Origin of the sequence: Streptomyces sp. NPDC004126, from assembly GCF_050275515.1 — a bacterium.
Classification (GTDB): Bacteria; Actinomycetota; Actinomycetes; order Streptomycetales; family Streptomycetaceae; genus Streptomyces.
In genome coordinates this window covers 112,578-160,244 of record NZ_JBNNPF010000016.1, presented here as the reverse complement: position 1 = coordinate 160,244, position 47,667 = coordinate 112,578, and the positions used below count along the sequence as shown (strand labels likewise).

Annotated in this window: 46 protein-coding genes (1 of these 46 cut by a window edge); 31 read left to right on the top strand and 15 right to left on the bottom strand. The window is 74.0% G+C overall.

Going from position 1 to position 47,667, the window contains the following annotated elements:
- From ACQKM2_RS17790 to ACQKM2_RS17760, 7 genes are all read left to right on the top strand, one after another.
- Positions 1–532 (top strand): amidohydrolase family protein (locus tag ACQKM2_RS17790; RefSeq protein ID WP_427710715.1); only part of this gene is annotated, 532 nt, incomplete at its 5' end.
- A gap of 78 nt (positions 533–610) precedes the next feature.
- On the top strand, positions 611–1,627 hold the full coding sequence (locus ACQKM2_RS17785; RefSeq protein WP_427710713.1) for an agmatine deiminase family protein: 1,017 nt from the start codon (positions 611–613) through the stop codon (positions 1,625–1,627).
- An 82-nt stretch (positions 1,628–1,709) separates the two neighbouring features.
- A complete protein-coding gene (locus tag ACQKM2_RS17780; protein ID WP_427710711.1) occupies positions 1,710–3,380 on the top strand; it encodes an ABC transporter substrate-binding protein in 1,671 nt (556 codons plus the stop codon).
- Complete coding sequence (locus ACQKM2_RS17775; RefSeq protein WP_427710710.1) at positions 3,377–4,336, top strand: ABC transporter permease; 960 nt, start codon at positions 3,377–3,379, stop codon at positions 4,334–4,336. Before ACQKM2_RS17780 ends, ACQKM2_RS17775 begins: the two co-directional genes overlap by 4 nt.
- Entirely contained in the window at positions 4,333–5,187 is an 855-nt protein-coding gene (locus tag ACQKM2_RS17770; RefSeq protein WP_427710708.1) for an ABC transporter permease, read from the top strand. The genes ACQKM2_RS17775 and ACQKM2_RS17770 overlap by 4 nt, the downstream gene beginning before the upstream one ends.
- Positions 5,184–6,200: an ABC transporter ATP-binding protein gene (locus ACQKM2_RS17765; protein ID WP_427710706.1), complete on the top strand. Its 1,017-nt coding sequence runs from the start codon at positions 5,184–5,186 to the stop codon at positions 6,198–6,200. The genes ACQKM2_RS17770 and ACQKM2_RS17765 overlap by 4 nt, the downstream gene beginning before the upstream one ends.
- Positions 6,190–7,005 (top strand): ABC transporter ATP-binding protein, encoded by an 816-nt coding sequence (locus tag ACQKM2_RS17760; RefSeq protein ID WP_427710704.1) that lies wholly within the window; start codon positions 6,190–6,192, stop codon positions 7,003–7,005. Before ACQKM2_RS17765 ends, ACQKM2_RS17760 begins: the two co-directional genes overlap by 11 nt.
- Positions 7,006–7,028: 23 nt before the next feature.
- On the opposite strand, the gene ACQKM2_RS17755 is transcribed toward ACQKM2_RS17760, so the two are convergent.
- A complete protein-coding gene (locus ACQKM2_RS17755; protein ID WP_427710702.1) occupies positions 7,029–7,676 on the bottom strand; it encodes a TetR/AcrR family transcriptional regulator in 648 nt (215 codons plus the stop codon).
- A gap of 161 nt (positions 7,677–7,837) precedes the next feature.
- Between ACQKM2_RS17755 and ACQKM2_RS17750 the strand changes: the two genes are divergently transcribed.
- Together ACQKM2_RS17750 and ACQKM2_RS17745 are read left to right on the top strand one after the other, a co-directional pair.
- Positions 7,838–8,992, top strand: coding sequence for an agmatine deiminase family protein (locus ACQKM2_RS17750; protein WP_427710701.1), 1,155 nt, complete (start codon positions 7,838–7,840; stop codon positions 8,990–8,992).
- Between the two features lie 118 nt (positions 8,993–9,110).
- The gene (locus ACQKM2_RS17745; RefSeq protein ID WP_427710699.1) at positions 9,111–9,635 is read left to right on the top strand and encodes a DM13 domain-containing protein; all 525 of its coding nucleotides are present in this window, start codon (positions 9,111–9,113) and stop codon (positions 9,633–9,635) included.
- A gap of 19 nt (positions 9,636–9,654) precedes the next feature.
- Here the strand turns inward: ACQKM2_RS17745 and ACQKM2_RS17740 are convergent, their stop codons facing one another.
- Entirely contained in the window at positions 9,655–10,413 is a 759-nt protein-coding gene (locus tag ACQKM2_RS17740) for a hypothetical protein (RefSeq protein ID WP_427710697.1), read from the bottom strand.
- A gap of 232 nt (positions 10,414–10,645) precedes the next feature.
- On the opposite strand from ACQKM2_RS17740, the gene ACQKM2_RS17735 reads away from it, so the two are divergent.
- On the top strand, positions 10,646–11,971 hold the full coding sequence (locus tag ACQKM2_RS17735) for a hypothetical protein (RefSeq protein WP_427710696.1): 1,326 nt from the start codon (positions 10,646–10,648) through the stop codon (positions 11,969–11,971).
- A 111-nt stretch (positions 11,972–12,082) separates the two neighbouring features.
- Here the strand turns inward: ACQKM2_RS17735 and ACQKM2_RS17730 are convergent, their stop codons facing one another.
- Positions 12,083–14,206: a transglycosylase domain-containing protein gene (locus tag ACQKM2_RS17730; protein WP_427710695.1), complete on the bottom strand. Its 2,124-nt coding sequence runs from the start codon at positions 14,204–14,206 to the stop codon at positions 12,083–12,085.
- A 269-nt stretch (positions 14,207–14,475) separates the two neighbouring features.
- Between ACQKM2_RS17730 and ACQKM2_RS17725 the strand changes: the two genes are divergently transcribed.
- From ACQKM2_RS17725 to ACQKM2_RS17705, 5 genes are all read left to right on the top strand, one after another.
- The gene (locus ACQKM2_RS17725; RefSeq protein WP_427710694.1) at positions 14,476–15,627 is read left to right on the top strand and encodes an amidase domain-containing protein; all 1,152 of its coding nucleotides are present in this window, start codon (positions 14,476–14,478) and stop codon (positions 15,625–15,627) included.
- Between the two features lie 286 nt (positions 15,628–15,913).
- Positions 15,914–17,326: a family 2B encapsulin nanocompartment shell protein gene (locus ACQKM2_RS17720; RefSeq protein ID WP_427710692.1), complete on the top strand. Its 1,413-nt coding sequence runs from the start codon at positions 15,914–15,916 to the stop codon at positions 17,324–17,326.
- A 98-nt stretch (positions 17,327–17,424) separates the two neighbouring features.
- Positions 17,425–18,804 carry a family 2 encapsulin nanocompartment cargo protein terpene cyclase gene (locus tag ACQKM2_RS17715; protein WP_427710690.1) on the top strand — a complete coding sequence of 460 codons (1,380 nt, stop codon included), beginning with the start codon at positions 17,425–17,427 and terminating at the stop codon, positions 18,802–18,804.
- Between the two features lie 14 nt (positions 18,805–18,818).
- Complete coding sequence (locus ACQKM2_RS17710) at positions 18,819–19,706, top strand: geranyl diphosphate 2-C-methyltransferase (RefSeq protein ID WP_427710688.1); 888 nt, start codon at positions 18,819–18,821, stop codon at positions 19,704–19,706.
- Between the two features lie 134 nt (positions 19,707–19,840).
- Positions 19,841–20,557 carry a hypothetical protein gene (locus tag ACQKM2_RS17705; protein ID WP_427710686.1) on the top strand — a complete coding sequence of 239 codons (717 nt, stop codon included), beginning with the start codon at positions 19,841–19,843 and terminating at the stop codon, positions 20,555–20,557.
- Between the two features lie 18 nt (positions 20,558–20,575).
- Here ACQKM2_RS17705 and ACQKM2_RS17700 read toward each other — a convergent pair whose 3' ends face one another.
- Entirely contained in the window at positions 20,576–21,178 is a 603-nt protein-coding gene (locus ACQKM2_RS17700) for a peptidase inhibitor family I36 protein (RefSeq protein WP_427710684.1), read from the bottom strand.
- Between the two features lie 413 nt (positions 21,179–21,591).
- On the opposite strand from ACQKM2_RS17700, the gene ACQKM2_RS17695 reads away from it, so the two are divergent.
- Positions 21,592–22,290: a helix-turn-helix transcriptional regulator gene (locus ACQKM2_RS17695; protein WP_427710683.1), complete on the top strand. Its 699-nt coding sequence runs from the start codon at positions 21,592–21,594 to the stop codon at positions 22,288–22,290.
- Positions 22,291–22,327: 37 nt separating this feature from the next.
- On the opposite strand, the gene ACQKM2_RS17690 is transcribed toward ACQKM2_RS17695, so the two are convergent.
- The 7 genes from ACQKM2_RS17690 to ACQKM2_RS17660 all read right to left on the bottom strand — a co-directional run bounded on the left by ACQKM2_RS17690 (position 22,328) and on the right by ACQKM2_RS17660 (position 28,640).
- Complete coding sequence (locus tag ACQKM2_RS17690) at positions 22,328–23,632, bottom strand: MDR family MFS transporter (RefSeq protein WP_427710681.1); 1,305 nt, start codon at positions 23,630–23,632, stop codon at positions 22,328–22,330.
- On the bottom strand, positions 23,632–24,726 hold the full coding sequence (locus ACQKM2_RS17685; RefSeq protein ID WP_125813576.1) for a PLP-dependent cysteine synthase family protein: 1,095 nt from the start codon (positions 24,724–24,726) through the stop codon (positions 23,632–23,634). The genes ACQKM2_RS17690 and ACQKM2_RS17685 overlap by 1 nt, the downstream gene beginning before the upstream one ends.
- 123 nt (positions 24,727–24,849) lie before the next feature.
- A complete protein-coding gene (locus ACQKM2_RS17680) occupies positions 24,850–25,215 on the bottom strand; it encodes a hypothetical protein (RefSeq protein WP_427710678.1) in 366 nt (121 codons plus the stop codon).
- 139 nt (positions 25,216–25,354) lie between these two features.
- Positions 25,355–25,786: a hypothetical protein gene (locus tag ACQKM2_RS17675; RefSeq protein WP_427710677.1), complete on the bottom strand. Its 432-nt coding sequence runs from the start codon at positions 25,784–25,786 to the stop codon at positions 25,355–25,357.
- Positions 25,787–25,876: 90 nt separating this feature from the next.
- Complete coding sequence (locus ACQKM2_RS17670) at positions 25,877–26,380, bottom strand: universal stress protein (RefSeq protein WP_427710729.1); 504 nt, start codon at positions 26,378–26,380, stop codon at positions 25,877–25,879.
- A gap of 129 nt (positions 26,381–26,509) precedes the next feature.
- Positions 26,510–27,877 (bottom strand): sensor histidine kinase, encoded by a 1,368-nt coding sequence (locus ACQKM2_RS17665; protein ID WP_427710727.1) that lies wholly within the window; start codon positions 27,875–27,877, stop codon positions 26,510–26,512.
- Positions 27,878–27,962: 85 nt separating this feature from the next.
- Positions 27,963–28,640 (bottom strand): response regulator transcription factor, encoded by a 678-nt coding sequence (locus ACQKM2_RS17660; protein WP_427710675.1) that lies wholly within the window; start codon positions 28,638–28,640, stop codon positions 27,963–27,965.
- A gap of 136 nt (positions 28,641–28,776) precedes the next feature.
- On the opposite strand from ACQKM2_RS17660, the gene ACQKM2_RS17655 reads away from it, so the two are divergent.
- The 4 genes from ACQKM2_RS17655 (at position 28,777) to ACQKM2_RS17640 (ending at position 32,888) form a co-directional block, all read left to right on the top strand.
- Positions 28,777–29,376, top strand: a complete 600-nt coding sequence (locus ACQKM2_RS17655; protein ID WP_427710673.1) for a hypothetical protein — start codon at positions 28,777–28,779, stop codon at positions 29,374–29,376.
- A 381-nt stretch (positions 29,377–29,757) separates the two neighbouring features.
- Positions 29,758–30,306: a hypothetical protein gene (locus tag ACQKM2_RS17650; RefSeq protein WP_427710672.1), complete on the top strand. Its 549-nt coding sequence runs from the start codon at positions 29,758–29,760 to the stop codon at positions 30,304–30,306.
- Positions 30,303–30,737 (top strand): hypothetical protein, encoded by a 435-nt coding sequence (locus ACQKM2_RS17645; RefSeq protein WP_427710671.1) that lies wholly within the window; start codon positions 30,303–30,305, stop codon positions 30,735–30,737. Before ACQKM2_RS17650 ends, ACQKM2_RS17645 begins: the two co-directional genes overlap by 4 nt.
- Positions 30,738–30,815: 78 nt before the next feature.
- The gene (locus ACQKM2_RS17640) at positions 30,816–32,888 is read left to right on the top strand and encodes a SpoIIE family protein phosphatase (protein WP_427710669.1); all 2,073 of its coding nucleotides are present in this window, start codon (positions 30,816–30,818) and stop codon (positions 32,886–32,888) included.
- 60 nt (positions 32,889–32,948) lie between these two features.
- On the opposite strand, the gene ACQKM2_RS17635 is transcribed toward ACQKM2_RS17640, so the two are convergent.
- Both ACQKM2_RS17635 and ACQKM2_RS17630 read right to left on the bottom strand, forming a co-directional pair.
- Positions 32,949–34,589, bottom strand: coding sequence for a PucR family transcriptional regulator (locus ACQKM2_RS17635; RefSeq protein ID WP_427710668.1), 1,641 nt, complete (start codon positions 34,587–34,589; stop codon positions 32,949–32,951).
- Positions 34,590–34,656: 67 nt separating this feature from the next.
- On the bottom strand, positions 34,657–36,288 hold the full coding sequence (locus ACQKM2_RS17630) for an AMP-binding protein (protein WP_427710666.1): 1,632 nt from the start codon (positions 36,286–36,288) through the stop codon (positions 34,657–34,659).
- Between the two features lie 121 nt (positions 36,289–36,409).
- Here ACQKM2_RS17630 and ACQKM2_RS17625 point away from each other — a divergent pair, with 121 nt between their 5' ends.
- The 5 genes from ACQKM2_RS17625 (at position 36,410) to ACQKM2_RS17605 (ending at position 40,987) form a co-directional block, all read left to right on the top strand.
- The gene (locus ACQKM2_RS17625; RefSeq protein WP_427710665.1) at positions 36,410–37,036 is read left to right on the top strand and encodes an alpha-ketoglutarate-dependent dioxygenase AlkB; all 627 of its coding nucleotides are present in this window, start codon (positions 36,410–36,412) and stop codon (positions 37,034–37,036) included.
- Between the two features lie 4 nt (positions 37,037–37,040).
- A complete protein-coding gene (locus tag ACQKM2_RS17620; RefSeq protein WP_427710663.1) occupies positions 37,041–37,994 on the top strand; it encodes a tellurite resistance/C4-dicarboxylate transporter family protein in 954 nt (317 codons plus the stop codon).
- A gap of 107 nt (positions 37,995–38,101) precedes the next feature.
- The gene (locus tag ACQKM2_RS17615; RefSeq protein ID WP_427710661.1) at positions 38,102–38,776 is read left to right on the top strand and encodes an epimerase; all 675 of its coding nucleotides are present in this window, start codon (positions 38,102–38,104) and stop codon (positions 38,774–38,776) included.
- 67 nt (positions 38,777–38,843) lie between these two features.
- Positions 38,844–40,052 (top strand): RNA ligase, encoded by a 1,209-nt coding sequence (locus ACQKM2_RS17610; protein WP_427710659.1) that lies wholly within the window; start codon positions 38,844–38,846, stop codon positions 40,050–40,052.
- Between the two features lie 2 nt (positions 40,053–40,054).
- The gene (locus ACQKM2_RS17605) at positions 40,055–40,987 is read left to right on the top strand and encodes an AAA family ATPase (protein ID WP_427710658.1); all 933 of its coding nucleotides are present in this window, start codon (positions 40,055–40,057) and stop codon (positions 40,985–40,987) included.
- Between the two features lie 73 nt (positions 40,988–41,060).
- Here ACQKM2_RS17605 and ACQKM2_RS17600 read toward each other — a convergent pair whose 3' ends face one another.
- Positions 41,061–41,624 carry an SH3 domain-containing protein gene (locus tag ACQKM2_RS17600; RefSeq protein WP_427710657.1) on the bottom strand — a complete coding sequence of 188 codons (564 nt, stop codon included), beginning with the start codon at positions 41,622–41,624 and terminating at the stop codon, positions 41,061–41,063.
- Between the two features lie 216 nt (positions 41,625–41,840).
- On the opposite strand from ACQKM2_RS17600, the gene ACQKM2_RS17595 reads away from it, so the two are divergent.
- Positions 41,841–42,215 carry a YbjQ family protein gene (locus ACQKM2_RS17595; protein WP_125813562.1) on the top strand — a complete coding sequence of 125 codons (375 nt, stop codon included), beginning with the start codon at positions 41,841–41,843 and terminating at the stop codon, positions 42,213–42,215.
- A 166-nt stretch (positions 42,216–42,381) separates the two neighbouring features.
- Here ACQKM2_RS17595 and ACQKM2_RS17590 read toward each other — a convergent pair whose 3' ends face one another.
- Positions 42,382–43,320, bottom strand: coding sequence for a DMT family transporter (locus ACQKM2_RS17590; protein ID WP_427710655.1), 939 nt, complete (start codon positions 43,318–43,320; stop codon positions 42,382–42,384).
- Positions 43,321–43,349: 29 nt separating this feature from the next.
- Here ACQKM2_RS17590 and ACQKM2_RS17585 point away from each other — a divergent pair, with 29 nt between their 5' ends.
- The 5 genes from ACQKM2_RS17585 to ACQKM2_RS17565 all read left to right on the top strand — a co-directional run.
- A complete protein-coding gene (locus ACQKM2_RS17585; RefSeq protein ID WP_427710654.1) occupies positions 43,350–44,813 on the top strand; it encodes a PLP-dependent aminotransferase family protein in 1,464 nt (487 codons plus the stop codon).
- A 376-nt stretch (positions 44,814–45,189) separates the two neighbouring features.
- Positions 45,190–46,119, top strand: coding sequence for a nitroreductase/quinone reductase family protein (locus ACQKM2_RS17580; RefSeq protein ID WP_427710653.1), 930 nt, complete (start codon positions 45,190–45,192; stop codon positions 46,117–46,119).
- Between the two features lie 124 nt (positions 46,120–46,243).
- Entirely contained in the window at positions 46,244–46,729 is a 486-nt protein-coding gene (locus tag ACQKM2_RS17575) for an LAETG motif-containing sortase-dependent surface protein (protein WP_427710651.1), read from the top strand.
- A gap of 41 nt (positions 46,730–46,770) precedes the next feature.
- Positions 46,771–47,460, top strand: a complete 690-nt coding sequence (locus ACQKM2_RS17570; RefSeq protein WP_427710725.1) for an RNA polymerase sigma factor — start codon at positions 46,771–46,773, stop codon at positions 47,458–47,460.
- Positions 47,457–47,667: the 5' end (the start) of a hypothetical protein gene (locus ACQKM2_RS17565; protein WP_427710650.1), read on the top strand. It continues 356 nt past the right edge of the window; 211 of the gene's 567 nt are visible here — the first part of the coding sequence; the start codon lies at positions 47,457–47,459; the stop codon falls past the right edge of the window. Before ACQKM2_RS17570 ends, ACQKM2_RS17565 begins: the two co-directional genes overlap by 4 nt.

The window sequence follows — 47,667 nt, the reverse complement described above, 5'->3', positions numbered from 1 at the left end:
CGACGACAACGCCCGCGTCCTGCGGTACATGGCCAAGCTGACCATCAACCCGGCCATCGCCCACGGCCTGGCGCACGAGATCGGCTCCATCGAGACCGGCAAGCTCGCCGACATCGTCCTGTGGCGCCCCCAGTTCTTCGGCGCCAAGCCCCAGCTGGTGCTGAAGTCCGGCTTCCCCGCGTACGGGGTCACCGGCGACCCCAACGCCGCCACCGACACCTGCGAACCCCTCGTCCTCGGCCCGCTCTTCGGGGCCCACGGCGCAGCCCCCGCCGACCTCTCGGTGGCCTTCGTCAGCCGGGCCGCCGCCGAATCGGGCTCCTTCGGCGCCCCGTACGACTCGCTCGGCACCCGGCGCCGCCGGGTCGCCGTACGCGGCACCCGCGGCATCGGGCCGAAGGACATGGTCGGCAACGACCGCATCGGCGCGGTGGACGTGGACCCCCGTACCGGCCTGGTCACGCTCGACGGCGCCCCCCTGCGCTCCGGGGCCGCCGACGCGGTCTCCCTCAACCGCCTCTACTTCCTCTGACCCGTACGCACGTCTTTTCTCTTGACTGAAATTTCAGTCGGGTGACAGACTCCGCCAACGCAAGAAATGAGACACCTGATGGCTGAATACCGTATGCCCGCCGAGTGGTCCGCGCACGAGGGCTGTCTGATGGCCTGGCCCACCCGCCCGGACCTGTGGGGCAGCGTCCTCCCCGCCGTGAAGGAGGAGTACGCCGACGTGGCCCGCGCCATCGCCGCCTTCGAGCCCGTCACGATGGTCGCCCCTCCCGGCCACGCCGAGGACGCCCGGGCCCACTGCGGGGACACGGTCACCGTCATCGAGCTGCCGCTCGACGACTCCTGGTTCCGCGACTCCGCCCCGCTGTTCGTCCTCGACGCCGAGGGCAACCGGGCCGGCGTCGACTTCCGCTTCAACGCCTGGGGCGGCAAGCACCACCCGTGGGACTCCGACGACCGCGTCAGCGCCCTGCTGCTGGAGCACGTGGGCACCCCGCGCATCCCCTCCGAGATGATCCTCGAAGGCGGCGCGATCACCGTCGACGGCGAGGGCACGCTCATCACCACCGAGCAGTGCCTGCTGCACCCCAACCGCAACCCCGGCATGAGCCGCGCGGAGATCGAGGCCGAGCTGAAGGCCCGGCTCGGCGTCACGAAGGTCATCTGGCTGCCGTACGGCGGACTGCTCGACACCGAGACCGACGGACACGTCGACGGCGTCGCGGCCTTCGCCGCGCCCGGCACCGTCGTCATCTCCCTCCCCGAGGACCCGGCCCACCCGGACCACGCCCGGATGCGCGCCAACCGCGCCGTGCTGGAGGTCGCCACCGACGCCCGGGGCCGCCGCCTGGAGCTCGTCGAGGTCCCGCAGACCGCCTTCGCCGACCTCGCCGGCGGCGAGATCGAGGTGTCGTACCTCAACTACTACGTCGCCAACGGCGGCGTCGTCGTCCCGGTGGCCGGCCTGCCCCAGGACGAGGAGGCCCTCGCCGTGATCGCCTCCGCCCACCCCGGCCGCAAGGTCGTCGGCGTCCGGGCGCTCGCCATCGCCTTCGGCGGCGGCGGCGTCCACTGCATCACCCAGCAGGTGCCGGCCGCCCGCACCACCACCGGCTGACCGGACCAGGCCCTTCCCGGCGGACCGCCCACGCGGTCCGCCCGCTCCTCCCCGCATCCCTCACGGAAAAGAGAGCGCGACGATGACCACCCCACCACCCCGCACCGGCAGACGCCCCCGCCGCTGGCCCGCGGGCCCCCGCACCGCGGCCGCCGCCACCGCGGTCCTCGCCACCCTCGCCCTCCTCGCGGCCTGTGCGGGCCCGCCGAAGGACAAGTCCGGCGGCGTCACCGACGTCAAACTGTCCGCCTCCACCCCGGAGGCCAAGGGCGAGATCGACTCCTTCACCTGGGCCGTCTACGCCGAACCGCCCACCCTCGACTACACGGTGGCGTTCGACTACCCCCAGAACACCGTCCTGTCCAACGTGTGCGAGAGCCTCATGCGCTGGAACCCGGACCTCACCACCGAGCCCGGACTCGCCCGCAAGGCCTCCAACCCCGACCCCACCACCTGGGTGTACGACCTGAGGCCCGGCGTGCGCTTCCACGACGGCGGGGAGATGACCGCCGACGACGTGGTCTTCAGCCTCGGCCGGCAGACCGACCCCGCGAACGCCGCCGCCTGGGCCCAGAACTTCCAGAACGTCGAGTCCGTCACCAAGAGCGGCCCGCTCCAGGTCACCGTCAAGCTCAAGAAGCCCGACTCCCAGTTCCCCCAGTACATGGCCACCGCCGCCGGGGCCGTCGCCTCCAAGGCCGTCGTCGAGGCCGCGGGCAAGGACTACGGCACCACCGGCAGCCTCGGCTGCACCGGCCCCTTCAAGCTCGGCACCTGGAACAAGGGCCAGTCCATCGAACTGGACCGCTTCGACGGCTACTGGGGCACCAGGGCCAAGTCCAAGAAGGCCGTCTTCCGCTTCCTGACCGACCCTTCCGCCCGCACCAACGCCATGCTCAGCGGCGAGATCGACGGCGGCTACCTCATCCCCACCGAGAGCTACGGCCGGCTGCGCGGCAGCGGCGTCGGCACCCTCTACTTCGGCGAGGGCCTGAGCACCGTCAACGTCAACGTCACCAACACCCAGGGCCCCCTCGGCGACGTCCGCGTCCGCCGCGCCCTGTCCCTGGCCCTGGACCGCACCGGCTTCGTCAAGGCCGGACTCGGCGGCGCCGGCACCGTCACCAGCTCCCTCACCACCCGCGCCGCCTGGGCCGCCGCCCCCGAGCAGACCCTCAAGACCGCCTTCGACGGACTGCCGCCCGCCGGCCAGGACATCGAGCGGGCCAAGGCCCTCGTCAAGGAGGCCGGCGCCACCGGCAAGACCCTGACCGTCGCCACCAGCTCCATCGGCCAGGACGTCTCCCTCCTCGCCACCGCCGTCCAGGCCGCCGGTACGCGCATCGGCCTCGACATCCGGCTGAAGACCATCGCCCCCAACGCCTTCACCGCGCTCTTCACCGACCCGCAGGCACGCGAGGGCATCGACATGTTCCCGCTCACCTACTACGACTCGATCACCGACCCGCTCGACCTGCTGACGAACTTCAAGACCGGCGCCTACATGAACTTCGCCGGCCACAGCGACCCCGAGTACGACAAGCTCGTCGACGAGGCCACCGCCGCCTACGACCCGGCCAAGCGCCTGGAGACCGTCGCCGAACTCCAGCGGCGGGCCGCCGAACAGCTGCTGTGGATCCCCGTCGCCGAATGGCCCACCGCCGTGTTCCTGAACAAGCGGATCACCGGCGCCCCGACCACCATCTCGTACATGTACCACCCGTGGGCCGCCGCCGTGGGGGCCGCACAGTGACCTTCGCCCGATTCGCGGCACGCCGGCTGGGGGAGATGGCCGCCACCCTGCTCGCCGCCTCCTTCGTGGTGTTCGGGGCCATGTACCTGGCCCCGGGCGACCCGGCCAGCTTCCTCCTCTCCGGCCGCTCGGCCTCGCCGGAGGCGCTCGCCTCCGTCAAGGCCCAGTACCACCTGGACGAGCCCTTCCTCGTACGCTACGGCCGCTGGCTCGGCGACGTCCTCCAGGGCGACTTCGGCCGCTCCATCACCTACCGCACCGACGTCTCCCGCCTGCTGGCCGACCGGCTGCCCACCACCCTGCTCCTCGTCGCCATGGCCCTCGTCGTGGTGGTGGCCGTCGGACTGTTCCTCGGCCGCCTCGCCGCGGTCCGCGGCGGCGCCACCGACACCGCCGTGCTCGTCACCACCACCTTCGCCGTGGGGACCCCGTCCTTCGTCGCGGCCGTCCTGCTCCAGGGCCTGTTCGCCGTCAAGCTCGGCTGGTTCCCCAGCAGCGGGGCCGGCGAGGGCTTCACCGACAAGCTCTGGCACCTCGCCCTCCCCGCGACCGCCCTCGCCCTCTACCTCATCGGCATGCTCGCCCGCGTCACCCGCTCCGCCATGGCCGAAGCCCTCGACAGCGACCACGTCACCGTCGCCCGCAGCCGCGGCGTACCGGAACGCCAGGTCATCCGCCGGCACGTGTTCCGCAACTCCCTCGGCACCGTCCTGACCACCGGCGGCCTGATCGTCTCCACCCTCCTCGTCTGCACCGTCCTGGTGGAGACCGCCTTCAGCGTCGGCGGCATCGGCCAGCTCCTCGAACTGTCCACCAGCACCAAGGACTTCCCGACCGTCCAGGCCATCTCGCTGATCATCGTGGCCCTCTTCATGGCCGTGAACCTGGTCGTGGACCTGCTGCTCCCGCTCGTCGACCCCCGGGTCACCCTCGGCACCAGAGGGGCCGCCACATGACCGCCGTACTGACCCGCCGCCCCGGCATGTCCCGCATCCGCGCCGCCGGATCCCCGCTCCACCTCGCCTGCCTCGGCCTCGTCGGCCTGGTCGTGCTCGCCGCGCTGCTCGCGCCCTGGCTGGTACCCCACGACCCCAACGCCGTCGACCTGGCGGGCGCCCTCGCCGGCCCCGACGCCGAGCACCCCCTCGGAGCCGACGCCGCCGGCCGCGACACCCTCTCCCGGCTGCTGCTCGGCGCCCGGACCTCCCTGCTCGGCCCGCTCGGCGTCGTGGCCTTCTCCACCCTCGCCGGAGTCGCCGTCGGCACCGCCGCCGCCTGGCGCGGCGGCTGGCTCGACTCGGTGCTCTCCCGCAGCACCGAGCTGGTCTTCGCCTTCCCCGGCATGCTGCTGGCCATCCTGATCATCTCCGTGTACGGCGAAGGACTGCTCGCCCCGGTCATCGCCCTCGCCGTCGCCTACCTGCCCTACGTCAGCCGCCTCACCCGCTCCCTCGTCCTCGCCGAGGCGGCCCGCCCCTACGTCAGCGCCTACCGGGTCCAGGGCCACTCCGCCCTCCAGATCTGCCTGCGCCACGTCCTGCCCAACATCGCCCCCGTCGTCCTCGCCCAGTCCACCATCAACTTCGGCTACGCCCTGATGGACCTCGCCGGACTGTCCTTCCTCGGCCTCGGCGTCCCCGCCCTCACCCCCGACTGGGGCCGCATGGTCTTCGACGGGCAGACCGCGATCCAGCACGGCTACCCGCTGTCCGCGGTCCTGCCCTGCGCCGTCATCGTGCTGACCGTCGTCGCCTTCAACGTGGTGGGCGAACGCTGGGCCGACCGCGTCGCCAGGAGAGACCGATGAACACTCCCGGAAGCACCCCCGCGACCACCCCCGAGCACGCGCTCGACGTCAGCGGGCTGCGGGTCACCCTCCCCGGCACCGCCCGGCCCGTCCTGGACGGGATCGACCTCACCGTCGCCCGCGGCGAGACCGTCGCCCTCGTCGGCGAGTCCGGCTCGGGCAAGAGCATCACCTCCCGCAGCGCGCTCGGGCTGCTGCCGCCCGGCGCCCGCGCCGAGGGGGCCGTACGGGTCTGCGGGCGCGACGTGCTCGCCATGACCCCGGTCGAGCTGGGCGCCGTACGGGCCGGCACGGTCGCCATGGTCTTCCAGGACCCGCGCGCCGCCGTCAACCCCCTGCGCCGCATCGGCGACTTCCTCACCGAGAGCGTCCTCCTCAACGGGACGCTCGACCGGGCCGCCGCCACCGCCCGCGCGACGGAACTGCTGCGGGCCGTCGGCCTGGACGAGTCCGTCCTGCGCAAGTACCCCGGCCAGGTCTCCGGCGGCATGCTCCAGCGCGTCGTGATCGCCGCCGCCCTCATGGGCGACCCCGCCCTCCTGCTGGCCGACGAGCCGACCACCGCCCTGGACGTCACCAGCCAGGCCGAGGTGATCTCGCTGCTCGCGGGGCTGCGCGCATGCTTCGGCACCGGGCTGCTGTTCGTCACCCACGACCTCGACCTCGCCGCCGCCATCAGCGACCGGGTCTACGTCATGTACGCCGGGCGGATCGCCGAAACCGGGCCCGCCGAGGCCCTCTTCGCCCGGCCGCGGCACCCGTACACCGCCGCCCTGCTCGCCTCCACCCCGCGGATGGACGGCCCCCGGGGCAGGCTCGCGGCCATCGACGGCCGCCCGCCCGACCTGCGCGAGGAGCTGCCCGGCTGCGCCTTCGCCGCCCGCTGCCCGCTCGCCACGGAGATCTGCGACCACCGGGCGCCGCACCCCGCACCCGCTCCCGGCCGGCCGGACCACCTGACCGCCTGCCACCACAGCGACCGGCTCGAAGGGAGCACCGCCGATGTCCGATGACACCACCGGCACCCCGCCCCTGCTGGAGGTCAGGGGCCTGCGCCGCACCTTCGGCACCGTCCGCGCCGCGGACGACGTGTCCTTCACCCTGCCCGAGGGCGGATCGCTGGGCGTCGTGGGCGAGTCCGGCTCGGGCAAGACCACCACCGCCCGCATCGTCGTGGGCCTGGAGCGGGCCGACGCGGGCGAGGTCCTCGTGCGCGGCCTGCCCCGGCCCGCCCGCACCCGCGGCCGGACCGCCCGGCTGGCCCGGGCCCGGCAGGTGCAGATGGTCTTCCAGGACCCGTACCTCTCGCTCGACCCGCGGACCCCGGTCGGGGCCGCCCTGCGCGAAACCCTCGCCCTGCACTTCCCCGGCGGCGACCACACCGCGCGGGTACGGGAACTGCTCGACCAGGTGGGCCTGGGCGCCCGCGCCGCCGAGGCCCGGCCCCGGGAGCTCTCCGGCGGCCAGCGCCAGCGGGTGGCCATCGCCCGCGCACTCGCCGTCGAGCCGGCCGTACTCGTCCTCGACGAGGCCGTCGCCGCCCTCGACGTGTCCGTCCAGGCGCAGATCCTCAACCTGCTCGCCGGCATCAGGGAGGAGACCGGGATCGGATACCTGTTCATCACCCACGACCTCGGCGTCGTCCGGTCCGTCACCGACGAGATCGTGGTGATGCGCCACGGGGCCGTGGTCGAGAGCGGCCCGACGCAGGAGGTCCTCGCCGCGCCGCGGCACCCGTACACCCGGCTGCTGCTGGACTCCGTCCCCCGGCCGGGCTGGGACCCGGACGCGATCGCCGAGGCCCGGCGGGCGCTCTGAACCGGCCCGGGGGGAGGGGCGGCTCAGGTCCCGGCGGCGAGCGTGCGGAGCAGCGCGCGCAGCACCGGGCCCGGGTCGACCTCGGCACCCAGCGACTCCACGGCGGCCAGGCCGTCCACCGCGGCGGCCACGGCCTCGCCCAGCAGGCGCGCGTCGACGCCCCCGCCCCGCTCCTCGGCGAGCACCTCGAACAGGGCGGTGAAACAGCCCCGCCAGCGCCGGTACTCGGCCTCCAGGGACGTGCGGACCCGGTCGTCGTTCAGGGCGTGCCAGTGCAGCGCCGAGTGGAGGTGGGAGAGTTCCGCGCCCTCGGGCCGGGAGAGCAGCTCCACCACCCGCTCGGCCCGCTCGGCGAAGGAGCCCGGCGCCCCGACGGCCTCCTCCAGCGGCAGGATCCACTCGGGGCGCATGTCCGCGACGACCGCGAGGACCAGATCGGTCCGGTCCTGGAAGTGGTAGTGGCACATCCCGTGCGACACACCGCTCAGGGCCGCCACGTTCCGGGTGGTGAAGCGCTCGCTCATACCGCCCGCCAGGAGGGTCCGCGCGGCGGCGATCAGCCGTGCCCTGGTCTGCTCGCCCTTGGCCGAGACCCGGCTGCGGCCCGCGCCCGCCCCCGCCCGCGCGGGGAGTGCGGAGAGGTCCGGGGAGTCCTTCGCGGAAGCAGCCATGGCGTCACTCTAGTCAGCCTCCGGCACCCCACCTGCGCCTTTTCCCGAACCTCCGGAACGGTCCTGCCAGAACTATTGACCGAGCGCTTGGTCAGTTTTAGCTTTCCGGTCAACCCCGCCACCGCCGCGGGGAGTTGGAGACCGAAGGAGATCCCCCCCTCATGAGCGACCACGCAGTCAGCCCGCCCCGCCCGGGCATGGACAGGCGCCGCTTCCTCACGGCGGCGGGCCTCGCCGCCGCCGGCGCCGCCGTCACCGCCGCCGCCGCACCGGCGGCGGCCCGGGCCGCCGCCCGTCCGGCCGCAGCGGGCGCCTTCCGCGTCCCGATCGAGGACGTACGCCACACCCGCACCTGGATGGCCTGGCCGGACAGCACCTCGATCTGGGGGAGCAAGCTCTCCGGCGTCCAGTCGGACATCGCCCTCATCGCCCGCACCATCGCCAAGTACGAGCCCGTCCACATGTGCGCCAACTCCGCCAGCGCCGCCCGCGCCCGCTCCCTGTGCGGCTCCACCGTCACCGTCCTCACCTCCATCCCCGTCGACGACTGCTGGATGCGCGACTCGGGCCCGGTCTTCCGGACCGACGGGGCCGGCGGCCTGGACGCGGTCGGCCTGAACTTCAACGGCTGGGGCAACCGCCAGACCCACGCCAAGGACGCCCTGGTCGCCGGACGGGTCGCCGCCTACACCGGCGTCCCGTTCACCGGCGCGGCCCTGGTCGGCGAGGGCGGCGCCGTCGAACAGGACGGCGCGGGCACCCTCATGGCCACCCGCAGCAGCCTGGTCAACAGCAACCGCAACCCCGGGATGTCGCAGGCGCAGATCGAGGCCGCGCTGTGCACCGCGTACGGCGCCTCCAAGGTCATCTGGTTCGACGGCGTCCGCGGCCAGGACATCACCGACGACCACGTCGACGCGACCTCCCGCTTCCTGGCACCCGGCAGGGCCCTCGTCCAGATGCCGCTCGCCACGGACACCGACGTCTACGCCAAGGACGCCCGGCAGCAGTACCAGATCCTGTCCGCCGCGACCGCGGCGAACGGCACCCGCATGGCTGTGGACCAGCTCCAGGGCCCCGACTACTACAAGATCCGCTCGACCAACCCGGACTTCCTCGCCTCGTACGCCAACTACTACGTCTGCAACGGCGCGGTGATCTCCGGCCAGTTCGGCGACACCCGCGCGGACACGGCAGCCAGGGCCACCCTCGCCCGGCTCTTCCCCGGCCGCGTCGTCGAGCAGCTGAACATCGACCGCCTCGGCACCGGCGGCGGCGGCATCCACTGCGTCACCCAGCAGCAGCCGGCCGCGTAGGGCGCCGGCCCCCGCCCCCCGTCCGGGATGACGTAAGACTTCCGTCATCCCGGATCGGCCGGTCCTGCGGCCGCGATCCCTTTCAATGGGTACGGAACGACGACGGAGGGGTTGTGCGATGGGACGCGCGGGCGGGCGGCGCAGGCCGGTGGTGATCGCGGCGGTGGCCGTGTCATGCGTACTGGTGGCGGTGGGGCTGTACTGGTTCGAGCCCTGGAAGCTGTGGCAGGAGCGGACGGTCAGCGAGGCACTGCCGAGCGCCACGGCGTCCGCCGCCGCCGGGCAGGCCCCCCGGACCCTGACCCGGGGGAGCCTGATCAGCCACGAGCACACCACCACCGGCACGGCCCGGACGGTGCGCCTGCCGGACGGCTCCCGCGTCCTGCGCCTCGAAGGGCTGGACACCAGCAACGGGCCGGACCTGCGGGTGTGGCTGACCGACGCCCCGGTGAAGGAGGGCACCGCCGGCTGGTACGTCTTCGACGACGGCAAGCACCTCAGCCTGGGCAGCCTCAAGGGCAACAAGGGCGACCAGAACTACCCGATCCCGGCCGGCGCGGACCTGTCCGAGTACAGCAGCGTCACCATCTGGTGCGACCGCTTCGACGTCTCCTTCGGCGCGGCGGCCCTGCGACCGGTCTGACCGGTGACCGGCCCGCCCCCTACCGCAGCAGGGCGCGGGCGAGCGCGGTCATCACGGTCGTGGTCTTGTTGTCGCCGGCCGGCGGCGGGGTAAGGCCCCGTGCGCGCAGGGCCCCGTCGAGCAGGTGCTGGACGTCCGCCGCGTCCTCCACGTCCGCGCGCACCGAGACCTCGACGAACCGCAGCCCGCCCTCGGTGGTCCACTCCTCGACGGCCACCGCCCGGGGCAGCTCCTCCCACTCCTGCTTCCACTTGACGGCGTGCACCGGGCCCAGCGCCGTCAGGCCGTCGAGGCCGCCGTCGGCCAGTCCGGACGCGCCGAGCAGCTCCAGCTGCTCCTCCACGAGCAGCGGGCCGGGCGAGCCGGGGTCCAGGGAGGCCGCGAAGCCCACCCCGGCCTGCAGCGAGGCCGCCACCACGGGCTTGAACGCGGGCGCCGCCCGGTCCTCCTCGATCCGGTACTCCCAGTCCTCGCCCTCCCGCTCCCGGAGCCAGGGCGGCGGCAGCTCGGGACACGGACGCAGCTTGACCGTCACGTCCGCCTCCTCCTTCGAGCCGTGCCCCTCCCGGTCCCGGCGCAGCCGCAGGACCAGGCCCCGCTTCAGGAGCGGCAGCGAGATCTCCGCGCCGGAGGTCCTCGCGGGCCGGTCCCAGAAGTGGACGGACCGGCGCCGCCCGTCGTCGCGGTCGAGGCCGAGGGCGTCGAACGCGGCGGCGGCCTCCGTCCCGGCAAAGCTGACCTTGATCTCGGCGGCCTCGGCCGTGGGGGACTGCGTCATGGAGCCGTTATCGCCCCCGGGACCGCCCGGGACCGGCGGGGCGACACTCCCGGGCCGCTGGATTCACCCGAGTGCCGCACACCGTTGCCACGAACGGCCGCCGGGCTGTGGATCGGCTGTGAAAGGGTGTTTCGCGGGGGGTGTGGTACGGGTGGTGTGCCAACAAGTTCTATATTCGTACGAAGCATCCACGCGCGGCCCGGCTGCGGAGATTCAGGGGGGTACGACCGCGATGGCCGAGACCGATGCCGCCGGCAGCGCCAGGGCCACGTCCCGGACGGCCCGCAAAGCACGCCGCAAGACCCGCAACCGCAAGCGCCTGGGCATAGCCGGCGCCGTGCTCGTCGTCGGCGGCGCCGCCACCGCGTTCGCGGTCGGGTTCTCGGGCTCCTCCGACGCCCAGCGCGACGCGCGGCTCGCGGCCCCGGCGGGCGCGGGCGGCGTGACCGGCGGTCCCGGCTTCGGCAAGGGCCCGAAGCCGAACTGGGACGGCAAGGTCGAGGTCCTGGGCGACGGCTCCACCTCCTACACCGGGCCGCAGCCGGGACAGCTCAAGCCCGAGAAGCTGAAGCCGGGCGAGAAGCCCCCGCAGTTCGTCGTCTTCTCCTGGGACGGCGCCCTGGAGGGCGACGACCACCTCTTCTCGCACTTCCGCCAGGTGGCCAAGCAGAACAAGGCCCACATGACCTTCTTCCTCACGGGCATCTACCTCCTGCCCGACGCGAAGAAGAACCTCTACCGCCCGCCGCAGCACGGCCAGGGCGCGGCCGCCATCTCGTACCCGACCGCCCCGCACGTGAAGACCACGCTCCAGCAGCTGCGCGGTGCCTGGACCGACGGCAACGAGATCGGCTCCCACTTCAACGGGCACTTCTGCGGCCCCAAGGGCGGCGGTGACTGGAGCCCCGAGGAGTGGAAGAGCGAGATCGACCAGGCCTACGGCTTCATGAAGGCCTGGAAGACCAACACCGGCTTCAGCGGCGAGGCGCCCCTGCCCTTCGACCCGGACCGGGAGGTGGTCGGCGGCCGCGCACCCTGCCTGGAAGGGCAGAAGAACCTGATCACCGCGATCAAGCCGTACGGGTGGCGCTACGACGCGAGCTCCTCGGGTGACTTCCAGCTGTGGCCGTCCAAGATCGACGGCATCTGGAACTTCCCCCTCCAGCTGGTCCCGCTCCAGGGCAAGGAGGTGCAGGTCCTCTCCATGGACTTCAACTTCCTCTACAACCAGTCCGGCGACAGCACCCAGGGCGACCCGTCGAAGTTCGGCGCGTGGCGGGACCAGGTCCGCGGCTCCTACATGAACGGCTTCAACCGCGTCTACAACGGCAGCCGGGCCCCGATGTTCATCGGCAACCACTTCGAGGACTGGAACGGCGGCATCTACATGAAGGCCGTCGAGGACGTGATGAAGGACGTCTGCAACCGCCAGGACGTGCGCTGCGCCTCGTTCCGCGAGGTGGCGGACTGGATGGACGCCCAGGACCCCAAGGTCCTGGCCCAGCTGCGGATGCTCGACCCGGCGCAGGCGCCGGACTGGAAGGCGATCGTCAAGTAGGACCGCGGGACGCGGAAAGCGGACGCAAAGCGGAGGGGCCGGGCGGCACGCGCCACCCGGCCCCTCCGCCGTTTCCCGCCGCTCCCGCGCTCCGGCCGCTCCCGTGCCCCGCTACTTCACGGCCTTGGCGTAGTCGGCCCACAGGTCGACCGCCCGCGCGCTGCCGGGCTTCGTGGGGGCGTCGCCGCCCAGCCCGGTCAGCGGCAGCGGGACCAGGTCCAGCAGGGACATCCGGTAGACCACCACCGCCGTGGTCTCCTGCGCGGTGGTCCCCACGAACCAGCCCGCCGTGTTCGCCGAGGTCGTGCCCGTCTTGCCCGCCGCTCCCGGCTGGGCCTTGGCGGCGGCCTTGGCCGAACCCTCGCTGACGGCCGAGCGCAGGGCGTCCGTCACCGTCCGGGCGGTCTTCTGCGACATCGCCTTGACCGGCTTCGGCGGGTCCAGCGCGATCGCGGCGCCGGCCCGGGTGGCCGAGCGCACCGAGTAGGGGTCGGTGTGCATGCCGTCCGCCGCGAAGGTCTGGTAGGCGCCGGCGATCCGGATCGCGCTGGGCTTGGAGTTCTCCCCGAGGGCGAAGGTGGGGATGCGCGGCCCGAGGCTCGACGAGAGCAGCCCGGAACGCTCGGCGTACGACTCCACCCGGTCGACCCCGACGTCGATGCCGAGCTGGAGCATGGGGGTGTTGACGGAGTTGGCGACGGCCTGCTGCAGGGTGATCTGTCCCCAGCTGCGGTCGGCCTCGTTGTGCCCCTTGAGCACCTTCCCGCTGCGGTCCCAGTACGGTCCCTCGGGCGTCTGCACCGTCGCCTGGTCGTTGCCGTCGTACACGCTGGAGGCCGAGACGGGCGTACGGGCCTGGCCGCGCGTGCGCACCACCCCGTCCTCCAGCGCGGCGGCGTAGACGAAGGGCGTGAACACCGTGCCGGCCGGGATCGTCGTCGAGTTCGCCTCGTTGAAGCCCTGCTTCAGGTAGTCGGGGCCGCCGTACACGGCCAGCAGCCGGCCGTCGCGGGCCACGCTGGCCGCGCCGACCTTCGCGAACTTGTCGGTGTCGGGCCGCTTCTCGGGGTCGAAGTCCTTCTGGGCCTGCTGGACCGCCGCGGTCAGCGCCGCCATCCGGTTCTTGTCGAAGGTCGTGTAGATCTGGTAGCCGCCGAGGTCGAAGTCGGACTCCTTCAGGTGCCCGGCCTTGATCGCGTACGCCTTGGCCATCTCCACCAGGTAGCCGTTCTGCGCTCCGGGCATGCCCACCAGGGAGGCGTCCGAGGGCTCCGGGAACTTCGTGTAGGTCGCGCGCTCGGCCGCGGAGAGGTTGCCGGTCTCCACCATGCGGTCCAGGATCCAGCTCCAGCGCTCGACGGCGCGGGCGTGGTTCTCCTTGCCGAGCGAGGGGTCGTACAGGCCGGCGCCCTTGAGGAGCGAGGCCAGGAAGGCGCCCTCGCTGGCGTTCAGCTGCGAGACGTCCTTGCCGTAGTACGCCTGGGACGCGCGCTGGATGCCGTAGGTCCCGCGCCCGAACCAGCTGGTGTTGAGGTAGTCCTCCAGGATCTGCTTCTTGCCCGCACGGCTGTCCAGCTTCACGGCGAGCAGCAGCTCGGTGAACTTCCGGGACAGGGTGCGGTCCTGGTTGAGGTAGGCGTTCTTCACGTACTGCTGCGTGATGGTGGACCCGCCCTGGGTCTCACCGCCCGTCAGCGCGGCGCGCACGGCGCGCAGCACGCCGGAGGGCGAGACGCCGGGATCGGAGTAGAAACTGGCGTTCTCGGCCGCCAGGACGGCTCCCTGGACCTTCTCGGGCACCTTGTCCAGCGGCATCTCCTGCCGCTGGACCCAGCCCGTGCGGGCCATCGTGGACCCGTCGGACCAGTAGTAGACGTTGTCCTGCTGTTTCGCGAAAGAGTTGAGGTCGTCGGGTATGTCCGTGGTGGCGTAGGCGATTCCGACAAAACCGACCATGCCGACGAACAGGTACAGGACGGCGCCGAGCCACTGGCGGCCGGAGGGTATCCACCTGCGCCAGCCGCTGCGTCCCGGCCGCGGGTACTCCGGACGCAGGCGCCGCAGCAGCGGGCGCGCCTTGGCGAGGGCCGGGCCGAGGGCCGGCGCGAGGCGGTCCGCCAGGCCGGAACCGGAAGCCGCCCGACGGCTCCCGGACTTCCTGCGGCGGCCCGCGGGGGCCGCGGCGCCGCCCTTCGGGGCCGCGCGCCTGCCCCGTGATCGCCCTCTCGAGGACATGTCCTGCCTGCTCACTCCGTATGCCCCCCGTACTCCGCTGCCACGTACACCCTAGATGCATTTCCTGTGAAGACGATGAGGAGGTCGTGGGAACCGGAGCACTGTCCCGGCGCGTCTCGCGATGCGGAAGCGGAGTCGGGGCGGCCGCTGCGCGGAACGATCATTGCCGGGCAACCGGGGACGAAACGGAACGCGGCCACAGCGTCGCCCAGTTGTGCGAAGATTCCGTCCTCCCGGTCCGTGTGGACCGGGTGACAAGGGGATACACAGTGATACCTAAGAGGTTCAGGCTGGCCGCCATCGGGGCCCTGACCGTGGCCATAGCGTCCGGCAGCCTGTTCGCCTACTCCGCGAGCGCGGGCACGACGGAGGACGCCGACCGCGCCACCGCGGACGCCTTCGGCCGCATAGCCGACGACGTGCTCTCGCAGCGCACGCAGGCCCTGGTCGACGGCCGGGTGAAGCACCGCGACGCGGCGCCTTCGTCCAAGAAGAAGGCCCGCCTGTCGGACAAGCTGAAGAAGGACGAGGACGCGGCGATCGCGTCGCTCAAGTCCCGCAAGACCCGCCTCGCGGAGCTCGGTGAGGCCTACACGGCCGCCGACACCCGCGTCGTGGTGGAGAAGGCGACCATCACCGGCGGCAAGGCGACCGTCCAGGTCACCGAGCAGACCACGCTCACCTACAAGAAGGTGCGCGGGGACGAACCGGACACCACGGACTTCAAGACGCGCTACGAGCTGACGCTGTCGGGCAAGAAGGGCGGCTCCTGGGAGCTGAACTCCATCAAGTCCCAGGACAGCGCCAACGCCCCCGTGGCGGTCAACGAGCCGGTCGCCGCCAAGGTCGCCGCCACCGTCAAGGACGACGGCAACCAGTACCCGGACGGCACGCCCGCGTCCACGAAGTACCCGGCCCCGGCGCCCAAGCCCAAGACGCTGACCGGCGGCGCGTACGACTACAACGCCATGGCGAAGTACGCGGAGAAGTACTGGAGCAACTACAACCCGGCCTACCGGAAGTTCAACGGCGCCGGCGGTGACTGCACCAACTTCATCAGCCAGTCGCTGAACGCCGGCGGCTGGAAGCCGGTCCCGGGCACCTCGTCGGACTACCGCAACTGGTGGTACGACGGCACCCGCCAGTCCGACTCCTGGGTCGGTGCGAACGAGTGGGCCTGGTTCACGCTCTCCAACCAGCGGGCCGCAAACCTGGCGAACGTGTACCAGATGGACATCGGCGACATCCTGCAGGTCGACTTCAACAAGGACGGGTCCAAGGACCACTCCATGATCGTCACCTACCGCAGCCGTGCGGGGATGCCGTACCTCACGTACCACTCCACCAACACGTACCGTAAGTCGCTCGCGAGCATCATCGCGTCCTACCCGGACGCGCGCTACTTCGCGTACCGCACCTGACGGTCGACCTCCTGAGCCCCTCCCGCCGGCGGAACCCTCCCCGGCGGGAGGGGCTTCTTCATGCCCGGGCCTGGCTGGAAACCATCCTTTTCCACGTCAAACCTCCAGGGGGTCAAGATCACTGCATTGAGGTAATGCCAACGGCGTTTCAAGGTCATCGGGACGGAGCGGCAGTTACTGTCACTCGAGATCTGGACGGATTCCGGATGTTCGCCCTTCTTTTTTCCTTTTCACCGGTGACGTGCGCTTATGTCCGTCGCCGAGCTTACGAAGGAGAGCTCGTCGCATGACCGTTGACTCCAGCCCGGAAGCCCAGCTGGATCCGCCGCAGCAGTCCAGCCTGAGCACGGCGGCCGCCCGCAACCTTGCCAGCACGACCAAGTCCGCCCCGCAGATGCAGGAGATCACCTCCCGGTGGCTGCTGCGGAGCCTGCCCTGGGTGGAGACCAAGGGCGGCACCTACCGGGTGAACCGCCGGCTGAGCTACACCGTCGGCGACGGCCGGATCGAGTTCGTCCAAGACGGCGCCTCGGTCCGGGTGATCCCCCAGGAGCTCGGCGAACTCGCCCTGCTGCGCGGCTTCGACGACGTGGAGGTGCTGACCGCGATCGCCGGCCGGTGCGTCCAGCGCGACTTCCGGGCCGGCGAGGTGCTCGTCGAGCGCGGCGCCCCCGCCGACCAGATCCACATGATCGCCCACGGCCGGATCAGCCAGACCTCCATCGGCAAGTACGGCGACGAGGTGGCCATCGCCACCCTCGCCGACGGCGACCGCTTCGGCGAGAACGCCCTCCTCGACGGCGACGCCGGCTGGGACTACACCGCCACGGCGGAGACCCCGGGCACCCTGCTCACCCTCTCCCGCAGCGAGTTCGCCGCGGTCCTGGCCGCCGCGCCGACCCTGCAGGCCCACATCCAGGAGTTCAGCTCGCTGCCGCAGCAGCGGCAGAACCGTCACGGCGAGGCCGAGATCGCCCTGTCCGCCGGCCACACCGGCGAGTACGAACTCCCCACCGCCTTCGTCGACTACGAGCTCAAGCCCCGCGAGTACGAGCTCTCCGTCGCGCAGACCGTCCTGCGGGTCCACACCAGGGTCGCCGACCTCTACAACGGCCCGCACAACCAGACCGAGGAACAGCTCAGGCTCACCATCGAGGCGCTGCGCGAGCGCCAGGAGCACGAGCTGATCAACAACCGCGAGTTCGGCCTCCTCCACAACGCCGACTTCAAGCAGCGGATCCAGACCCACTCCGGCCCGCCCACCCCGGACGACCTCGACGAACTGCTCTGCCGCCGACGCGGCACCAAGTTCCTCTTCGCCCACCCCAAGACGATCGCGGCGATCGGGCGCGAGTTCAACGCGCGCGGGCTCTACCCGGACCACGTCGACGTCGGCGGCCAGCAGGTCCCGGCCTGGCGCGGCGTGCCGATCCTGCCCTGCAACAAGATCCCCATCAGCAAGGAGAACACCAGCTCCATCCTCGCCATGCGTACCGGCGAGGACAACCAGGGCGTCATCGGCCTGCGGCAGACCGGTCTGCCCGAGGAGTACGAGCCGGGCCTGTCGGTGCGCTTCATGGGCATCAACGAGCAGGCGATCATCTCCTACCTGGTCACCACCTACTACTCCGCCGCCATCCTGGTGCCCGACGCCCTCGGCGTCCTGGAGAACGTACAGATCGCCCGCAGGCGCGACTAGAGGACCCGCCCACCGGCCGCGACCCCCGGCACGCCCCGGGCCCGGCCGAGCACGCCCGGGATCCGGGCCACCTCACCCACCTCACCAAGGAGTCACGGATGCCCGATCCCGGGCCTTCCCCTCTGCAGTCGAGCCTGCCCTCCGCCGCCGCCCACTTCGGGGCGCACGTCCTCGCCAACACCCTGAGCCTGGGCCGGGCCCCGGCCGACGCCCCGGTCGCGGAAGCCGCCGCGGCCGAGGCCGTCCCCGCGGCGGCCGTCGCGGCGACGCCCGTCGTCACGGCCCCCGAGGCCACCCCCTCCGCCCTGCCGTCCGCGCCCGTGCTGCCCTTCGGCACCCGCACCGCCGCCGCGGCCGCACCCGCGCCCGCGGTGGACGAGGGAACGGTACGGCAGGCCGGCGAGGCGCTGGAGCGGATCATCCGCGGACCGAGCGGCCTGGGCACGGCCGCCCTGCACCTCGCCCCGTACGCGGAGCCGCCCGCGGCCGCCCCGGCACAGGGCCGGCCCATCCCCGGCCTCTACCACCACCCGGTTCCGGAACCGGACCCGGTGCGGGTGGAGGAGGTCAGCCGCCGGATCAAGCGATGGGCCGTGGACGAGGTCCAGGCCTACCCGCCCGAGTGGGAGGACCAGTTCGACGGCTTCTCCGTGGGCCGCTACATGGTCGCCTGCCACCCGGACGCCCCGACCGTCGACCACCTGATGATCGCCACCCGGCTGATGGTCGCGGAGAACGTGGTGGACGACATCTACTGCGAGGACCACGGCGGCTCGCCCGTCGGTCTCGGCGGCAGGCTCCTGCTGGCGCACACCGCCCTCGACCCCGTCCACACGACGTCGGAGTACGCCCCCGCATGGGAGCAGTCGCTCGACTCGGACGCGCCGCGCCGCTCCTACCGCTCCGCCATGGAGTACTTCGTCCGGGCCGCCACGCCCTCACAGGCCGACCGGTTCCGGCACGACATGGCGCGGCTCCACATGGGCTACCTCGCCGAAGCCGCCTGGGCCGAGACGGAGTACGTCCCGGAGGTGTCCGAGTACCTGGCGATGCGCCAGTTCAACAACTTCCGGCCCTGCCCCACCATCACCGACACCGTCGGCGGCTACGAACTCCCGCCGGACCTGCACGCGCAGCCCGCCATGCAACGGGTCATCGCGCTCGCGGGCAACGCCACGACCATCGCCAACGACCTGTACTCGTACACCAAGGAGCTCGACGCCCGCGGCAAGCACCTGAACCTGCCCGTGGTGATCGCCGAGCGCGAGGGCCTGTCCGACAAGGACGCCTACCTGAAGGCGGTCGAGGTCCACAACGACCTCATGCACGCCTTCGAAGCGGAGGCCGCCCAACTGGCCGCCGCCTGCCCCGCACCGACCGTGCTGCGCTTCCTGCGGGGGGTGGCCGTGTGGGTCGACGGCAACCACTACTGGCACATGACCAACACCTATCGCTACACGCTGCCCGATTTCTGGTAAGGACGGACTTATTCGTGACCAGCACTGATCTCACCACCACCCCCTCCGTCGGCTCCGTGCTCATCCCCGCGCCGACGACGCCCTACCAGGGCGACATCGCCCGTTACTGGAACAACGAGGCCCGCCCCGTCAACCTCCGTCTGGGCGACGTCGACGGTCTTTACCACCACCACTACGGCATCGGCGACATCGACCACGCCGCCCTCGGCGACACCGAGGACAGCGAATACGAGAAGAAGCTGATCGCCGAGCTGCACCGGCTGGAGTCGGCCCAGGCCGAACTGCTCCTGGACCACCTCGGCGCCGTCGGCCGCGACGACACCCTCGTCGACGCCGGCTGCGGCCGCGGCGGCTCGATGGTGATGGCCCACCAGCGCTTCGGATGCAAGGTCGAGGGCGTCACCCTGTCCACCACGCAGGCCGACTTCGCCAACCAGCGCGCCCGCGAACTCGGCATCGAGGACCACGTCCGCGCCCGCGTCTGCAACATGCTGAACACCCCCTTCGAGACCGGCCAGGCAGCGGCCTCGTGGAACAACGAGTCGAGCATGTACGTCGACCTCCACGACCTCTTCGCCGAGCACTCCCGGATGCTCGCCGTCGGCGGCCGCTACGTCACCATCACCGGCTGCTGGAACCCGCGTTACGGCCAGCCCTCCAAGTGGGTCTCGCAGATCAACGCGCACTTCGAGTGCAACATCCACTCCCGCCGCGAGTACCTGCGGGCCATGGCCGACAACCGCCTCGTCCCGCAGGCCGTCATCGACCTGACCCCCGACACGCTGCCCTACTGGAAGCTGCGCGCCACGTCCTCCCTGGTCACCGGCATCGAGGAGGCGTTCATCAAGTCCTACGAGGACGGCTCCTTCCAGTACGTCCTGATCGCCGCCGACCGCGTCTGACCAGGTTCTGGGCGGGCCGCTCCGGGCAAGCCCGCCCGAGGACGCCAGGGGCCGGGACCGTCAGCCGACGGACCCGGCCCCTGGCCGGCGTGTGACCATGGCCCCCAGGTACATCCGCACCACCTGGGGGAACCATGTCCACCCGCACCACCGCCGCGCGCCCTCTCGCCGTCGCACTCGCCGCGCTGTTCGTCCTGACCGGCTGCACCTCGCCGGACAAGGACCCCAAGGCGGCGGGCGGTTCGGGTTCCCCGGCGGCCGTGGCGGCGCCGCCCGCAGCGGGCGGCGCCGGGTTCGAGGGACCCCGCCCCCAGGACCAGAACCTGCTCGCCTGGACCGGCGACCCGAACGACGCGGGGCACGTCACCGCCCAGTCGGCGGCCGGCGTCGGCGGACGCGTCACCCTGGTCCGGATCGTCCTGCGCCAGGAGATCACCTGGTCGAACATCTGGCTGGGGCTGGCCGGGCTCGACCAGGGCGCCCAGCTCTCCAACTGCTACCTGGGCGTGTACGACGCCACGGGCACCCTGCGCGCGGCCAGCCCGGACATCTCCCCCCAGCTGATGACCGACCCCGTGGCCAAGCCGCTCCCCCTCGCCAAACCGTTCACCGCCGCCCCCGGCACCTACTTCATCGCCCTCCTGCTCAACGGCAACTGGGCCACCAACGCCCTCACCCTGAAGTCCACCGGCGCGGGCATCTCGGTCAACGCGGGCCTCGCTCCCCCCAACCTGCGCTACAGCACCCTGCTGACCGGCCAGAACTCCCTGCCCCCCACCGTGAACCTCGCCGAGCAGTCCACCAGCACCATCAACACCGGCTGGGCCAGCCAGTGGTACGGGATCTCCTGAGGCGCCCCGGACGGGGGATCAGCAGGGGCTGAGGTAGTACACCCAGCCCCAGGGTGCCTCGCCGTCCTCGCTGTAGCCGCCCGGGGAGATCCAGCCGACGTTCTTGTTGACGTCGTAGAACCGGGCGCGCAGCTCGGGCCGCTGGTTGTTGATCCAGGACCCGGTCCCGCTCCACGGGATCGAGTTGAGGGTGTTGCAGGTGTAGAAGCTCTTCTTGTCACCGCTGAACCAGGTGCCGCTGTACGCGCACACATAGGTGTACGCACAGTTCGCCGCCGCGGTCGCGGCCGTCGGCTGGGACGTGCCCAGCTCACGGGCGTACTTCTCGCCCGGCAGGGCCAGGAGGATCTCGCCGCCGCCGGCCAGCGTGATCTTGTTGGCCGCGACCTGGGTCCCCGCCTCCTTCGCGAGGTACGAGTCGACGCGCTTCTGCAGGCCCTTGGCCTGCGCGCCGTCCAGCCCGGCGGCACGCGCCTGGGCCGCGAACCCGGCCGGGCCGCCGTCCGCCCCCGTGGCGGCGCCGGCCGCTCCCGGCGCGGCCAGGAGTGCGGCGGCGGTCATCGCCAGGGCGGCGACGGCCTTTGCGGACGTACCGGACCGGAACGCAGTGCGTAATGCCATGAGTCCTTACCCCTCTGAATCGGTGATGTGGGGCTCCCTGTGGTGCGCAGGGAAATTCTGGAGTGCGCCGGCGGCCCGGTCTTGTAGGAATGCGACACGAATAGGAGTGAATAGGTCCGCTTTTCTCGGGCGGCGGATTGCGGCCATTTCGGCATGTGCCGGATGGCCGGGGAACGACTGTCGGTGCGCCCGTCGTGGGGGCACGATGCGTCAGCGGTGATCTTCCGCGGACCGAGTCCTCCCCCTCTCCCGGCCGAAGGAGAACCATGGAATCCAGCGCCTCCGGAACCTCCCACAACCGCGCGTTCGATCCGGCTCCCGGACTGAAGGGCCTGGTGTGCGGATATTCGGACTACGCCTACGGGGAAGGAACCGGACGCCGTCGCATTCTGCTGCCCAATACCGTGGCGACCGTGAATTTCGGATTCGGCGAGCCCGTCCGGACCCGGAGCATGGCGGGCGCACGCGGCTACAGCGCGGAGCCCTCGCGGGTGGACCTCCCGGCGACGGTCGCGGTCTGCGCCCACCACGAGGGGGGAGTCCGGGGCGTGGTGGTCCGGATGCGCCCCATGGGGGCCTACCGGCTCTTCGGCGTTCCCATGTCCGAGTGGCACCAGACCGGCCTCGACCCCGTCGACCTGCTGCCGCGGGGGCTGCGCCACCTGCCCCGGATGCTGGAGGAGTCCGGCCCCGAGCGGCGTGCCTCCATCCTCGACGCCGAGCTGGGGAGACTGGCCGCCGGCCACCGTGCCGCCCGGGTGGCGCCGGAGGTCATGCTCGCCTGGCACGAACTCCACCGGACGCAGGGCCGGATCAGTGTCAGCCGGCTCGCCGCCGGGGTGCTGTGGAGCCGGCGCCACCTGGAACGCCGGTTCCGGGAGCAGATCGGCCACCCGCCGGCCGCCGTCGCCCGCATCCTGCGGCTCACCCACGCGTTCCGGCTCCAGCGCAAGGGCCTGCCGCTCGCGAAGGTCGCCGCGCTGGCCGGCTACCACGACCAGGCGCACTACACCCACACCGTCAAGGACGCCACGGGCCTGACCCCCGCCCGGCTGCCGCTGGACGGGGGCCTGATCAACTGGCAGGCGGAACCCGCCCTGCCCGGGGTCTGACCCGCCGTCCGGCCGGAGCCGGGCGGCGGGCACGGGTTCAGGCCGGCACGGGCTCGGCGCGGCGGGCGCGGGCCGGCGGGGCGAGGCGGCCCGTGCGGTCCAGGCCGTACAGCGCGGCCGTGCACCCGAGGCCCAGGACGAACAGCGCCAGCCAGGGCAGCGCCGACATCCCGGCGGAGCGGGCCGCGTCCAGCGCCGCCCCCGTGAGCAGGTTGCCCACGGCGATGCCGACCCCGCACACCGTGTTGTACAGCCCGTAGTGCGTGGCGACGAGGCGGTCCCCGCAGAGCCGGACGATGGTGTCCATCTCGAAGGGGTACGCGATCATCGTGCCCAGGGCGAGCAGGAGTGCCGCCAGCACGGGCGGCACCGCCGCCAGCAGCCGCGTCCCCAGCTGCGACTCGGGTACGGGCAGTGCCGTGGCGGCCAGCAGGGGCAGGAACGCCGCCCCCATGGCCAGCAGGCCCCAGGCCAGGGCCCGGCCCGGCTCCAGACGGGCCTTGCACCAGGCGGTGACGCGGGTCTGGAAGAGGATCGTGCTCAGCCCGGAGACCGCGAAGAGCACCGCCACCGCGGCCGTGCCGAAGCCGCCCTCGCCGCCCACGCGCCGGACCTCCAGCGGCAGCGCCATGTAGACCTGGAAGGTCATCACGTACGAGCCGATCATCGCCACGGAGAACAGCAGGAACGGCCGGTTCGCGAGGATCCGGCGCCACTGGACGAGCACCCCCTCCCGGGGGCCGTCGGCGCGTTCGGCGGCGTCGTTGCCCCGGCGGGCGGGCAGGGCCCGGATCTGCACGATGCTCAGCACCGCGAAGATCCCGGCCGCCACCAGGCAGGTGACGCGGAAGTCGACGCCCGTCAGCACCATGCCCACCAGCGGGCCCAGCAGGATGCCCGCCTGGTAGAAGACGTTGAACAGGGCGAAGGCCTCCACCCGGCGCTCGCCCGCGTCGGCCGCCAGGTAGGCCCGGGTGGCCGGGTTGAACAGGGCCCCGGCCAGCCCGGTCGCCGCGGACGCGGCGATCAGCGCCGGGACGGAGTCGACCAGTCCGAGGGTCGCGAACCCGGCGATGCGCAGCGCGAGCCCGGTGATGATCATCGGCTTGTAGCCGAGGCGGTCGGCGAGGGTGCCGCCGATCAGGAACATGCCCTGCTGGCTGAAGTTGCGCACGCCGAGGATCAGCCCCACCGTCCAGCCGGCCAGCCCGAGCGGACCGGCCAGGTGCGTGGCGAGGTAGGGCATGAGCATGTAGAAGCCGAGGTTGATGGTGAACTGGTTGACCATCAGCAGCTGGACGCTGCGCTCGTACGTGCGGACCTGCGCGAGGGTGCCCTTCATCAGGCGGGAACCTCCGACGCGCGCAGGGTCAGCGGGTCCACCACGCTCGCGCAGCGCGTCCAGCGGGTGACCTCCTTCTCGTCCAGGCGGCCGATCGTCTCGGGCTCGGCGGCCGGCGGGGAGTCCAGCAGCCCGTGCGCGGCGCAGTAGTCGTCGTCGTACACGGTGCCGAGGTAGCGCTGCGGCCCGTCGGGGAAGACGGCTGCGATCCGGGTGTCCTCGGGCAGGGTGCGGGCCAGCCAGCCGGCCACCAGGGCGACCGCGCCGACGCTCCAGCCGCCGGCGGCGTAGTGGGAGGCGGCGAGCTGGCGGCAGGTCCACACGGCCTCGCCCGGGGCGACCCAGTGGACCTCGGAGAACTGCTCGTAGGCGACGTTGCGCGGGTAGATGCTCGAACCGAGGCCGCGCATCAGGCGGGTCCGCGCGGGCTGGCCGAAGATGGTGGAGCCGACGGTGTCCACGCCCACCAGCTTCAGCTCGGGGTAGAGCTGGCGCAGGACGCGGGAGACGCCCGCGGAGTGCCCTCCGGTGCCGACGCTGCACACCAGGACGTCGATGTGGTGCAGTTCGGTGGCCAGTTCGAGGGCGAGCGGGGTGTAGGCGGTGGTGTTGTCCGGGTTGTTGTACTGGTCCGGGCACCAGGAGCCGGGGTGCTGGGCCAGCAGCTGCGTGACGCGGTCGCGGCGGGCCTGCTGCCAGCCGCCGGTGGGGTGCGGTTCGGAGACGACGTTGACCTGCGCCCCGTACGCCGTCAGCAGGCGGGTCATCGACGATTCCAGGCCCGGATCGGTGACGAGGGTGACGGGGTGCCCGTGGACCATGCCGGCCAGGGCGAGGCCGAGACCGAGGGTGCCGCTGGTGGACTCGATGATCCGGGCGCCCGGCTTCAGTTCGCCCCGGGCGCGGGCCCGTTCGACCATGTGCAGGCCGGGCCGGTCCTTGATGCCGCCGGGGTTGAAGCCTTCCAGCTTCGCCCAGAAGCCGCGGCCCGCCGGGGCCAGGGGCTCCGACACGCGCAGCAGGGGAGTGTTGCCGACCAGCCCGGAGAGGCCGGAGCGGGCGGGAGGAGTGACGTCGGTGGCCGAAGAATGCATTGTTCCGCTCTCGTTCGATGGTGCGTCGGTGGTCGCGCTCGTGGGAAATGCCGAGACTGGGCAGGGCAGGGTCCGCCCGTTGGGGCATACGTCAGCCGTTGCGAACGGGCTTACGGGAGCGGACTAGAGCCGCCATCGACAGACGATGGTCAGAGTGGAACGTCCTGAGCGGGCGACGGCCGGCCCACCGGCACCGTCGGGCGCCGCGCGGGCGTCCGCCGGAGCGGCGGCCGGGGCCGCGGAGGGCCGTGCGGGCCCGGCCGACAGGGGGGCCGTCCCCGGGCCGGCGGGGGCCGGGTCGGAGGCGGCGCAGCCGGCGCCGTGGCCGGGATGCGGGTGCGCGTGGCCCAGGGGCTCTGCAGGCGCTGTCGGCCCGGGCTCCAGCACGGCTCCGGCGGCCGGCGAGCCGAAGGAGACCTCGGTGTGCCCGTGCGAGGCGCAGGCGAGGACCGCGAGGAGCAGCGCGCCGAGCATCCCGGCGACCAGCATGCGGTACCAGGGCGAATCGGGAGATAACGGGCGTGCGTGGGGATGGGTGGACAAGGTTCCTCCGTGCGGCGGGCACCCCTGGGCCCGGGCGGGCGGGGGGTGGTGGGGATCGCGGGACGGGCCCGGAAGGATCCCGGGTCTACACCTGGAGGACGGCGGAGGTCGCGCGGTGTACCGAAGGGGCGGGTGCTGCGGGGTGGCGGGCCGGGCCGGGGCGGGCGGTGGCGTCCCGGTGGGCCGCGGGGGCGGGCCGGGCGTCGGCGGCCGCCGGGGGAGTGGCGGTCGCGTCCGCCGGGGAGGCCGTCCGCGGCGGCAGGGGGGCGCAGTCGTGGACCGGGTGGGAGGGGGTGTGGTGGTCGGCGGGGGCCGCCGAAGCCGGGGCCGCGGTACCGGTGGCGGCCGCCGCCCGGGCGGCGGACGCCGTGGTGGTGGACGCGGCGTGGGCGGCGCCGTGCGATCCGGAGCCGTGCGCGCAGAGCAGGCCGAACAGCAGCAGGGTCAGCCCGAGCACGTGCAGCAGGCCCGCGGGGACGCGGAACCGCTGCGCACGGGGGGACCTGGCTGTGACCACGCCGTGATCTTAGCTTGTCCGCCGCGTGATCCGCCGGTCCCGAACCGGACAATCGCCGACCGTTTCCCGGCCGGTGTCCGGCAGGAGGGCTCAGCCCGCCAGGTCGCGCGCGTCCAGCCGCAGGTGCCACGCGTTGCGGCGGCGCACGGTGTGCAGCTGGGCCTCCAGCGGGTTCGGCGGCACGGCGAGCACGGGGCACGGCGCGTGCGCCAGGCAGTGGCGGGCCACCGAGGGCCACGGGGCGCCCAGCAGCCGGCGCCGCCGGCCCGCGCCGACCACCAGCAGGTCGTCCGCGTCCCGGGCGGCGTCGACCAGGACGGCCCGCGGGGTGCCCCGTACGATCTGCGCCCTCAGGGGGACGCCCGGGCCGCCCGGCCCGAAGGCGGTGACGAGGGCGTCGCGCAGCCGCCCCGCCGCCGCGTCCCGGTACTCGGGGTAGGTGTCGCAGAGGCAGGAACTCCGGCTGCCCAGACCCCCGCCCGGCGGCTGCCAGGCCAGCACCGCCCACAGCGCGGCCCCGCGCAACCGGGCCTCGTCGGCGGCCCGGTGCAGGGCCGTCAGACTTCCGGGCCCGCCGCTCACACCCGCAACCACCCGTCGTCCGCCCACCGCCGGCCCCTCCCGCGTCGCGCCGCCAACCGTCCGGCCTCCATTGAACGCCCGCGGGCGCCGCCCGTACGTCAGCGGTGCGTATGGACCCCGTCGGCCGGCGTCAAGTTCCCGTCAGGAGACGGCTGCCGCGGGCAGGACGGCCCGCAGGCGCGCGCCGCGGTCCGCGGGTTCGGCGGTGAGGGCGCCGCCGTGGTGGGCGGTCAGGTCGCGGGCGATCGCCAGGCCCAGGCCGGCGCCGCCGTGGTCGCGGCTGCGGGCGTCGTCGAGCCGGGTGAACCGCTCGAAGACCCGCTCCCGGTCGGCGGGCGGGATGCCGGGGCCGTCGTCGAGCACCTCCAGCACGGCCGTCCGCGCCCCGCCGGCGGCCGTGGTGCGCAGCACGACCTCGACCCGGCGGTCGGCGAACCGCTGGGCGTTGTCGAGCAGATTGGTGACCACCCGGGTCAGCCACAGCTCGCTGCCCTCCACCTCCACGCCGGCCTCCAGCTCCGTGCGTACGGGCACCCGGTCGCCGAAGCGGGCCTCCACCGCGGACCGCACCACGTCACCCAGGTCCAGCCGGGCCGCCGAGACGGGCTGGGCGGCGTCGATCCGGGCCAGCAGGAGCAGGTCCGAGGCCAGGTGCTGGAGCCGCTCGGTGTCCTCCAGCGCCCCGCCGATCAGCTCCGGCCACAGCTCCGGGTCCCGGACGGCCAGGGCCACCTCCAGCTGGGTGCGCAGCACGGTGAGCGGGCTGCGCAGTTCGTGCGAGGCGTCGGCGATGAACCGGCGCTGGCGGTGCCCGGAGGACTCCAGCCGGTCCAGCGTGGCGTTCATGGTCTCGGCGAGGCGGGCCACCTCGTCCCGGGTGGGGGGTACCGGGACCCGGCGGTGCAGGTCCCGGTCGGTGATCTCGGCGACCTCCGCGCGGATCGCCTCGACGGGCCGCAGGGCGCGGCCGGTCACCCGCCAGGTGACCAGGGCCACCGTGGCGAGGAGCAGCGGCCCGCCGACCGCGAGCGCGGCGGTGGTGGTGTCGTCGGCGGCGTCCACGTCGCGCAGGGAGGTGCCGACGTACACGGTGACCAGGCCCTGCGGGGTGTCCGTGGTGACCTGGACGACCCTCAGCCGGTGTTCGCCGCCGAGCGGCCTGACCCGCCAGGTGTGGAAGGCCGTTCCGGGGCCGGACGGCCCGCCGGGGCCGAGCGCGGGCGCGCCGGCCAGGTTGGGCGTGGCCCGCAGCACCCGGCCGCGGGCATTGACGACCTGGACGAAGTCGGCACCGGGCAGCGGAGCGCGCATCCGGTCCAGTCCGCCGGAGGCGGCGAGCCGGGCGATGGTGACGGCCTGCTGCTCGGCGTCGCGCTCGGCGTTGCGCAGCAGGTTGGCCCTGAGCAGCCCGAGCAGGGCGAACGAGGCCAGGGCGAGGGCCGCCGCCACGACGACGACGGCGCCTGCGGTGGCCCGTCCGCGGACGGTGGCGGGCCCGAGCCGCCGCAGCAGCCGGTGCACGGGTCCGCGTACGCGGCCGAGCAGGCGGCGCGGCGCGCCGGGCTCCGCGCCGGGCTCCGCCGGGGCCGTCGCCTCAGCCACCGTCGGCCGCCAGCCGGTATCCGGCACCGCGCACGGTCTCCAGGGCGGACCGGCCGAAGGGTGCGTCGATCTTCCGGCGCACCGCGCTGACGTGCACCTCGACCACGTTCGGATCGCCGTCGAAGGCGCTGTCCCACACCTGTTCCAGGATCTCCCGCTTGGGCACCACCTCGCCGGCGCGCCGGGCCAGGCACTCCAGCACGGCGAACTCCCGGGCGGTCAGCCGTATCTCCGTCCCGCCCCGGGAGCACAGGTGGCGCGCCGGGTCGACCAGCAGGTCGCCGAACTCCATGGTCCGCGGGCCCCGGCGGCCCGTACGCCGGCCCAGCGCGCGGAGCCGGGCCACGAGGACGAGGTAGGAGAAGGGCTTGGAGAGGAAGTCGTCGGCGCCGGTGTCCAGGGCCTCGGCCTCGTCGTACTCGCCGTCCTTCGCCGTGAGCATCAGGATCCCGGACTCGTTGCCGGCGGCGCGCAGCCGGGCGCAGACGCGGTAGCCGTTGAGGCTGGGCAGCATGATGTCGAGCACGATCAGGTCGTAGTCGTGCTCGCACGCCATCCACAGGCCCTGCGGCCCGTCGTGGGCCACGTCCACCGCGAAGCCCTCCGACCGGAGCCCCCGCTGGAGGGCGAGCGCCAGCCGTCGTTCGTCCTCCACCACCAGTACGCGCATGCCGCCCAGGGTCTCAGGTGGGGTCCGGGCTTTGCTGAAGGGGTCTTCAGGCGGCTTCAGGTGGGCTTCAGCATTGCCCCGGCATGCTCGGCGACGAGCCGGGTGTGGTGCCCGGTTGTGCCTGAGGAGTCCCGGTATGTCTGAGTCTTTGCCGCCGTCCGAGCAGCCCGAGCAGCCCGAACAGCCGTCCGAGCAGCCCGCCGAGCAGCCGGCGAAGCCCGCGCGCAAGGGGCTGGGCGGCGTCGTCCCCCGGGGTACGGGCGCGCGCTGGGCGGTGGCCGTCGGCGCGGCCGCGGTGATCGTGGGCGGCGGGGCGACGGCGGTGGCCGTGGCCGGCCACCACCACGGCCACGCCGACCGGGCCCGCCACCTCGTCCGCCCGGAACCGGGCCGCCCGCACGCCCCCGAGGGCGGACACAAGGCCGAGCCGAAGATCCGCGACGGCGCCGGCCCCGCGCGCGGCGGCCTCGCCAAGCACGCCCCGGCGCGCGGCCAGGCGCCCGCGCCGCTGCCGGCCCTGCCCATCGGCCAGGCGGCGGAGAAGGCGGCCGCGGCGGTGGAGGGCGGCAAGGTCGAGGGCCTGCGCGCGGTCGCCCAGCAGGGCGGCGGCAGCGCCTGGCGCGCGGTGGTCCTCGGCCCGGACGGCGTCCGCCACGCGGTGACGGTCTCCGGCTCGGACGGCACCATCACCGCGAACACCCCGCTGAACGGCGCCCGGGGCACCGCCGCGCGGTAGCCCCCCGGCGGTACGGGACGCACCCGCCGGGCACGCACGGCGGCTGCACGCCCAAGCGCCGGGCCCCCGCCGCCCGGCCCGAACCCGGGCCCCGTGCGGGACGCGCCCGCCGGGCGGCGGCCCGGTCCGGCGGCGTACGGACCCGGTTCCGTCCGAGCCCCGGGCATTCTTTGCCTCGGCCGGGCCCCGTGCGGGACGCGCCCGTGGCGCGGCCGTCCGGCTCTGCGGATGCGGCGCCCCCGGGCACCCCGGTGGCCGTCCGCCGGGGCGCCCCCGAGCCGTGCCGGGAGGGCAGACGGGATCCCGTGCGCCCCCCGGGCGTCGCGCGCGCTCCCGGGGACGCGGGTTCCGGGTGGGGGTGGGGCGGGGTTTGCTGGGCGGATGGTTGACGGGCCCTGCGAGGTACTGCTCATCGGCGGCCGGTCCGGCGTCGGGAAGTCCACGGTCGGCTGGGAGGTCTCGGTGCGGCTGCGCGCCGCCCGGATCGCCCACTGCCTGGTGGAGGGCGACAACCTCGACCAGGCGCACCCCGCCCCGCCCGGCGACCCCGACCGCTCCCGGCTGACCGAGGCCAACCTGGCCGCGCTCTGGCGCAACTACACCGCCCTCGGCCAGCGCAGGCTGATCTACACCAACACCGTCTCCGTCCTGGAGCCCGGCCTGATCACCCGTGCCATGGGCGGCACGCCCCGCGTGATCGGGGTCCTCCTCACCGCCGCCGACGCCACCGCCCGGCGGCGCCTGGCCGTTCGCGAGACCGGCAGCCAGTTCGAGGCCCACGTGGTCCGGAGCGAGCTGGCGGCCCGGCGGCTGGAGGCCGCGGCGCCGCCCTGGGTGGTCCGGGTCTCCACCGACGGCCGCTCCGTCACCGACATCGCCCTCGACGTCGTCGCCCTGACCGGCTGGTCGGCAGGAGAGGACGGGCCGTGACCGTCTTCCGATGTGCCGGCTGCGGTACGGCCGCCACCGCCGACGTCGACGAGGTGCCCCTCCCGGGGGAGGGGCCGCTGCCCTACGAGGCCGAGGGCGAGTGCCCGCCGCGGATCCCGCCCGGCCGCTTCGCTTACGACCCCCTGCCGTCCGCCTTCTCCTGGGTGCCCCACCCCTCGCTGACATCGCACCGCGTGCCGGGAGGCCCGACCGGCAGCATCGTCATCGGCCCCGCCGACGTCCGGGGCATGACCCCCACCACCGACGCCGGTACCCGTGGCGGCTGCTGCGGTCCCGACGGCAGGGGTGGGCCGAACATGCTGTGCGCCGGCTGCGCGGCCGCGCTCGCGATCGAGAGCGCCGACTGCTGGACCCCGCGGCAGATCGTCCTCGACCCGCGCCGGGTGGTCGCGGACCCGTCGGCGCCGTGATGTCCGCTCCGCGGATGGCGCGCAGAATGTAGGGGAGCGGCGCGTCCCCCCGCGCGCCCGGGGCAGAGGAGGCTTCCGGTGCCGTCGGAGCAGGCGGGGGACGCGGGGGCCGCAGGGGCCGCCGGCCCGATCCGGTCGGAGCCGGGGTCCCTGCTGGAGCACGTGCCGGTGGCCGTCTTCGGCATGGACGGCGACGGCCGGATCCGTTTCTGGGGGCCCGGCGCGCAGGGGCTCTTCGGGCACGAGGCCGCCGACGTGCTGTCCCGGCCCGCCGCCGCCCTCTTCCCCGAACCCCCCGCGGGCACCCCCGGCTCCGCCGCGCGGCTGACGGAACGGGCCCGGACCCTCGGGTACTGGCGGGTCCGGCTGCCCGCCCTGCACCGGGACGGCTCCGTCTTCGACTGCGGGTTCCGCGTCTTCCCGGTGGCCGGGAGTGCCGACGACCCGGTGATCATGGGCCTGGCCAGCAGGGGGGACGAGCTCGACCGGGTGAAGACCAACCTCGCCTTCCTCGACGCCCTCTTCGAGACCTGCCCCATCGGCCTGGTCATGCTCGACCAGGACCTGCGCTACGTCCACCTCAACCAGGCCCTGGCCGACATGGACGGCCTCCCCGTCACCGCCCACCTCGGCCGTGCCACCGACGAGATCATGCTCACCTCCGACGACGGCGAGTTCCAGCGCATGCTGCGCGCCGTCGCCGACGAGGGCCGCTCCCTCGTCGGGGTCCTGGTGGGGATGCGCACCCCCGGCCGCCCCGACCGCGACCAGGTGCGGTCCGTCAGCCTGTTCCCGCTCAGCCGGGCCGGGGAGACCCGCCCCGGCGTGGGCGGCCTGCTGGTCGACGTCACCGACCGGGAGCGGGCCCTGCTGGAGGCCACCGCGGCCCGCCGGCGCCTGGCCCTGCTGGACCGGGCCGCGGCCCGCGTCGGCACCTCGCTGGACGTGGACACCACCGCCCGGGAGCTGGTCGAGGTGGCCGTACCGGACTTCTGCGACGGCTGCGTGGTCGAGCTGGTGGAGTGGATGAACCCCGCGGAGGCGTTCGACCCGCGGCTGCCCCTGTTCACCCGGCGCATCGCGTCCGGCACCGTGCTGCCGCCGCCGGCGCCCGAGCTGGTGGCCGGGCTGGAGCGGGTGGCGTACCCGGCGGGTTCGGGCATCCACCGCATGTTCGCCGCCGGCCGCCCGCTCTGCGTACGGGTCGACGAGGAGTTCGCGGCCGGGGCCACGGACCGGCCCGGCCGCGCCCGGCTGCTCCTGGAGAGCGGCCTGGACCGCATCGTCATCGCCCCGCTCATCGCCCGCGGCACCGTGCAGGGCATCGCCATGTTCGGGCGCTCGTCCGCCCGCCCCGACTTCACCGAACAGGACCTGAGCCTCGCCGGGGAACTCGCCTCCCGCGCCGCCCTGTGCCTGGACAACGCCCGCCTCTACAGCCGGGTCCAGGACATCGCCCTCACCCTCCAGCGCGCCCTGCTGCCGAGCGCCCTGGCCCCGAGCGAGCACGTGGCCATCGCCCACCGCTACCTGCCGGGCAGCCGGGCCACCGAGGTCGGCGGCGACTGGTACGACGTGATCGACCTGCCCGGGGACCGGGTCGCCCTCGTCGTCGGCGACGTCATGGGCCACGGCGTGCCCGCCGCCGCCTCGATGGGCAGGCTGCGCATCACCGCCAAGGCGCTGGCCCGCCACGGCCCCGAGCCCGAACGGCTCCTCGGCGAACTCGACGCGTGCGCCCGCGAGTCCGGCATCGAGCTGGCCACCTGCGTCTACGTCGAGTACGACCCGCACACCGGCCGCGCCCGCATCGCGAACGCGGGCCACCCGCCGCCCCTCCTGCGCCGCCCCGACGGCACCGTCGAGACCCTCGGCGGCGGCCTCGGCGTCCCGCTCGGGGTCGGCGGGGTCCCCTTCCGCACGGCCGGTGCCCACCTCCCCGACGGGGCCGTCCTCGCCCTCTACACCGACGGGCTCGTCGAGGCGCGAGGCCAGGACATCGAGGCGGGCCTGGACGCCCTGCGGGAGCGGCTCGCGGCGGTCGAGGGTCCGTTGGAGGAGGAGGTGGACCGGGTCCTGTCGGCCCTGCTCCCCGACGCGGCCACCGACGACACGGTCCTGCTCCTGGCCCGGATCCGGCACGCCGTCTGACGGGGGGCGGGCAGGCGGGCAGGCGGGCAGGCGGGCCGGGGAGGCGGCGGCCGCGGCGGATCAGTCCATCCGCAGGGCCGCCGCGAAGTCCATCTTGTCCTCCAGCCGGGCCAGGTCCCGCCCGGTCAGCGACTCGATCCGGCTGATCCGGTACCGCAGCGAGTTCACGTGCAGGTGCAGGGCCTCCCCGCAGCGCGCCCAGGAGCCGTCGTGCTCCAGGAACGACCGCAGCGTCGGGACCAGTTCGGACTGGTGGCGCCGGTCGTACGCGTGCAGCGGCGCCAGCAGCCGGCGGCTGAAGGCCCGCCTGACCTCCGCCGGCAGCAGCGGCAGCAGCGACATGACGTGCGCCGCCATGTCCCCGGTGCCGCGCACGGCGACCGCCTCCGCCTCCGGGCCGGCCGCCACCCGGCGGGCACTGCGGGCCTCCGCCAGGGTGTGCCGCAGGTCGTCCGGCTCCGCCACCGGGTCGCCGAGGCCGAAGCTCAGCCGCTCCCCGCCGCGCAGCCCGCGCGGCAGCGCACCGCACGCGGCCTCCCGGACCGCCTCCGGGGTCAGCTCCGCGCCCGCCGCGACCCGTACGAAGGCCACGGCCTCGCGCCCGTCGAGCGCGGCGGCGAGCCCGATCCGCCGGGCGGCGCCGGGCCCCAGGCACGCCGGGTGCAGCAGCACCTCCTCCAGCAGGTCCCGCACCGGCGACAGCCCCTCGCCGCCCGGTACGCCGTCCAGCCGGGCCGCGACGGCCTGCCAGCGGCCCCCGCCGCCGGGCGCCTCCGCCGCGAGCCGCCCGGCGGCGTCCCGGACCCGGTCGCGCGCCCCGGTCCCCGTCCCGCCGGAGTCCAGCAACCCGAGCAGCCGCCCGGCGGCCCGCCGGCGCGCGGTGCGGTCGGCGTCGCGGCCGCCGCGCTCCACGGCGATCAGCCCGGCCAGCCGTTCGACCAGGCCGATGCGCTCGTCGTGCCAGTCCCCGCTGTCGGCCTCCACCGCGACGGCCCAGTCGGTCAGCTCCGGCCCGGCCCCCGGCGCCGACCGCACCGGGAACAGCGAGTAGGGCACCCCGTGGGCGGCCGTACGGTGCGGGGCGCGCCGGCCGGAGCGCTCGGCGGCCAGGAACCGCCCGGCCAGGGCCGTGGCCGTCCGCTCCGGCAGCGGCGGCCGGGCGCCCGCGATCAGCCGCCCGGTGGGTGAGAGCACATGGGCGCGCAGGTCCAGCTCGGAGAGCAGCAGGTCCAGGAGCGCCCCCGTCCCGGCGCCGCTGCCCGGCCGGGACGCCATCAGCCGCCGGTGCCGGTCCACCAGCGCGGCGAAGTTCCCGACGCGGGCCCCGCTGCGGCCGCGCGCCACGAACTCGGCGACGGGGCCGAAGGGGACGTCCACGCCCACCGCGAACAGCGGCAGCCCGTGCCGTTCGCAGGCCCGCACCAGCTCGTCCGGTACGTTGCCGAACTCCGCCTCGCCCGCCCCCAGCGCGACGGCGCCCGCCTCCAGGATGATCCGGACGAAGGCGTTGGCGCGCCCGAGGTCCGGCCGCAGCCACACCAGCCCCGACAGCACCAGGTCCCCCGGGGAGACGAACCGCCCGGGATCCGGCAGGTCGATGGTCACGGCGGCGAGCACGGGCCGCCGGAGCCCCTCCTCGCCGCCGCCGAGGTACCGGAACGGCGTCGGGCCGCCGGAGAGGATCACATCACGCAACTGCATGGCCACAGCCTGCCATGCGTGAACGGAGCCCCAACTGCCGCCCGGAGCAACCAAATGCGCCCTACAGCTACTCCAGCAGGCGGGCCGCCGCCTCGCGCATCTCCACCTTGCGGATCTTGCCGGTGACCGTCATCGGGAACTCGTCCACGACGTGGACGTAGCGCGGGATCTTGAAGTGGGCCAGGCGGCCCGAGCAGTACGCGCGGACCGTCTGCGCCGTCAGCGGCTCCGCCCCCTCGCGCATCCGCACCCAGGCCATCAGCTCCTCCCCGTACTTGGCGTCGGGGACCCCGATGACCTGTACGTCCAGGACGTCGGGGTGGCCGTGCAGGAACTCCTCGATCTCGCGCGGGTAGAGGTTCTCGCCGCCCCGGATCACCATGTCCTTGATCCGGCCGGTGATGCTCAGGTAGCCGTCCGCGTCCATGACCGCGAGGTCGCCGGTGTGCATCCAGCCCTCCCCGTCCACGGCCTCGGCGGTCTTCTGCGGTTCGCCCCAGTAGCCGAGCATCACCGAGTAGCCCCGGGTGCACAGTTCGCCGGGGGTGCCGCGCGGGACGGTGGCGCCGGTCCCGGGGTCGACGACCTTGACCTCCAGGTGCGGCCCGACCCGGCCCACGGTGGCGACCCGGCGCTCCACGGAGTCGTCCGCCCGGGTCTGGGTGGACACCGGGGAGGTCTCCGTCATGCCGTAGCAGATGGAGACCTCCGTCATGCCCATCCGATCGATCACCTCGTTCATCACCTCCACCGGGCAGGGGGAGCCCGCCATGATCCCGGTCCGCAGGCTCGACAGGTCGTACGCGTCGAAGCCGGGCGCGGCCAGTTCGGCGATGAACATCGTCGGCACCCCGTACAGCGAGGTGCACGCCTCCGCCTCCACCGCGGCCAGGGTCGCCGCCGGGTCGAAGGCCGGCGCCGGGATCACCATCGCCGCACCGTGGCTGGTGCAGGCGAGGGCTCCCATGACCATGCCGAAGCAGTGGTAGAAGGGCACCGGTACGCACACCCGGTCCCGTTCGGTGTAGCCGCACAGCTCGCCGACGAAGAAGCCGTTGTTGAGGATGTTGCGGTGGGAGAGGGTGGCCCCCTTGGGGAAGCCCGTGGTCCCCGAGGTGTACTGGATGTTGACCGGGTCCCCCGGATCCAGGGCCGCGGCCGCCCGCGCCAGGTCTGCCGGGTCGCCCTGGGCGCCGCGTTCCCGCAGCGAGTCCCACAGCGGGCCGCCCAGCAGCACGGTGAACTCCAGGTCCGCGCAGCGCGGCCGGACCTCCTCGATCATCCCCGCGTAGTCCGAGCCCTTGAAGCTGTCCGCCGCGACCAGCAGCCGGATCCCGGACTGGTTCAGCACGTACTCCAGCTCGTGCGAGCGGTACGCCGGGTTGACGGTGACCAGGATCGCCCCGATCTTCGCGGTGGCGTACTGCACCAGGGTCCACTCGGCGCGGTTGGGCGCCCAGATGCCGACCCGGTCGCCCGCGGTGATGCCGAGGTCCAGCAGGCCGAGGGCGAGGACGTCCACGTCGGCGGCCAGCTCCGCGTACGTCCACCGCCGCCCCGCGGCCACGTCGACGAGGGCGTCCCGGTCGGGGAAGCGGCGCACGGTGCGGTCGAGGTTGTCCCCGATCGTCTCGTCCAGCAGCGGGACCCCGTGGCTTCCTGACGCATGACTGGGCACGACCGACACGTGTACCTCCACGACTCTGCGGCCCGGCGGGGCCGGCGTGCGGCCATGATCCTCTTCCGGGGGCCGCCGGACCACCCCCCGGAACCCCCCGTTCTTTCGAGCGTATGTTCGAGCGCAGGGGTAGGCTGGTCCCATGCACGCACTCCAGGGCTCCCTCTTCGACCAGACCGACGAGATCCGGCTCGGACCGCTCTCACCGGTACGGAGGACCGTGCTCGGAGCCGGCGCCTGGGCCGACCACCTCCCCGGATGGCTCACCGGCGCCGACGCCCTCTTCGAACGGCTCGCCGCCGAGGTCCCGTGGCGCGCCGAGCGGCGGCAGATGTACGACCGCGAGGTGGAGGTCCCCCGGCTCCTGGCCCACTACCGGGAGGGCGAACCGCTCCCGCACCCCGTGCTCACCGAGGCCCGCGACGCCCTCGGCCGCCACTACGCCGCCGAACTCGGCGAGCCCTTCGCCACCGCCGGGCTCTGCCTCTACCGCGACGGCCGCGACAGCGTCGCCTGGCACGGCGACCGCACCGGCCGCTCCGCCACCGAGGACACCATGGTCGCGATCCTCTCCGTCGGCGACCCCCGCGACCTGGTCCTGCGCCCGCGCGACGGCGGCCCCACCCTGCTGCGGCTGCCGCTCGGCCACGGCGACCTCGTGGTGATGGGCGGCTCCTGCCAGCGCACCATGGAACACGCCGTCCCCAAGACGGCACGGGCCGTCGGCCCCCGGATCAGCGTCCAGTTCCGCACCCGCGGCGTAATGTGAGGCCATGCTCAGCGGGATCCGCCTGAGAGCCTGGTGCTCCGCCCTCCCGCCCGCCGCGGGCGGAGCGGTGATGGCCACCGGCATCCTGTCCGTCGGCCTGCAGCTCACCGGCCACACCGGCCCCTCCCTCGCCGCCCTCGTCATCGCGTGCGGACTGTGGCTCGTACTGGCCGGCGACTTCGCCGCCCGGCTCGTCGGCGACCGGGGCCGCTTCCGCGCCGAGGCGGACACCCCCGCCGCCCTCACGGCCGTCGCCGCGACCACCGTGCTCGGCACCCGGCTCTCCCAGCTCGGCCTGCAGGGCGTCGCCGCCGCCCTGCTCGCGCTGGCCGCCCTGCTGTGGCCCGGGCTCCTCGTCTCCGTCGTGCGCCACTGGCGGCGCCGCATGCCCGGAGCCGCCTTCCTCGTCTGCGTCGCCACCCAGGGCCTCGCGGTCCTCGCGGCCACCCTGGTCGCGGCGGGAGGCCCCGAGTGGCTCGCCCAGGCCGCGCTGGCCTGCTTCTGCCTCGGCCTGCCCCTGTACGGGCTCGCCCTGACACGGTTCGACTTCCACGAGGTCGTCAGCGGGGCGGGCGACCACTGGGTCGCGGGCGGCGCCCTGTCCATCACGGCCCTCGCCGGGGCGAAGCTCACCGCCCTGCCCCTGTGGAGCGGGCCGGGGCGCACGGCCCTGTGCGCGGCCACCCTCGCGGCCCTCGCCGTCTCCCTCGTCTGGTACGCCGTCCTCCTCACGGCCGAACTCCGCAGCCCCCGCCACCACTACGACGTCCGCCGCTGGTCCACCGTCTTCCCCCTCGGCATGACCGCCACCGCCTGCCTCACCGCCGCCCCCGCGACCGGCGTCCCCTGGCTGCGCCCCCTCGGCGAGGTGCTGCTGTGGATCGCGGTCGCCGCCTGGGTCCTGACCCTCCTCGCCTTTACCCTCAGCCGCTGCCGCCCCGGCCGCGGGGCGGCCTGACGCCCTGGCGGCGGCCGGGCCTCCGCCGCTCGAAGGCCGGCCCACAGCCGCTCGACGCAAGCCTCATCCGCGGCCCGGGCCGCCGGGCCCGCACCTACGCTGAGCCCATGAACGTCATCCTCTACGGCGGAACCGGAATGCTCGGGCGCGGCGTACTGCTCGAATGCCTGCGCGACGACTCCGTCAAGAGCGTCCTGTCCATCGGCCGTACCCCGCTCGGCGTCAGCCACCCCAAGCTGCGCGAGCACATCCGCCCCGACCCCGGTGACCTGTCGGAGCTCGCCGGCGAACTGTCCGGCTACGACGCCTGCTTCTTCTGCCTGGGCATCTCCTCCCTCGGCAAGAAGGAGGAGGAGTACCGCGCCGTCACCCACGACCTGACGCTCGCGGTCGCCCGCCCGCTGGCCGCCGCCAATCCGGCCCTGACCTTCACCTACATCACGGGCGAGGGCACCGACAGCACCGAACAGGGCGGCACCATGTGGGCCCGGGTGAAGGGGAGGACGGAGAACGACCTGCTCGCCCTGGACTTCAGCGCGTACATGTTCCGGCCCAGCATCGTCCAGCCCGTCAGCGGCATGCCGACCAGGACCTGGCTCCACCGCGTGGGATACGTGGTCACCAAACCGCTCTACCCGCTCGTGGGCCGGTTCGCGCCGAAGCAGTTCACCACCACGAAGGCCCTCGGCCGGGCGATGATCGCGGTGGCGACCCCCGGATCGGAGCCCGGCACCCGGATCCTGCGCTCCCCGGACATCAACCGCCTCGCCGGTGACCAGTAGTAATTGATTACCGGGGACTCCCTCCCGCACGCGAGAATGAGCCATCTCGAACCGGGAGGAACCCCACATGAGCCAGGAATACCTGACTCTGCACGGCCTGCTGCCCGCGCAGGAGCTGGCGGACGCCATCGACGCCGGACACGTGACCCGCAAGCGGCACCCCGAACTGCCGCTGTCCATCTACACGTACACGCGCACCGCGCAGTACGAACAGGTGTGGAACACGGTCACCACGCGCTGCCGCGGTCTCGTCGCCGACGACGAGACCGGAACGGTCGTCGCGCTGCCGCTGCCGAAGTTCTTCAACGTCGGCGAGCACACCTCCGGCCGCCCCTACGCGCCCGCCCTGCCCGACGAGACGTTCGAGGTGTACGACAAGGTCGACGGCAGCCTCGCCGTGGTCTTCCACTACGCGGACCACTGGCGGGTCGCCTCCAAGGGATCCTTCATCAGCTCCCAGGCCACCTGGGCGCAGCGCCTCCTCGACACCCGCGACACCTCGGCCCTGGTGCCCGGCACGACCTACCTCGCGGAGATGCTCTACCCGCAGAACCGGATCGTGGTGGACTACGGCGACCGCCGGGACCTCGTCCTGCTCGCCGCCTTCGGCCCGGACGGCACCGAAGTGCCGCTCGCCGAGGCCGCCGGCCGCTGGCAGGACATCGGCTCCGTCGTCAAGGTGTGGCCCGCCATGCCGCTCGACGAGCTCCTCGCGCTGGCCGAGTCCAACACCCTGCCCGGCGGCGGGTCCGCGGCCGGCACCGACGCCGAGGGGTTCGTGCTCCGGTTCGCCTCCGGCGTGCGCGCGAAGGCCAAGCTCTCGGAGTACGTGCGCCTGCACAAGCTGCTGACCGGCGTCAACGAGCGGGACGTCTGGCGCGCCCACGGCGTCCAGCGGTTCGCGGGGGTGCCCGCCAAGCAGCTCGCGCAGGGCCTGAACTGCACCGCCGCTGACGTGGAGGAGGCCGGCGGCAAGCCGCTCGACGCGCTCCTGGAGCAGGTCCCCGACGAGTTCGACGCCTGGGTGCGCGAGGTCATCGCCGGGCTGGAGGAGGCGTTCGGCCGGCGTGAGCGCGCCGTGGACGAGGCCTTCGGGGCGCTCGCGCACCTGGCCGGGGACCGGGGCGCCTTCGCGCGCGCCGCCAAGGAGATCCGGGACGGCAAGCTCCGCTCCGCCGTGTTCCTGCGCCTGGACGGCCGTTCGACCGAGCTCGTCAGCTGGCGGGCCGTACGTCCGGAGACGGCCGACCCCTACACCACCGACGAGGAGAACTGAACGTGTCCGAAGAGCCCCGACTCCCCGTGGTCCACGTCATGACGGGGTTGCCGGCCTCGGGCAAGACGACCGCCGCCCGCGCCCTCCAGGCCGAGGCCGGCGGCCGCATGCGCCGGGTCAACCTCGACGACCTGCGCGCCATGCTCGACCTGCCCGACCCCGAGCGCGGCCGCTCCTACCGGCACGAGCAGACCGTGCTCGCCGTCCAGGACGCGGCGGTCCGCGCGGCCGTCGACGACGGCTTCGACGTGGTCGTCGACAACACCCACCTGACGTCGAACATCCCCAAGCGGCTCAAGGCGGCGGTCGCCGGGCGCGCCACCTTCGTCGTGCACGACTTCACCGACGTGCCCGTCGAGGAGTGCCTGCGCCGCGACGCTGCGCGGGAGCGGCCGGTCGGCGAGGAGATCATCCGGATCCTGGCCGACAAGCACGCCAAGGCGAAGAAGGGCGGCTGGCGGCTCACCGCCGAGTGGCTGAACGACCAGCCGGCCGTCCGCCTCTACGTCGCCGACCCGGAGCTCCCGCCGGCCGTGATGTGCGACATCGACGGGACCCTCGCCCTCACCGGCGACCGGGGCCCGTACGACTTCTCGCGCTGCGAGCTCGACCTGCTGAACGAGCCCGTACGGCACGCGCTCGACGCCTTCCGGCGTGCGGACGGGGACGTGATCGTGCTGCTGTCCGGACGCGGCGAGGAGCACCGGGAGCAGACGGAGTCCTGGCTGCGGCGCCACGAGGTGCCGTACGACGAGCTGTGGATGCGGGCGAAGGGCGACACCCGCCGCGACGACGTGGTCAAGGCCGAGCTCTTCGACGCGCACGTCCGCGACCGCTACGCGGTGCGGGTCTCGCTCGACGACCGGGACCGGGTGGTCGCCGTCTGGCGCCGGATGGGGCTGCCGACCTGGCAGGTCAACTACGGGGACTTCTGACACGCCGGAGGGCGTACGGGAGGCGGGGCCGCGAGGCACCGTCCCGTACGCCCTCCGGCGCGGTCCGCGAGGGTCAGGAGCGGCACCACTTCACCGGGGTGACGTCCTTGACCCAGCGGGCGGAGACCCAGGCGCGCTTGTGGTCGTACTTCATGCCCGCCATGCGGTCGTCGCCGTCCTGCTTGCGGTCGTCCTTGCGCTCCAGCAGGTACCAGAGGCTGTTGCCGTCGACCTTCTCGCCGCGCTTCTTGCACACGATCGTCAGCTTCTGGTGCGGGTGCACCTTGCCCAGCACCCTGGAGTGGGTCGTGGGCTTGCTGCGGATCTTCAGCGGGCCCTGCGAGACGACCCGGCCCAGGGCGTACTTGGGCTTGGGGTAGATGACGGGCCCGTCGCCGCCGCCCGGCCGGCCCTCTTCGCCGTCTTCGTACCCGTCGTCGCCGTCGGAGTCGTCGTACTCGTCGGCGTCGTCGTACTCGCTGTACTCGTCGTGGCCGTCGTCGTCGTCGCGGACCTGCGCCGCGCCCGGCGCCCCGTCCACCGGACCGTCGTCCGCGACGGCTGCGCCCGCGCCGAGCAGGCCGAGCACCATGCTGCCGGCGGCAAGAGCGAGGATGGTCCTGGTGGGCTTCAGCATGAGCCGCTCCTCCACGAAGTCTTCCGCCCGGCCGCAGGGCGCGGCTCGGGGTGGCAGCCCGCTGGCCGCCACGGACGACTATGACGAGGCGGACGGCGCGGCCCCGGCCGACGCACCGCCCATTAGCCCGATATGCCCAATATCTTCAAGACGGCCCGGCCGGAGGCCCGGAGCCCAGCGGATGCGGGCGGCCGCCCCCGGCAGCACAGTGGGCCCATGGGTATCGAAGACTACGGCGGCGGCCCCGGCGCCCAGCAGACCGGCGTCCTGGTCGTGACCACCAACGACGTCCCCGGCTACCGCGTCGAGCAGGTCATCGGCGAGGTGTTCGGGCTCACCGTGCGCTCCCGGCACCTCGGCAGCCAGATCGGAGCCGGCCTGAAGTCGATGATCGGCGGCGAGCTGAAGGGGCTGACCAAGACCCTCGTGCAGACCCGCAACCAGGCCATGGAACGGCTCATCGAGCAGGCCAGGGCGCGCGGCGCCAACGCGGTGCTGATGATGCGCTTCGACGTGACGGACGCCGCCGACGTCGGGACCGAGGTCTGCGCCTACGGGACGGCCGTGGTCCTGGTGCCCGCCGGGACCTGAGCCGCGCGTACGACCCGCCCGGCCGGGAGTGGGGGCGCCGGTACGACCCGCTGGGCCGGGACCTCGTCCGCAGGTACGACCCGCCCCCCCGGTACCCGAGCCGCACGTACGACCCGCCCCGCGGGTGCGGCCCGCCCGCGCCGGGCCCGGAGCGGGCGGGCCGGGATCAGGTGCCGGAGGAGCCGTCTCCGCCGCGCAGCCCCAGGGCCAGGCCGGCCACCACCACCGCCAGGCCCAGCCACACCGCCGGGCGGGGGACCCCGCCGCCCGACAGGGCCCCGGCGCAGGCCGCCGCCAGGGGGGCGACGCCGGTCAGCAGGCCCGCCCGGCCGGAGCCCACCGCCGCCACCGTGCGGTACCAGAGCAGGAAGGCCACCGCCGTCACCAGCACCGCCAGGTACCCGACGGCACCCCACTGGCGGACGGTCAGCTCCGCCAGGGCGGAAGGGCGTTCCGCGCACACCGACAGCACCGCCAGCATCACCGCCCCCATCCACACCGCGTGCACGGACACCCCCCACGCGCCGTGCCGCCCCAGCACCGGCACCGCGAGCAGGGTGAACGCCGCCTCGCAGACCAGAGCCAGCACCGCCCAGCCGACCCCGGCGGCGTCGGTGCGCCCCGTCCCCTCGACCAGGACCGCCCCCGCGACCACCACCGGCGCCGCCAGCAGCACCCGGCGGCTGGGCCGGCGCTTCTCCAGCAGCGGGCCGACCAGCCCGATCAGGACGGGTACGGAGGCCACGGCGACGGCGATCACGGCCGGCTCGGCGTGCGCCACGCCCCGCACCACGGCCACGTTGAACAGCACCAGCCCGCCGGCCGCGATCCCGGCCAGCCACAGCCACTCCCGCCCCCGAGGACGCGACAGCGGCACCCGGGCCACCCGGGCCAGGAGGAGCAGGATCACGGCGGCGGCCGCGTAGCGGACCGCCTGGGCGGCGAACAGCGGGGCGTCCACCAGGGAGCGGGAGACGGTGACGCTGCTGCCGACCACCGCCATCCCGATGATCCCGGGAGCCAGGTCCCGCAGCGGGGCGTGGCGTGCGGCGGCGGGGGAGAGGGAGGCGGACGGGGCGGACGGGGTGGGAGTGGAGGTGCTCATGCCGTCCAGCCTGGAGGCACAATGGTCCCGTGAGCAGGTCCAAAGAAGGCGCCGCCGAGGGGTCCAGAACGGGCTCGGACTTCCTCCAGCTCGACATCGGCCAGGCCCCGCCCGGCAACCGCACCGAGTGGCTCGCCGGCCGGCTGCGCGCCGCCATCGCCGACGGCACCCTGCCCGTCGGCAGCCGGCTCCCCGCCAGCCGGGTGCTCGCCGCCGAACTGCGCGTCTCCCGCGGACTGGTGACCGAGGCCTACCAGCGGCTCGCCGAGACCGGCCAGGTGGCGGGCCGCGGCCGGGCCGGCACCGTCGTCGTCGCCGCACCGCCGCCCCCGGCGGCCGGGCCCGCGGCGGCGGTACCGCGCGGCGGGCTGGTGGACGCGCTCCGCGCCGAGCCCTGCCGCATCGACCTCTCGCCCGGGGTGCCCGACCTCACCGCCTTCCCGCGCACCGCCTGGCTCCAGGCCGAGCGCCGGGTCCTCGCCGCCCTCACCGCGGCCGACTTCGGCTACGGCAACCCGCAGGGCGCGCCCGCCCTCCGGGAGGCGGTCGCCGGCTGGCTGGCCCGGAACCGGGGGATCCGGGTCGATCCCGCCGAGGTCGTCGTCGTCGCCGGGGTCGCGCAGGCCCTCGGGCTGCTCGCGCAGGTGCTGCCCGCGGCCGGAGTGCGCCGGGTGGCGGTGGAGGACCCCGGCTCGCTGGGGGCGCGGCAACAGCTGGAACACGGCGGGCTGGACGTCGTCGGCGTACCCGTGGACGGGGCCGGGCTGGACGTGGCCGCGCTGCGGGCGAGCGGGGCGCGGGCGGTGCTCATGACCCCGGCGCACCAGTTCCCGACCGGGGTCGTCCTCGACGGGGAGCGCCGCCGCGACCTGCTGGCCTGGGCCGCCGACGGGGGCCTGGTCCTGGAGGACGACTACGACGCCGAGCACCGCTACGACCGCGCCCCCGTCCCCGCCCTGCGGGCCCTGGCGCCCGAGGGGGTCTGCTACGCCGGGAGCGTGTCCAAACTGCTGGCGCCCGCCCTGCGGCTGGGCTGGCTGCTGGTCCCGCGCCGCCTGCGGGAACCGGTCGTGGAGGCCAAGCGGTACGCCGACCTCGGCAACCCGGTCCTCGCGCAGCTCGTCCTCGCCCGCCTGATGGACTCCGGCGAACTGGAACGCCACCTGCGCTTCGTCCGGCGCCGCCACCGCCGCCGCCGGGACGCGATGCTGCGGGCCGTCGACCGGCACCTGCCCGGAGCCCGGGTGCACGGCGCCGCCGCGGGACTGCACCTCACCGTCACCTTCGACGGCGCGGCCTTCGAGGACACCGCCGTCGCCGGGGCCGCCCTGGCCCTCGGGGTCAAGACGCACCCGCTGTCCTGGCACCGGCTGCGCCCCGGACCGCCGGGCCTGATCCTGGGCTACGCGGCCGGGCCGGCGGGCGAGATCGAGGAGGGCGTCGCCGTCCTGGGCCGGGCCCTGCGGGAACACCTCCAAGATCATCGGCATTGACAACTCCCGCGCCCGCCCCGTCTAATGGCCGACGGTGTCGCGTGACTCCGGCCACAGAGCAGTGGGCCGGCCGGTGATCGGGCGAACACCCTTCACTCAGGGACACGCCATGAGTCAGTACTCCGCGCCCCGCAGTTGACGTAGCGCAGCCGCACCGCCGGCTCCCGCGTCGCGGCCGGCCACCGAGCCGCAGCCGCCTCCCCCTTCCTTTCCGCGACCCCGTACGCACACGGTTCCGTACGCGCGCAACTGCGTACGCCCGCGGGTCCGTACGCCCGCTCCCGCACGCCCCGCCCCGGCGACCCCCGCTCCACCGCGGTCTGCCGGGCGACCGGAGGCGTGCCGGACCGGCCTGCCCAGAGAGAGAACGAAAGACGTGTCCACCACACCCGCCACCACACCCGCCCAGGACTTCAACCGCTCCGTCATCGAAGAGTTCCGCGCCAACCGGGGCAAGGTCGGAGGCTGGTTCGAGGGCGAGGACCTGCTCCTGCTCACCACCACCGGCGCCCGCTCCGGAGCCGAACACACCACCCCGCTCGGCTTCGTCCGCCACGAGGGCGCCCTGCTGGTCGTCGGCTCCAACCTCGGCGCCCCCGCCCACCCCGCCTGGTACCACAACCTCCTCGCCCACCCCCAGGTACGGGTCGAGCTCGGTACCGACACCTTCGAGGCGCTCGCCGTCCCGGCCGAAGACGCCCGCCGGGAGGAGCTCTTCGAGGCCGTCGTGCGCGCCGCCCCCGGATACGCCGACTACCAGGCGCGCGCCACCCGCCTGCTCCCCGTCGTCCGGCTGGAGCCCGCCGAGCCCGACGGCCCGCGGCCCCCCGCCGAGATCCGCACCCTCGCCGGGAAGCTGCTGGAGGTCCACACCTGGCTGCGGGCCCAGCTGCGCCACGTCGGCGCCGAGACGGAGGCCCACTTCGCCGCCCGCGCCGCCCACACCGGCCCCGGCGCCCCGCCGGCACCCGGGCTCGGGATCCAGATCCGCCAGCGCTGCCTGGCCTTCTGCCAGGGCCTGGAGTTCCACCACACCAGCGAGGACGCCCACCTGTTCCCCGGGACCGCCGCCCACCACCCGCACCTGGCGCCCGTCTTCGAGCAGTTGCGGGAGGAACACCGCACGGTCGCCCGGATCCAGGGCGAACTGGTGGGCCTGCTGGGCGGGTTGACCATCGCCGAGCCCGAGCGGTTCCGTGCCGGGCTGGCGCGGATGACGGCGGAGCTGAACGCCCACCTCGACCACGAGGAGGAGGTGCTGCTGCCCCTGCTGGAGGAGGTGCCCTGGCCGCCGCCGCGCCCGTGAGACGGGGCGGGCCGGGAACGCGCGAAAAGTTTTTTCGAAACGGCGGCAACCGATCGGGCACTCGCACGTCGTGCGGGGGTGAAGGGCGAAGTTCCCGCCCCGGACCCGACCGTGGAGAGCCACTGTGAAGAACCTGAAGCGCGTTGTTCCCGTCACCGCCCGCCGGGCGGCCGTCGCCGCTGCCGCCGCCGGGGCGGTCCTCGCCCTCGCGGGGCCGGTCTCCGCCGCGCAGGGAGCATCCGCGACGCCGTCGCCCGCGCCCTCCGGTTCCGCGGTGCCGAGCCCGTTCCCGACGCCCTCCGCGAGCGGGAAGCCCTCCGCGGTGCCCTCGCACCCGGCGGGCGGCGGCAGCGGCAGCGCCACTCCCAGCCCCGCCCCGACGTCGCCCGCGAGCGGCAAGCCCTCCCCGGCCCCCTCGTACCCGGCCTCCGCCCAGCCGTCCGTCCAGCCGTCCGCCCGGCCCTCGGGGGCGGCCGGTTCCGGTGAGGGCGCCGAGCTGGCGCATACTGGCTCCTCGGCGACCACCATCGCCCTCGGCGCCGGCGCGGCCGCGCTCGTCGCCGCGGGCGGCGGCGCCCTGTTCGCCGTGCGGCGCCGCGCCGCCAACTGAGGACACCCGTGCTCGAACTCGCACCATCCGCCAGCCCCCTCATGTCCGGCTCCGCCCGGACGTGGCGGGGCTTGTGGTGGTGGATCACGCGCCGCGAACGCACCGCACCGCCCGCCGCCCGCCCGCGCGGGCACGGATCCGGCCCCGGCGCGTTCGCGGCAGGGGCCCGCGCCTACACGTACGCGCACGAGTCCGCGTACGGCCACGGCGGCGCCGGCGGCCCCGGCGCGGGGGAGGTCCCGCGCCCGCCGACCGTCAGCGAGCTGTACCACGCCCACCGCCTGGGCATGGTCCGGCTCGCGGTGCTCCTCGTCGACGACCTGGGCACCGCCGAGGACGTGGTGCAGGACGCCTTCACCGCCCTCTACCGCCGGTACGGGGAGGAGATCTCGGAGGTCGACAACGCGCTGGGCTACCTGCGCACCTCCGTGGTGAACACCGCGCGGTCCGTACTGCGCCGCCGGCGCACGGCCCGCGCCTGGACCCCGCCGACCGCCGCCGACGTCCCCTCGGCCGAGGCGTCCGTGGTCCTGGGGGAGGCCCACCGCGAGGTCCTCGCGGCCCTCGGCAAGCTGACCGTGCGCCGCCGCCAGGTGCTGGTGCTGCGGTACTGGGCCGACATGAGCGAGGCGGAGATCGCCGAGACCCTGGGCATCAGCCGGGGCGCGGTGAAGTCGAACGCCAGCCGCGCCCTGGACGCGCTGGAACGGATTCTGGAGGGAAGGGTATGACCGGTCCTACGGGTACGGCGCCCGACGGCGAACGCCCCGTGGAGCGCCGGCTGCGCCAGGCCCTGGAAGCCCGGGCCGAGGAGGTGACGGTGGTCTCGCTGCGGCCCGCCGATCCGCCCGGCCCGCACCTGCGGCGGCTGTCCCCCCGGGCACTGTGGCTGCGGCGCGGGGCGTGGACCCTCGCGGGCGTGTCCGGCCTGGCGGCGG

Excerpts from the sequence above, each read along its gene's own strand:
- ACQKM2_RS17785 (WP_427710713.1), top strand. The coding sequence starts at position 611 with ATGGCTGAATACCGTATGCCCGCCGAGTGGTCCGCGCACGAGGGCTGT.
- ACQKM2_RS17780 (WP_427710711.1), top strand. The coding sequence starts at position 1,710 with ATGACCACCCCACCACCCCGCACCGGCAGACGCCCCCGCCGCTGGCCC.
- ACQKM2_RS17770 (WP_427710708.1), top strand. The coding sequence starts at position 4,333 with ATGACCGCCGTACTGACCCGCCGCCCCGGCATGTCCCGCATCCGCGCC.
- ACQKM2_RS17765 (WP_427710706.1), top strand. The coding sequence starts at position 5,184 with ATGAACACTCCCGGAAGCACCCCCGCGACCACCCCCGAGCACGCGCTC.
- ACQKM2_RS17760 (WP_427710704.1), top strand. The coding sequence starts at position 6,190 with ATGTCCGATGACACCACCGGCACCCCGCCCCTGCTGGAGGTCAGGGGC.
- ACQKM2_RS17755 (WP_427710702.1), bottom strand. The coding sequence starts at position 7,676 with ATGGCTGCTTCCGCGAAGGACTCCCCGGACCTCTCCGCACTCCCCGCG.
- ACQKM2_RS17750 (WP_427710701.1), top strand. The coding sequence starts at position 7,838 with ATGAGCGACCACGCAGTCAGCCCGCCCCGCCCGGGCATGGACAGGCGC.
- ACQKM2_RS17745 (WP_427710699.1), top strand. The coding sequence starts at position 9,111 with ATGGGACGCGCGGGCGGGCGGCGCAGGCCGGTGGTGATCGCGGCGGTG.
- ACQKM2_RS17740 (WP_427710697.1), bottom strand. The coding sequence starts at position 10,413 with ATGACGCAGTCCCCCACGGCCGAGGCCGCCGAGATCAAGGTCAGCTTT.
- ACQKM2_RS17735 (WP_427710696.1), top strand. The coding sequence starts at position 10,646 with ATGGCCGAGACCGATGCCGCCGGCAGCGCCAGGGCCACGTCCCGGACG.
- ACQKM2_RS17730 (WP_427710695.1), bottom strand. The coding sequence starts at position 14,206 with ATGTCCTCGAGAGGGCGATCACGGGGCAGGCGCGCGGCCCCGAAGGGC.
- ACQKM2_RS17720 (WP_427710692.1), top strand. The coding sequence starts at position 15,914 with ATGACCGTTGACTCCAGCCCGGAAGCCCAGCTGGATCCGCCGCAGCAG.
- ACQKM2_RS17715 (WP_427710690.1), top strand. The coding sequence starts at position 17,425 with ATGCCCGATCCCGGGCCTTCCCCTCTGCAGTCGAGCCTGCCCTCCGCC.
- ACQKM2_RS17705 (WP_427710686.1), top strand. The coding sequence starts at position 19,841 with ATGTCCACCCGCACCACCGCCGCGCGCCCTCTCGCCGTCGCACTCGCC.
- ACQKM2_RS17700 (WP_427710684.1), bottom strand. The coding sequence starts at position 21,178 with ATGGCATTACGCACTGCGTTCCGGTCCGGTACGTCCGCAAAGGCCGTC.
- ACQKM2_RS17690 (WP_427710681.1), bottom strand. The coding sequence starts at position 23,632 with ATGAAGGGCACCCTCGCGCAGGTCCGCACGTACGAGCGCAGCGTCCAG.
- ACQKM2_RS17685 (WP_125813576.1), bottom strand. The coding sequence starts at position 24,726 with ATGCATTCTTCGGCCACCGACGTCACTCCTCCCGCCCGCTCCGGCCTC.
- ACQKM2_RS17680 (WP_427710678.1), bottom strand. The coding sequence starts at position 25,215 with ATGCTGGTCGCCGGGATGCTCGGCGCGCTGCTCCTCGCGGTCCTCGCC.
- ACQKM2_RS17660 (WP_427710675.1), bottom strand. The coding sequence starts at position 28,640 with ATGCGCGTACTGGTGGTGGAGGACGAACGACGGCTGGCGCTCGCCCTC.
- ACQKM2_RS17655 (WP_427710673.1), top strand. The coding sequence starts at position 28,777 with ATGTCTGAGTCTTTGCCGCCGTCCGAGCAGCCCGAGCAGCCCGAACAG.
- ACQKM2_RS17650 (WP_427710672.1), top strand. The coding sequence starts at position 29,758 with ATGGTTGACGGGCCCTGCGAGGTACTGCTCATCGGCGGCCGGTCCGGC.
- ACQKM2_RS17635 (WP_427710668.1), bottom strand. The coding sequence starts at position 34,589 with ATGCAGTTGCGTGATGTGATCCTCTCCGGCGGCCCGACGCCGTTCCGG.
- ACQKM2_RS17625 (WP_427710665.1), top strand. The coding sequence starts at position 36,410 with ATGCACGCACTCCAGGGCTCCCTCTTCGACCAGACCGACGAGATCCGG.
- ACQKM2_RS17620 (WP_427710663.1), top strand. The coding sequence starts at position 37,041 with ATGCTCAGCGGGATCCGCCTGAGAGCCTGGTGCTCCGCCCTCCCGCCC.
- ACQKM2_RS17615 (WP_427710661.1), top strand. The coding sequence starts at position 38,102 with ATGAACGTCATCCTCTACGGCGGAACCGGAATGCTCGGGCGCGGCGTA.
- ACQKM2_RS17610 (WP_427710659.1), top strand. The coding sequence starts at position 38,844 with ATGAGCCAGGAATACCTGACTCTGCACGGCCTGCTGCCCGCGCAGGAG.
- ACQKM2_RS17600 (WP_427710657.1), bottom strand. The coding sequence starts at position 41,624 with ATGCTGAAGCCCACCAGGACCATCCTCGCTCTTGCCGCCGGCAGCATG.
- ACQKM2_RS17595 (WP_125813562.1), top strand. The coding sequence starts at position 41,841 with ATGGGTATCGAAGACTACGGCGGCGGCCCCGGCGCCCAGCAGACCGGC.
- ACQKM2_RS17590 (WP_427710655.1), bottom strand. The coding sequence starts at position 43,320 with ATGAGCACCTCCACTCCCACCCCGTCCGCCCCGTCCGCCTCCCTCTCC.
- ACQKM2_RS17570 (WP_427710725.1), top strand. The coding sequence starts at position 46,771 with ATGTCCGGCTCCGCCCGGACGTGGCGGGGCTTGTGGTGGTGGATCACG.